This is a genomic window from Burkholderia sp. BC1, from assembly GCF_052683555.1.
On record NZ_JBQYLP010000003.1, the window covers coordinates 56651 to 112877 of the forward strand.

A 56227-nucleotide genomic window follows, 5' to 3' on the forward strand; every position below is an offset into this window, starting at 1 on the left:
CCAATCTCGCGATCCTCGATCACACGACGTTCTTCGCGCGCGGCTTTCTCGCGCTCTGGCAGCAGGACGGCGGCACGATCGCGGGGCCGGTCGCCGAAGGCAAGGTGCCGAGCGCCGCGCGGCCGATCGCCGTGCACCACGGCCCGGTGCTCGGCAGCGTCGTGTACGACATCAACAAGTTCAGCAACAACGTGATGGCGCGCAACCTGTTCCTGACGATCGGCGCGGTCGCCGGCAAGCCGCCCGCGACGCCCGAGCAGTCGAGCCGCGTGATCCGCGCGTTCCTGCAGAAGAACGGCATCGCGATGCCCGACCTCGTGCTCGACAACGGCTCGGGGCTGTCGCGCGACGAACACGTGAGCGCGCTGTCGCTCGCCGCGCTGCTGCAGGCCGCGAACGCGAGCCCGGTCGCGCAGGCGTTCGTCGACTCGCTGCCGATCGCCGGCATCGACGGCACGATGAAGAACCGCCTGACCAACGCCGGCGTGCTCGGCAACGCGCACATCAAGACCGGCACGCTGCGCGACGTTCGCGCGATCGCCGGCTACGTCGCGGGCGCGGACGGCCGGAGCTACGTCGTCGTCAGCTTCATCAACGACGATCATGCGGAAGCCGCACGCGCCGCGCACGACACGCTGCTCGAGTGGATCTACGCGGGCGCGCACTGACGCACGCGGCCGCGTCGAAACGGGGCCGCACCGCGCGCCCACGCCGGGCGCGGCTTCGGTGAAAACCCTATCCTCAGAGGGAACCCTCTACGCTGCCCTCTCGCCTAGCCGGTGGCGATTGCGTAGGCTGTTGGCCTGACCGATATCTACAACGGGCGACACGCCCGGCCTCACGGCTTGCAGGGGAAAGGAGGAGACACGCCCATGCGATTCGACGTCGAATGGCTTCTGCTCGCGCTGGCGCCCGTCTTCCTGCTCTGCATCGGCTGGGAGGCGTGGTACCTCGCCCGCACGCGTCCGCAGGACCACGTATACGCATGGCGCGACACGCTCTGCAATGCGGCGCTCGCGCTGATGCATCAGGGCGCCGACAAGCTCGCCTGGGTGTTCGTGATTCCCGTCTACGCGGTCTGCTACGACCGCTACCGCCTGTTCACCTGGCACGACGGCTGGCTGTCGTTCGCGGTGCTGTTCGTCGCGCAGGACTTCCTCTACTACGTGTTTCATCGCGCGAGCCATCGCGTGCGCTGGCTGTGGGCCGCGCACGTCGTGCATCACTCGTCCGAGCGGATGAACTTCTCGACCGCATTTCGCCAGAGCCTCATGTATCCGGTCGCCGGCATGTGGGTGTTCTGGCTGCCGCTCGCGCTGCTCGGCTTTCCGCCGCAGCAGATCGTCGGCATCGTGCTGATCAATCTCGCGTTCCAGTTCTTCGTGCACACGCAGGCGATCGGCAAGCTCGGCTGGCTCGAATACGTGTTCAACACGCCGTCAATCCATCGCGCGCACCATGCGCGCAACGCGCGCTACATCGACCGCAATTACGCGGGCGTGCTCGTGATCTGGGATCGCCTGTTCGGCAGCTATGTCGACGAGGCGCCCGACGATCCGCCGCAGTACGGCATCGTCGAGCGGCTCGAGTCGAACAACCCGCTCGTCGCGACCTTTCACGAATGGCGCGCGATGGCGGCCGACGCACTGCGCGTCGAGGGATGGCGCAACAAACTGCGCGCGATCGTCGGCCCGCCCGAGTGGGCAAGCGCTTATCATGCGCAGATCGGCGACACGGCCGATCGCGATCCGCGCCGCGCACCGCTTGCCGGCGTACACAACGAATAATCCATTTCAGCCAACGGCCGTCGCGCAGCCCGAACCTGAGCGGGCATGCGCAAACATGCAAGGCCATATCTACGAGGAGATCGATCGATGCAAACACAACGAAACCTTCCGTCGCGCACCCGGCACCGTTTGCTGCGCAGCGCGCAGGTCGCGATCGCCGGCGCGGCGCTCGCGCTGCTCGCCGCCTGCGGCGGCGGCGACGACAACGGCGGCAGCGCGTCGAACGCGCCGCCTTCCGGCGTGAAGATGCAGGTCGTGTCGTTCGGCGACAGCCTGTCCGACGTCGGCACCTACTCGCAGATCAAGCTCGGGTTCGGCGGCGGCCGCTTCACGACGAACCCCGGTCAGGTCTGGACGCAGAACGTCGCGCAGTACTACGGCGACACGCTGCAGCCGGCCAACCAGGGTGGCTTCGGCGTGCCGCTGCAGGCCACGGGCGGCCTCGGCTACGCGCAGGGCGGCTCGCGCGTCACGCAGCAGCCGGGCATCGGCCACGCCGCCGCGAGCGTGCCGAACGCCGACTACGCGCAGGCGACGACGACGCCGGTCGCCGCGCAGGTCCAGCAATACCTGCAGCAGCACGGCAGCTTCAACGCGAACCAGATCGTGCTGCTGAACGGCGGCGCGAACGACATCTTCTATCAGGTGGCCGCATTGCAGGCCGGCGCGATCACGCCGACGCAGCTGCAGCAGAACATCGGGCTCGCCGCGCAGCAGCTCGCGGGCCTCGTGCAGCAGATCGTCGCGGCCGGCGCGACGCACGTGTTCGTGTCGAACGTGCCCGACATCGGCGGCACGCCGCTCGCGCTCCAGGGCGGCACGCAGACGACGCTCACGCAGCTGTCGATGCTGTTCAACGGCACGCTCGCCGCGACGCTGCAGGCGCTGAAGGTCGACACGAGCAAGTACGTGCTGCTCGATACGTTCAAGTGGCAGGACGGCATCCTCGCGGCGTATCAGGCGAACGGCTTCACGGTGTCGAACACCGATACGGCCTGCAACCTGAAGGCGATGGTCGCCGCGGCGACGCAGTACGGCGTGGCGGATCCGAGCGCATTCGGCTCGTCGCTGTTCTGCTCGCCGCAGACGTACACGGCGCCGAACGCCGACCAGACGTACATGTTCGCGGACACCGTCCATCCGACGACGCGCCTGCACGCGCTGTTCGCGCAGTACGTCGAGCAGCAGATCGCGGCATCGGGCGTCGGCAAGTAAGCGGCGCGCGATCGGTACGCTTCAACGAAAAAACCGCCCGACCGGTTCGCCGGTCGGGCGGTTTTTCATTGCGACGGCGGCAGGGCCGACATGCGCGCACGGCACGCGGCCGGCGCGGTTCAATCGCTCGCTTCGAACGCCGCGGCCGCACGGCCGAGACGATCGTTGACCGCGATCCACTCGACCGTCTCAGGCAGCTTTTCGACGAGAATCCGCACGACCTGCGCGCGATCGAGCGCGCGCAGCATCCCGTACAGATCGCGCGCATAGGCTTGCGGATCTTCGGGCGCCGCGACGAAATGCACGCCGTCGGCCTGCGCCCAGCGCCCCGCGCGCGATGCGCGCGCGACCAGCGCGACGCGTTCCCCGTCGGCCTGCGCCGCCGCAAGCAGCGGCTCCAGCGCATCGAACGGCAGCAGCGCGAGCGGCGTGCGCGGCGCGTAGTGCGCCTTCAGCGTGCCCGACGCGCGCGGCGCAGTCGCGTCGCTGCCGTCCGGCAGCCGCGGCGCACGGCCGAGCACGTCGGCGATCTGCTGCGGCGTCACGTGGCCCGGGCGCAGCAGCGCCGGAAAGCCGCGCGACAGATCGAGAATCGTCGATTCGATCCCGACTTCCGATGCGCCGCCGTCGAGCACGTGCACCGTGTCGCCGAATTCGTCGCGCACGTGCTGCGCGGTCGTCGGGCTCACGTGGCCGAACCGGTTCGCGGACGGCGCAGCCACGCCGCCGTGACCGCCGCGCCGCGCGCTGAACGCGGCGAGCAGCGCCTGCGCGACCGGGTGCGACGGGCAGCGCAGCCCGACCGAGTCCTGGCCGCCGCTCACCGCGTCCGGAATGCGCGCATGGCGCTTCAGGATCAGCGTCAGCGGGCCCGGCCAGAATGCGTCGATCAGCTTCTGCGCATCGGCCGGCAGCGCGGCCGCCCAGTACGCGGGATCGCCGCCGGGCGGCAGATGCACGATCACCGGATGGTTCGCGGGCCGCCCCTTCGCCGCGTAGATGCGCGCGACGGCGTCGGGGCTCGCCGCATCGCCGCCGAGCCCGTAGACGGTTTCGGTCGGAAAAGCGACGAGCTGCCCCGCATCGAGCAGCGCGGCCGCCGCGTCGATCTGCGCGGGCGTCACGGACTTCGGGAGATCGGTGGACATCGGCCAGCGCCTCAGTCGAGCGGCACGCGCAGCAGCTGCGCGCACGCGTGCGCGGCGGCGACCGCTTCGTCGCGCGTTGCGGCCGTGAAATTCACGTGGCCCATCTTGCGGCCGACGCGCGCCTCTTCCTTGCCGTACAGATGCAGATGCGCGGTCGGCATCGCGGCGACCGCGTCCCACGGCGGCGTGACGGCGTCGCTCGCCGCGCCTTGCGGAAACCAGACGTCGCCGAGAATGTTCAGCATCGCGGCAGGCGAATGCTGGCGCGGATTGCCGAGCGGCATGCGCGTCATTGCGCGCACCTGCTGCTCGAACTGGCTCGTTGCGCACGCATCGACCGTGTAGTGGCCGGAATTGTGCGGGCGCGGCGCCATCTCGTTCGCCACGAGCGAACCGTCTTCGAGCACGAAGAACTCGACGCACAGCACGCCGACGTAGCCGAGCGTATCGGCGATGCGCACCGCGGCCTGCTGCGCCTGCGCGACGAGCGCGTCGTCGGCGGCCGGCGCCGGCACGACGGTCAGCGCGAGAATGCCGTTGTGGTGCGCGTTCTGCGCGAGCGGGAACGCGGCCGAGCGGCCGTCGGCGCCGCGCGCGATCAGTGCGGACACCTCGTATTTCAGCGGCAGACGCTTTTCGAGCACGCACGGCACGCCGCCGAGCGACGCATACGCCTCGCGCGCTTCCTGCGCGGTGCGCACACGCACCTGGCCCTTGCCGTCGTAGCCGAGCCGCGCGGTCTTCAGAATGCCCGGCAGCACCGCGTCGAGCGCTGCGTCGTCGAGCGCCGCGAGCGCGTCGGCCGATTCGATCGCGACGTGCGGCGCGACCGGTACGCCCGACGCCTCGATGAAGCGCTTTTCGGCGATCCGGTCCTGCGCGATCGCGACGCAGCGGCCGGCCGGCGCGACGAACGTCGTGCGCGCGAGGAAATCGAGGCTCGCGGCCGGCACGTTCTCGAATTCGGTCGATACCGCGTCGCACAGGGCGGCCAGTTCGGTCAGCGCGGCTTCGTCGTCATACGCAGCGCGCAGGTGGCGATCGGCGACCGCGCCGGCGGGGCTCGCCGGATCGGGATCGAGCACGGCGACGCGATAGCCCATCGACTGGGCGGCAAAACAGAACATGCGGCCGAGCTGGCCGCCGCCGACCATGCCCAGCCACGCGCCGGGCAGGATCGGGGAAACGGAATCAGGAGTTGCGGTCATGTCAGTGATCGATCGCGACGGGAAACGGGAAGCACCCGCCGCACTGGGAAAATCCGGCGCGTGCCGTGCGGCGCGCGCCGTCCCGTCATTCGAGCGGCGGCAGCACCATTGCGTGCGCGGCTTCGTTCTGGCGCACGCGGAACGCCGCGAGCCGGTTCGCGTAGTCGACCGACGTGCCGGACAGGATCGACACCGCGAACAGCGCGGCATTCGCGGCGCCGGCCTCGCCGATCGCGAACGTCGCGACCGGCACGCCCTTCGGCATCTGCACGATCGAGTGCAGCGAATCGACGCCCTTCAGATACTTGCTCGCGACCGGCACGCCGAGCACGGGCACCGTCGTCTTCGCCGCGAGCATGCCGGGCAGGTGCGCAGCACCGCCGGCGCCCGCGATGATCGCGCGCAGCCCGCGTTCGCGCGCCTTCTCCGCATAGTCGAACATCTCGTCGGGCATCCGGTGCGCGGACACGACCTTCGCTTCGTAGGGCACGCCGAATTCCTGCAGGATCGCTACCGCGTGCTTCATCACGTCCCAGTCGGAACTCGAACCCATCAGCACGCCGACGAGCGGCGCGCTGTGCGTGTGGGCGGTCTGGACTTCGCTCATTTCGTGCATTCCCCCGTCAGGCGAGCGGCTGGCCCGTGATGCGCTCGAGCGCTTCCTGGTACTTCGCCGCCGTCTTCTCGACGACGTCGGCCGGCAGCGCCGGCGCCGGCGCGGTCTTGCCCCACGGCTGCGCCTCGAGCCAGTCGCGCACGAACTGCTTGTCGAACGACGGCGGGTTCGTGCCGACCTGGTACTGGTCGGCCGGCCAGAAGCGCGACGAGTCGGCCGTCAGCACTTCGTCCATCAGATACAGCTTGCCGTGGTTGTCGAGGCCGAATTCGAACTTCGTGTCGGCGATGATGATGCCGCGCGTGGCCGCATAGTCGGCCGCTTCCTTGTACAGCTTGATCGAGATGTCGCGGATCGTCGCGGCGAGCTCGGTGCCGATGCGGCGCTCGGTTTCCTCGAACGTGATGTTCTCGTCGTGCTCGCCCATCTCGGCCTTGGCCGCGGGCGTGAAGATCGGCTCGGGCAGCTTCTGCGCGTTCTGCAGGCCGGCCGGCAGCTGCACGCCGCATACGGCGCCCGTCGCCTGGTATTCCTTCCAGCCGCTGCCGGCCAGATAGCCGCGCACGACCGCTTCGATCAGGATCGGCTCGAGACGCTTGACGACCACGGCGCGGCCCTTCACCTGCTCGACCTCGTCCGCCGCGACGACCGCTTCGGGTGCGTCGCCGGTCAGGTGGTTCGGCACGATGTGCGCGAGCTTGTCGAACCAGAAGTTCGCCATCTGGTTCAGCACGCGGCCCTTGTTCGGAATCGGCTCGCCCATGATCACGTCGAATGCCGACAGACGATCGGTCGTGACGATCAGGAGCTTGTCGTTGCCGACCGCATAGTTGTCGCGGACCTTGCCGCGACCGAGGAGCGGCAGCGAGCGGAGCGTGGATTCGTAAAGGGTAGACATCGTCTTTTCGCAGATAAGGAGCCAAACAAAAAGGGAAACGCCGTTCCCCGCGGCTGGCGGGAACGGCGGCCTTGCGATACGTCGGCGAACCGGCGGGCGGCTGCGCCCACGCGGTTGCCGGCCGGCCCTCGTTCGGCCGGACGGAACGGCCGCCGCCGGAATCGCTCCGGCCGGGCGGCCCGCCCCTGCCTTGCGGCGGGGCAAATCGTACTACAGTCTCAGCGCACGACCTGCGCGAGCTCGCCGGACTTGTACTTCTCGGCGATCTTCTCGAGCGGCACCGGCTTGATCTTCGCGGCCTGGCCTTCGCAGCCGAACGCGAGGTAGCGGTCGACGCAGACCTTCTTCGCCGCTTCGCGCGCGGGCTTCAGATAGTCGCGCGGGTCGAACTTCGACGGGTTCTCGAACATGTAGCGGCGGATCGCGCCGGTGATCGCGAGACGCAGGTCGGTGTCGATGTTGACCTTGCGCACGCCGTGCTTGATGCCTTCCTGGATTTCCTCGACCGGCACGCCGTAGGTTTCCTTCATGTCGCCGCCGAATTCGCGGATCTCGGCGAGCAGTTCCTGCGGCACCGACGACGAACCGTGCATCACGAGGTGCGTGTTCGGAATGCGTGCGTGGATTTCCTTGATGCGCTGGATCGACAGGATGTCGCCCGTCGGCTTCTTCGTGAACTTGTACGCGCCGTGCGACGTACCGATCGCGATCGCGAGCGCGTCGCACTGCGTGAGCTTCACGAAGTCGGCGGCCTGCTCCGGATCGGTCAGCAGCTGCTCGCGCGTCATCGTGCCTTCCGCGCCGTGACCGTCTTCCTTGTCGCCCTTCATCGTCTCGAGCGAGCCGAGCACGCCGAGTTCCGCTTCCACCGTCACGCCGATCGAGTGCGCCATCTCGACGACCTTGCGCGACACGTCGACGTTGTACTCGTACGAGGCGACCGTCTTGCCGTCCGCTTCGAGCGAACCGTCCATCATCACGCTCGTGAAGCCGCTGCGGATCGCGGCCATGCAGACCGCCGGCGACTGGCCGTGATCCTGGTGCATCACGACCGGGATGTGCGGATACGACTCGACGGCCGCTTCGATCAGGTGGCGCAGGAACGGCTCGCCCGCATATTTCCGCGCGCCGGCCGATGCCTGCATGATCACGGGCGCGCCGACCTGGTCCGCGGCCGCCATGATCGCCTGGACCTGCTCCAGGTTGTTCACGTTGAAGGCCGGCAGGCCGTAACCGTGCTCTGCCGCGTGGTCCAGCAATTGACGCATTGATACGAGAGGCATTGTGGAACTCCTTGGAATGAAAACCGGTGCGCCCTGACGCCTGCGCGGCGCGCGCCGGTCGGACCGGGCGGCTCGGCGCGGCTGAGCGTCGAATAGCCGCATTTTATCGCGAAGCGCCCCGGAATCCGACCGCGCGGCGCCCGCGCCTCGCAATTTGTTACGTTCGCATCGCACAATCGGCACAAAAATAAGAAAAAAGCCGCGCAGGGCCTCACCCCGCGCGGCTTTTACCGAGCAAAAACGGTGCCCGATCGAATCGGGCCGCCGGCCGCCCGGCCGGCGCCTCTTGCGCGACCGCTCAATAGTGCTCGCCGACGCGCACGATCTTCAGCGTGTTGGTCCCGCCCGCCTGCCCCATCGGCTCGCCGACGGTCAGCACGACCATGTCGCCGTGCGCGACGTAGCCGCGCTTGACGATCGTCTCGAGCGCCGCCTGCAGCGCGCTGTCGCGGTCGCTGTTGAAGTCGACGTGCAGCGGCGTCACGTTGCGGAACAGCGCCATCGCTCGCTCGCTGCCGACGCGCGGCGTCAGCGCGAAGATCGGCACGTGCGTGTAGTGACGCGACATCCACAGCGCGGTCGCGCCCGATTCGGTCAGCGCGACGATCGCCTTCGCGCCGAGGTGGTAGGCCGTAAACAGCGCGCCCATCGCGATCGACTGGTCGATGCGCGTGAACGTGCGGTCGAGGAAATCCTTGTCGAGCTCGATCTGCTCGGACTTTTCCGCTTCGACGCAGACGGCCGCCATCGCCTCGATCGTCTGCACCGGATACTTGCCGGCGGCCGTCTCGGCCGACAGCATCACCGCGTCGGTGCCGTCGAGCACCGCGTTCGCGACGTCGGACACTTCCGCGCGCGTCGGCACCGGCGCGTGGATCATCGATTCCATCATCTGCGTCGCGGTGATCACGAGCTTGTTCGACTCGCGCGCCATCCGGATCATGCGCTTCTGCAGCGCGGGCACGGCCGCGTTGCCGACTTCGACCGCGAGGTCGCCGCGCGCGACCATGATGCCGTCCGATGCGTCGAGGATGCTCTGCAGCGCCGGAATCGCTTCCGCGCGCTCGATCTTCGCGATCATCTTCGGCTTGATGCCGTACGGCGCACCCGCGATGTTCGCGAGCTGGCGCGCCATTTCCATGTCGGTCGCGTTCTTCGGGAACGACACCGCGACCAGATCCGCGCCGAGCGACATCGCCGTGCGGATGTCCTCCATGTCCTTCGCGGTCAGCGCCGGTGCCGACAACCCGCCGCCCTGGCGGTTGATCCCCTTGTTGTTCGACAGCTCGCCGCCCACCTTGACGATCGTGTGGATCTCGTCGCCGAGCACGCGCTCGACGGTCAGCACGATCAGCCCGTCGTTCAGCAGCAGCAGGTCGCCGGGCTTCAGGTCGCGCGGCAGTTCCTTGTAGTCGAGGCCGACGCGGTCGTCGTTGCCCAGTTCGCAGGCCGCGTCGAGGATGAAGGGCTGGCCCGGCGTCAGCGTCGTCTTGCCGTTCTCGAACTTGCCGACGCGGATCTTCGGCCCCTGGAGATCGGCCATGATCGCGATCTCGCGGCCGACCTTGCGGGCGGCCTCGCGCACCATTTCGGCGCGCTGGCGGTGATCATCGGCCGTGCCGTGCGAAAAATTGAGCCGCACGACGTCGAGGCCCGCCTGCATCATCTGCAGCAGAATCTCCGGCGAACTGGAAGCCGGGCCGATCGTGGCGACTATCTTGGTGGCGCGCTGCATGAAACTCCTCATCTGGATCAAGGTGGATGCGCTGGGTGAAACGCTGCGAGAGCCGGATGCGGCAGGCCCAGCGGCGGCCGCTCCGGGGGGCGTGCCGGTGCTTGGGCCCGGCATCGCTTTGTTCTGAATCTCGTGGTGCTGCACGGCCGCGTCGCCGGCGGCCGCCGGTGCGCGCGGGGCGAGGTTCGCCCGCGCGGGCGCGCGTTTGCGCTTGCCCGCGCCGGCCGCCGGCTCCGCTTTCGCGGAGCGCGCGGCCTTCGTCGCCCCTGCGCGCGCCGCCACGCTCAGGCCGCCCGCGTTTCGAGCACTTCCACTGCCGGCAGCTTCTTCCCTTCGAGGAACTCGAGGAAGGCGCCGCCGCCCGTCGAGATGTAGCTGACCTGGTCGTGGATGCCGTACTTCGCGATGGCCGCGAGCGTGTCGCCGCCGCCTGCGATCGAGAACGCGGACGATTTCGCGATCGCTTCGGCGAGCGTCTTCGTGCCGTTGCCGAACTGGTCGAACTCGAACACGCCGACCGGCCCGTTCCAGACGATCGTGCCGGCCTTCTCGAGCTGGCTCGCGAGCGCCTTTGCCGTGTCCGGGCCGATGTCGAGGATCATGTCGTCGGCTTCGATGTCGGCGACGGCCTTCACGGTCGCTGCGGCCGTCGGCGAGAATTCCTTCGCGGTCACGACGTCGGTCGGGATCGGCACCGACGCGCCGCGCTTGCGCGCTTCGTCGATGATCGCCTTCGCCTCGTCGACGAGATCCGGTTCGGCGAGCGACTTGCCGATCGACAGGCCGGCCGCGAGCATGAACGTGTTCGCGATCCCGCCGCCGACGATCAGCTGGTCGACCTTTTCGGCCAGCGACTTCAGGATCGTCAGCTTGGTCGACACCTTCGAGCCCGCGACGATCGCGACGAGCGGCCGCGCCGGATTGCCGAGCGCCTTGCCGAGCGCGTCGAGTTCCGCAGCAAGCAGCGGGCCCGCGCACGCGACCGGCGCGTATTTCGCGATCCCGTGCGTCGTGGCTTCCGCGCGGTGCGCGGTGCCGAACGCGTCGTTCACGTACACGTCGCAGAGCTTCGCCATTTTTTGCGCGAGCTCGTCCGAATTCTTCTTCTCGCCCTTGTTGACGCGGCAGTTCTCGAGCAGCACGACCTCGCCCGGCGCGACGTTCACGCCGTTCTCGACCCAGTTCGCGACGAGCGGCACGTCGCGGCCGAGCAGCTCGGACAGGCGCTTCGCGACCGGCGCGAGCGAGTCTTCCGGCTTGAACTCGCCTTCGGTCGGACGGCCGAGGTGCGACGTGACCATCACCGCCGCGCCCGCTTCGAGCGCCGCCTTGATGGCCGGCACCGAGGCGCGCACGCGCGTGTCTTCGGTGATGTTGCCGTGATCGTCCTGCGGGACGTTCAGGTCGGCGCGGATGAACACACGCTTGCCGGCGAGCTGGCCGGCGGCGATCAGGTCGGTAAGACGCTTGACTTGGCTCATGTTGGACTGATTGAAGTAGTGGATGGGGAAAGGGGTACGCCGGACGTGCGCGGGCTGCCGCGAAAGGGCGCCGGATGCGGCCGTGGCTGGCGGCTCCGCATGACGCGCACGGGTAAAAAATCTCGAACGGGCATTCTAGCCGATCCACCCCGCACACTGGCTCGTGCGGCGGCGAATTCCGCCTATTTGGGATCGCGTGGCGCGACACGCGCGATACTGCGCTGCAACATGGAGCGCGGCAGCCGCCGTTGCGGCGTCACTGCCCCGACGGGCCGCGCTCAGACGACGAGCCGCAACACCGTGAACACGACCATGCCGACGACGATCGTGCCGAGCATGCTGCGTCGCCAGAGGAACCAGCCGAGGCCCGCGAGCGCCGCGTAGAACGGATGATTCGACAGCGCGAACGACAGGCCGGCCGGCGTTTCGAGCACGTCGGGCAGCACGACCGCGACGAGTGCGGCGGCCGGCGCATAGCGCAGCGCGCGCTGCGCGCGTTCGGGCAGGACGGTGCGCTCGCCGCCGATCAGGAACAGCGCGCGCGTGACGGCCGTGACGATCGTCATCCCGACGATCACGATCCAGATTTCCGCGGCGCTCATTCGACCTCCTCGTTGCGCACCGTTTCGGTGCGGATGCGGCGCCAGTCGGCGCGCTCGACGAACCAGTCGGCCGTGCAGCCGGCCGCGAGCGCGGCGAGCACCGCGATCGGCAAGGCGAGCCGGTACGGCAGGTCGAACGCGACGAGCGACACGATGCCGGCGACGGCGACCGCCGCGAGCGTCGAGCGGTTGGCGACCGCCGACACCATGATCGGGATCAGCGCGAGCGTGCCGGCGAGTTCGAGCCCCCAGCTGGCGGGGAAGAAGCTCGCGAGCAGGATGCCGGCGAGCGACGACACCTGCCACGACACCCAGCTCGCGAGCGCCATCCCCCAGAAGTACGCTTCCTTGCCCGGCACGTGGCCGTTCGCGAAGCCCTGCTTCTGGAACAGCAGATAGATCACGTCGCCGTTGAAATAGCCGATCGCGAGACGGCGCCACAGTGGCAGATAGGAAAAATGGGGAGCGAGACCGGCGCTGAAGATCACGAAGCGCATGTTGACCATCGCGGCGGTGAGCAGGACGGTCCAGATCGGCAGCTTCGCGGCGAGCAGCGGCAGCACGGCGAGCTGCGACGAGCCCGCGTAGACGAGCAGCGACATCGCGCTCGCCTGCCCGAGCGTCATGACCGACTGGCTCATCGCGATGCCGGTGACGAGCCCCCAGGAGAGGATCGCCATCAGCGTCGGGGAATAGTCGCGCGCGCCCTGGATCAGGGCGAAGCGGTCGGTCGGGGACAATCGAGCGAGCATGGAAAGCGGCCGCGGCGGGCAGTTCGTCGGACCCCGGCGCCTCCTGCCGGCACGGCCCGTCGTTATTGGAATCGGTGCCGGACGATTATAGCGCCGCACCTGCGCCGACCGACCGGCCCGCCCCCAAATGACGCTAAAATAAGCGTCTTTCCGGCTCAACGCTGCACACAACCGCATCCCAGGAGAATCCTATGTCAATGGCCGACCGCGACGGCAAGATCTGGATGGACGGCAAGCTGATCGACTGGCGCGACGCCACGATCCACGTTCTGACCCACACGCTGCACTACGGCATGGGCGTCTTCGAGGGCGTGCGCGCATACAAGACGGCCGACGGCAGCACCGCGATCTTCCGTCTGCCCGAGCACACGAAACGTCTGCTGAATTCCGCGAAGATCTTCCAGATGGACGTGCCGTTCGACCAGGAAACGCTGGAAGCCGCGCAGCGCGAAGTCGTGCGCGAGAACAAGCTCGAGTCGTGCTACCTGCGTCCGATCATCTGGGTCGGCTCGGAAAAGCTCGGCGTGTCGGCGAAGGGCAACACGATTCACGTCGCGATCGCCGCGTGGCCGTGGGGCGCGTACCTCGGCGAGGACGGCCTCGCGAAGGGCATCCGCGTGAAGACGTCGTCGTTCACGCGCCATCACGTGAACGTGTCGATGGTGCGCGCGAAGGCGTCCGGCTGGTACGTGAACTCGATCCTCGCGAACCAGGAAGCGACGGCCGACGGCTACGACGAAGCGCTGCTGCTCGACGTCGACGGCTACGTGTCCGAAGGCTCCGGCGAGAACTTCTTCCTCGTGAACCGCGGCAAGCTGTACACGCCCGATCTGTCGTCGTGCCTCGACGGCATCACGCGCGACACGATCATCACGCTCGCGAAGGACGCCGGCATCGAAGTCATCGAGAAGCGCATCACGCGCGACGAGGTCTACACGGCCGACGAAGCGTTCTTCACCGGCACGGCCGCCGAAGTCACGCCGATCCGCGAACTCGACAACCGCACGATCGGCAGCGGCGCGCGCGGCCCCGTCACCGAAAAGCTGCAATCGGCGTTTTTCGATATCGTGTCGGGCAAGAACGCGAAGTACGCGCACTGGCTGACCAAGGTCTGAGCGCGCGCGCCCCGACCGCCCCACCAAGAAGAGTGACAAGAGAAAGTCTCATGAGTGAAATCAAGGAAATGCCGCTGGTCGAGCTGGTGGCGAAGGACCTCCCCGCCTACTGCCCGAATCCCGCCATGACGCGCTGGAACGCCCATCCGCGCGTGTTCATCGACGTGTCGCACGGCGAAGCGCGCTGCCCGTACTGCGGCACGCGCTACAAGCTGCGCGACGGCGAGGTGGTCAAGGGCCACTGAGCGCACCGGGCCTGCGGGCCCGCGCTATCCACGAGGCGGCGCAGCCGGGCTTGTTCCGGCACGCCGCCGTTTCCCTATCTGGCAACCCGAACGCGGCGCTCGCGCGGCGCGTTTCATTACGACATCGGAAATCGACCTGATGCGTCGAGCGCTGGTTATCGCACCGAACTGGATCGGTGACGCATTGATGGCGCAGCCGCTCTTTGCGCTGCTGAAGAAACTCCATCCCCGCATCGCGATCGATGCCGTCGCGCCCACCTGGGTCGCGCCGGTACTCGAACGGATGCCCGAGATCCACGATGTCTACGCGACCGATCTCGCGCACGGCAAGCTGCAGCTGCTGCGCCGCTGGCAGCTCGCGAGCGATCTGCGCGACGTCGGCTACGACGCCGCCTACGTGCTGCCGAATTCGCTGAAATCCGCAGTGATTCCGTGGCTCGCGAACATTCCGCTGCGCATCGGCTACACGGGCGAGCACCGCTACGGGCTGTTGAACGTGCGGCACGCGAACCCCGACAAGTCCGCCGAACGGCCGCCGATGACGACGCACTACGCGGCGCTCGCGTACGCGCCGGGCGCGAAGCTGCCCGAGTCGATGAAGACGCTGCCGCCGCCGCGCCTCGACGCGGACCTGAACGAGACGGCGCGCGTCTCCGCGCGCTTCAATCTCGATACGCGCAAGCCGCTCGTCGTGTTCTGCCCGGGTGCGGAATACGGGCCGGCCAAGCGCTGGCCGCCCGAGCATTTCGCGACGCTCGCGACGATCGTCCACCAGTCGTTCCCGTATACGCAGATCGTCGCGCTCGGCTCGCAGAAGGACGCGGCCGCCGCACAGGCGATCGCCGATCACGCGCCGAACGTGCGCAATCTCTGCGGGCAGACTTCGCTGTCCGAGGCGTGCGCGCTGATCGCACGCGCGAACGCGGTCGTCACGAACGATTCGGGGCTGATGCACGTCGCCGCCGCGCTGCGCCGGCCGCTCGTCGCGTTATACGGGTCGACCGATCCGCGCCACACTCCTCCGCTGTCGGACCTGGCGAAGGTACAATGGCTGCATCTCGAATGCAGTCCCTGTTTCGAGCGCGAGTGCCCGCTCGGCCACCTCAATTGTCTGCGCGAACTCGGCCCCGAACAGGTATTCGGCGATTTGCGCGGCATGCTCGTCGGGCAGCGCTGACCTTGACCGGCGGCGTCGCACGGCGCGCCGGGCAATCCGATTCACCGGTGCGCGGCGGCCCCACCCGGGCCGCCGTGCTGAATACGGCGCGCGACGCGCGCGAGAGATAACCCCGATGCCACGTTTTGCCCGCCTTTTCGAAGCCGCCGCCGATACGCTCAACGCCTACTACCAGGCCGTCGCCGATGCCAATCTCGACGCGCTGCTGGCGTTGTGGATCGACGAGGATTTCGCCAGCTGCGTGTGGGCCGACGGCGAGCATCTGCATGGGCTCGATCAGATCCGCAGCGGGCTCGGCACGCGGCTCGCGACGCGTCCGGTGACGATCGAGCCGCTCGACATTCGCGTTTACGACAGCCTCGGCACGGTCGTCTACACGATCGCCGAAGCGCATCAGCAGGCCGATCTGACGGCCGATCCCGACATGGTTTTCGCGACGTACGTGATGATTCACGAACGCGGCGAGTGGCGCATCGCGCATATCCACGCGAGCCCGATTCCCGAGCAGGCGGCCGGGCAGTTCGCCGCCAAGATCCGTCACGGGCAGGGCCCGCTGCACTGACGAATAAACGAAGAACGCGGGGCGATCATGAGTACGGCTTCACCGCCCACATCGCCGCTGACCGGGCCGCAGGCCCCCGACGACGACAATCTGCTGCGCTATCGCGCACCGCGCTGGCTGCCGAACAGCCACGTGCAGACGATCGTGCCCGCGCTGTTCGCGCGCCGGCCGGTCGTCGCGTACCGGCGCGAGCGCTGGGAAACGCCCGATCACGACTTCATCGACCTCGACTGGGTCGCGCATCTCGATAGCGCCGCGCCGCCGCCGGACGCGCCGCTGTTCGTGCTGTTCCACGGCCTCGAAGGCAGCTCGGGCTCGCATTACGCGCTCGCGATGATGGCCGCCGCGCGCGCGAAGGGCTGGCACGGCGTCGTGCCGCACTTTCGCAGCTGCAGCGGCGAACTGAACCGGCAGCCGCGCTTCTATCATCTCGCCGACAGCGCCGAAGTCGACTGGATCCTGCGCCGGCTCGCCGCGCAGCATCGCGGGCCGATCGTCGCGGCCGGCGTGTCGCTCGGCGGCAACGTGCTGCTGCGCTGGCTCGGCGAGCATCGCAGCGACACGTCGATCCTGCGGGCCGCCGCCGCGATCTCGACACCGATCGACGTGCATGCGGGCGGCCGCGCGCTGTCGCAGGGCTTCGCGATGGTGTACACGCGCAGCTTCCTGAAGACGCTGAAGCGCAAGGCGCTCATGAAGCTCGAGCAGTATCCGGGGCTGTTCGACCGCGACGCGATGCTGCGCGCGGTGACGATGCACGACTTCGACGAGGTCGTGACCGCGCCGCTGCACGGTTTCGCGAATGCGAACGACTACTGGACGCAGGCCACCACGCGCCCGCTGCTGCCCGCCATCGACGTGCCGACGCTGATTCTCAATGCGCGCAACGATCCTTTCCTGCCCGAGTCGGCGCTGCCGGGCCCGGCCGACGTCTCGCCGGCCGTCGAACTCGACCAGCCCGCGCACGGCGGCCACGCGGGATTCATGACCGGTCCGTTCCCCGGCCGCCTCGACTGGCTGTCGGTGCGCGTGTTCGGCTATTGCTCCAAATTCGTCGACCATGGATGACATCGTCAAGCAGGCGCTCGCGAAATGGCCGAACGTGCCGCACTGCACGGGCTGGCTGCTGCTCGACCGGCGCGGCACGTGGCGGCTGCGCGACGAGGCCGCGCAGGCCGCCGGCGAACTCGGTTCGCCGATCCGCCATGCCGCGCTGATCGCTTTCATCGGACGCAACTACGAGTGCGACGCGCACGGCCAGTGGTTTTTCCAGAACGGGCCGCAGCGCGTGTACGTCGAACTCGCGTATACGCCGTGGATCGTGCGGCTCGCCGAGCGCGACGGACAGCTGTCGCTGACCGATCACACCGGTACGCCGTTCGAGCCCGACGAGGCATGGCTCGACGATGCGGGCGGCGTGCTGTTCGTCGAAGCCGGCACCCGGCCGCGCGTCGCCGCGCTGCACGATCACGATCTCGCGCTGTTCGCCGATCACGCGGACCTCGACGCGACGCCGCCCGTGCTGCGCTGGCGCGACGCCCGGCTGCTGCCGCTCGCGCAGATCGCGGGCACCGACGTGCCGGCTCGGTTCGGCTTCGTCACGAGCCCGGCGCGACGCGCGAGCGAAGCCGGCAAGGCGGGCGAGGCCGGGCGCTGAGCGCGTTCGTCGCTGCGTTCGTTCGTCTTCGCGTTCATCTCCGCGGCCGGCGTTCGCCGCGCGTACATCACGCACGCGCCCGCCGCTAACCGCTAGCCGCGCCCGTTCTTGTCGTCTTCGCGCTCTTCCTTGTAGCGCGCCTCGAATTCCAGCAGTCGCGCGCCGATGATCGACTGGTCGTAGAACGACACGTCCTTCGCATCGCGCGCTTCCTTCAGCTGACGAATCGCCGACGGCCACGCGCCGTCCAGCGCGAGCTTCTCCGCGAGCGCGCGGCGCCGCGCGAGCACGTCGCCCTTCCCGTCGCTCGCCTTCGCGAGATAGTCCCACCAGTCCGGCTGATCGGGATCGGCGCTCGCCTGCGCCCGCGCGAGCGTCTGCGCTTCGGCAAAACGGCGCGCCGCGATCAGCGTCTGCAGATGCACGACGATCGCCGCGTGCGACGCGGGCCAGCGCCGCTGCGCGAGCGCCGCGAGCCGCACCGCGTCGTCGCTACGCCCGGCGCGTCGCGCGATGTCGGCAGCCAGCACGTCGAGGCTCGGCGAGCCCGTGGCCGGATCGCCGTCGCGGCGCTCGCGCGCATCGAACGCTGCGCGCGCCGTGGTGAGCGCGCGATCCGCCGCGTCGTACTGTCCGAGCAGCGCGTTCGCCAGCGCGATGCCGTACGCGTTCGCCGCGACGTTCGGCGCGGTGCGATCGTCGATCTCGAGCTGCATCCGCCGCGCTTCGGCCGCGATGTCGTTCGGCGCACGGTTCTGCAGGATCCGCAGCCGCGCGCGCACGAAACCGTATTCCGGCGACTGACGCGGCTGCCGGTACGGCGCGCGCCGCGCGCGGTCGTCCATGTCGGCGATCCGCTCGACCGTCAGCGGGTGCGTCCGCGCGTAGGCCGGCACGCCGGCGTCGCCCATCGACGCGCGTTCGAGGCGTTCGAAGAACCCCGGCATCCCGTACGGGTCGTAGCCGGCGCCCGCGAGCAGCTGGAAGCCGACGCGGTCGGCTTCGCGCTCGGCCGTCCGCGAAAAGCGCAGCTGATTGTCGACCGCGAATGCCTGTCCGCCCATCGCGATCGCGCTGCCGAGATCGCCGCTGCGCGCGAGCACGCCGGCCAGTACGCCGAGCAGCATCGTCGCGAGCGCCGTGTAGCCGGTTTTCTCGTTCGCGCCGATCATGCGCGCGATGTGCCGCTGCAGCACGTGCCCCATCTCGTGACCGATCACCGACGCCAGCTCCGATTCGGTCTGCGTCGCGACGACGAGCCCGCTGTTGATGCCGATGAAGCCGCCCGGCATCGAGAACGCGTTGATCTGCGGATCGCGCACGCCGAACAGGTCGAAGTCCGGCGCATAGCCGCCGATGTACCGTGCGGAAGCCGCGGCCGCCAGACGTTTCGCCACCGCATTCAGGTAGTCGCGGACGAGCCAGTCGTCGAGATAGTCGGGGTCGCGCCGCACGTCGCGCATCACGCGCTCGCCGAGCTTGCGCTCGGCCTGCGGCGTCAGCGCGCCGCCCGAGCCGTCGCCGAGATCGGGCAACTCGAATGCGCGAAGCGGCGCGCGCAGGCTTGCGGCGGGCGCCGACGCATCGTCGGCGATACCCGTGGCGCCCGAAAAACGGCTCTCCGCGCCGCCGTACGTGCCGAACACGCCGGTCGCGATGCCCGGCGGCACGGTCGAGATCGACGGCGCAGCGGCGTTGGCCGATTCGAGCGGCGCCGGCGTCGTACGCTGCGCGAAGCTGTTCGCCGGCAGCGCGAGCGCAGCCGACAACGACACGGCAAGCAACTGTTTGACACGCATGGCAGGATGGAGCGACGCCGCCCGCGCGCCGGGCGCGCATCGCGGCGTTTGGTCTGATCTGAATATCGTGGCCATTGTACCGGCGCAACCGCGACTGTCCTGCGCCGCGCACGCGCGATCTGCACGCGCGCCGGCGCGAACGCCGCTGCTATGATAGGCGCCCGTTGAAACCCTGCGCGAGATCGCGGCGCGCGTTGCCGCAGGCGCTCCGCCGCGCATGCGCGCCGGAACGCCGAGCGGCGGCCGCATCGCGCCTACCGATCGAGCGCAACGCATCAGGATCGACACACGTCCGCGCGCGGACGACGATCGACAGGAGCATCACATGTCTGGACTCACCCATTTCGATGCCGCCGGCCACGCGCACATGGTCGACGTCGGCGGCAAGCAGGAAACGCAGCGGATCGCGGTCGCGCGCGGCACGATCCGGATGCTGCCGGCCACCTTCGAGCTGATCCGCGACGGCAAGGCGAAAAAAGGCGACGTGCTCGGCGTCGCGCGTATCGCCGCGATCCAGGGCGCAAAGCGCACCGCGGATCTGATTCCGCTCTGTCACCCGCTCGCGCTGACGCGCGTCGCCGTCGATTTCGAACTCGACGACGCACTGCCGGGCGTGCATTGCATCGCGCAGGTGGAAACGTTCGGCCGCACGGGCGTCGAGATGGAAGCGCTGACGGCCGTGCAGGTCGGGCTGCTGACCGTCTACGACATGTGCAAGGCCGTCGATCGCGGGATGGTGATCGGCGATGTCAGTGTCACCGAGAAGCGCGGCGGGAAGTCGGGCGATTGGAAGGCGCAGGCGTGATCCATCGTTCCATCGCGGCGACGTCGCGCGTTTGACGGGCGCACGCGATAGTCGATTCGCCGCACACGTCGGCGGATCTGCGATTCGAAACGCTTTAGTTCGACAGCGCCCCGCCCCGCGTCACTGGCCGCGTTGCGGCTCGAACACGAACGGCTGCGTCAGCAGGAAGGGGTTCGCGGCGGCGCCGGTCTGCGTGCACGTTGCGCGCGCCATCGCCTCGACGGCCGCCCGGTCGGCCGCGGCGTTGCGGCTGCTCGTCGTCACCGTCACGTTCTGCGCCTCGCCGGACGCCGTCATCAGCGCGCGCACCAGCACGGTCGCCGGGCGTGTGAGCGGCTTCGCAGTATCCGGATAAACCGCACGCGGAATATGGCACGTCAGCTTGCTTTCCTGCGACGACGACAGCATCGCGCAGCCGGAAAACAGCATCGCGACGGCAGGCAGGATCAGGTAGGTCGAGCGAATAGCCATGGTCGAATATCGTTGTTCAGGTCTGTTCCGGACGAACGCCGCGTGACGGCGGCATCGCTCCCCGCACGCGCTCGGCTGCGCCGCGGCCGTCGGACCGGCGCCCCGTGACGGCCGCGCGGCCTCTCGATCGATCGGCCGCGATCCCGCTGCGTACCCTGCCGACGCGACGTCGGGCGCCCTCGAGCCCGAAACGTTGCGTCGACGTGCGCGAGCGCGCATCGGAAGGCTTTCGTGCATTGTGCACGCGCCATCGCGCGCATGGCAGCGATTTGACAATGGTTGACGCGAATCGCGCCCGATCTGGCGCGACTCCGTGCGATCCGGGAAGCAATCGCCGCGCGGCGCGCAATCGCGTGTGCCGCGCTGTCGCACGATCGCCGCTGTATCGCCCGTATCGAGCGGCGCGAATTCCGTTTATCCGGCACCGTGCCGCGTCACTTAGCCCGTGTCGTTGGGGGCGACTCCGTGCGATGCGCAAAGCAATCGCCGCGCGTCTCGGGAATCGCGCCCGCGCCGCGCGGTCGCGCGACCATCGGCGCATCGCCTGAACCGAGCGGCGCGAATTCCGCTTGTCGGCCGCTGCGCCGCGTCCCTTACTCGGTATCGTCCTCGTCGTCCGACTCGTCGTCCGCATCGGACGGCACTTCGCCGTATTTCGCGACGACGGCCGCCTTGAACGCCTTCAACGACGGATGTTCGTCGCACAGCTTGTAGAGCAACGCGAGTTGCGCCGGCCAGTCCTTCAGCTCCTTCGCGAACACCTGCAGCCGCGCGACGGTATCGAGCGCATCGGCTTCCCGCCCGTCGAGCGCCTGCAGCACCGCATAGCGGCGCAGCACCGTCTCGCCCGGCAACAGGGCGATCGCGCGCTCGTGCGCGGCGAGCTTCGCCGGCAGATCGTCCGGCGAGATCGTGAGCAGCGTGGCCGCGCCGTAATCGCCCCACGCGTGGAACAGCAGCGACGGCGCATCGCGATACTGCGCGGCCGGACTGCTGCCGTAATACAGCACCTCGGCGCGCTGATAGTCGCGCAGCACGGGAATCGTCGCGAGCAGCCCGGCGAACGACAGCACCGCGAACAGCGCAAACGCCGCGCGCGCAGGCAGCACGCGCAACGGCGTCACGTCGAGCAGCCCGACCACGAACATCGCGGGCAGCAGGAAGAACATGTATTGCTGCGGATACTCGACGAGCGCGTGCATCAGCAGGATGCCGATCAGCGCGAAGCCGAACACGCGCGAGCTCGACTGCGGCGCGCGCACCGCCCGCACGAACCACATCACGAGCGTGACGGCCAGCACGCCGAGGCCGACGAGGCCGGACTTCGCGAGCAGGTCGATGAAGATGTCGTGCGAGTTGTTCGCGATCTCGACGCCGCCGAGCGCGCGCGCAAGCGCGAACTGGTTCGACGGGAACTCGCCCCAGCCGACGCCGAGCAGCGGATGCTCGCGGAACATCGCGAGCCCGTACTTCCACAGCGCGAGGCGCGGCGCGATCTGCCCGGCGTCGCGCATCCGCTCGGCCGCCGATTCGGCGAGATTCAGCTGATAGTGGACGTTGGCCCAACGCACCGCGACGTTCACCGCAACGAACGCGACCACGAGCACGACGGGCAGCAGCCACGCACGCGCGGCGCCGCGCGTGCGGCGCGATTCGACCCACGCCATCCAGAAGCCCGCGACGACCATTACGGCGACTTGCAGCCACGGACCGCGCGACACCGTCAGCGCAAGCCCGGCCGACAGAACGATCGACAGCGCGAGCCAGGCCCACACCGCGAGCCGGCGCGTCTGCACGAGATACAGCGCACCGGCCATCGCGAACGCGATGTAGGTCGCCAGATGGTTCGCCTGCGCCATGTTGCCGTAAGGGCGTCGGTCGACCGCGATGTTGTACATCACGACGAACGGCGACACCGCCGACTCCAGATGAAACAGCTGCACGACCTGACACGCGACCGCGAACACGCCGCCGATCAGCAGCGCGCCCGCCATCATCCGCGCGACCGCGTCGCCGAGCCCGTCGCGCGCGAGCGCGTAGCCGGCCTGCATCGCAACCAGCGCGGCCGCGAGATAACCGAGCGCGAGCCCGTTCATCGACGGTACCTTCAACGGCAGCAGCACGAGCTGCGCGATCAGCACGAGCGCGAAGCCGATCGGCGCGACGAACGCGGCCGGTGCGGCAAACGGTTCGGCCGCGCGCTGCGTGCGCACCAGCAGCACGACCGACAGGCCGAGCAGCAGATACAGCACGAGCGCGGAAAATTCCGAATAGAAGGTCGGAATCGGATATGTGTGGGTGGTGATCGCGTACGGCACGATCAGCGCGACAGCCAGTGCAATGAGCGGCAACGAACGGGTAAAGGTAGAAGGCATGAGCGAACCGGATGTCAGCAACCGGCGCACTATACAAAACTTTCCCCCCTCTGTGCGGGGCCGTCACGCGGCACGCGATGCACGCGCAGCCGCGCGCTGCGCGTGCCCTGCCCCGCCGCGCCGCTACGCGCGGCATTCGGCCGGCGCATATTTGGCCGGCAACGTCGCGGCCGTACCGGGCAGCGGCCCCGCTCCCGGCGCCGGCAGCGATGACGCATCCTTGCCTGCGGCAAAGCATTCCCATGCGATCGCGCCGGCCTGCATCTCGCCTTTCTTCAACGGCACGCGCGCCGTCGGCGTATCGGGCTTGTCGGGCGCCGACGGCACGAGCACCAGCGTATTGGCGCCCGCCGCGGCGACGCGCGCGGTATACGCCACGGTGATCTGGCCTGTCTCCGCGTCGATGCGGATCGATTCGACGTTGCGCGTCGCGGCCGGCGCACTATAGCCGCCGTCGAGCCCCGTGCCGCTCGCGGCATTGTCGGCAACCGCGAGCCGCGCGGACGACGCGAGCGCAAGCCCCTCGCCCACACGCGAGCGCGCGAGATAGTCCTGGTACGCGGGAATCGCATACGCGGCGACGACGCCGACGATCGCCAGCACGATCATCAGCTCGATCAGCGTGAAACCGGCGCGCCACGCGCGCAGCGGGGCCGGCCGCCGCGCGCGCCGCAGATCGGCGGCCAGACGGCGGAACAGGGAAACGGAAAAGGCTTCGAACATGACGGGCTCCGGAAACGAAAAACGCCTGCCGGTTCGGCAGGCGTTTCGATCGTAGCCAGCGGGCCGCGAGGCCGGCACTCGGCCGGACGGCCAACGTCGCGTCAGTGCGCGCGCGTCACGCTGCGCCGCCTGCGCAGCGCATAGCCCGCAGCGACGACGAGCAACGCACCGGCAATGCTCGCGCCGTAGACCGCGGCCGGCGTGTCGAGCACCGGCCAGCGATCGCCGACCGGATCGTGCACGATCAGCCCGCCGGCAATCCAGCCGAGCAAGCCCGCACCGAACGCGACGACGATCGGGAAACGGTCGAGCAGCTTCAGCACCAGCGTGCTGCCCCAGACGATGATCGGCACGCTGACGACGAGCCCGAAGATCACGAGCGCGATCCGGTGCGACGGGTCGGCCTGCTCGGCCGCGCCGGCGATCGCGATCACGTTGTCGAGGCTCATCACCGCGTCGGCGATCACGATCGTCTTCACGGCGTCCCACAACCGGCTGGCGGGCTTGATGTCGTCGTGCGCGTCGGGCGCCGGCGCCATCAGCTTGATGCCGATCCAGAGCAGCAGCAGCCCGCCGCCGAGCTTGAGGAACGGCACGTCGAGCAGCACGACCGCAAACACGATCAGCGCGACGCGCAGCAGGATCGCACCGGCCGTGCCCCACACGACGCCGCGCAAGCGCTGATTGTCCGGCAGGTTGCGGCATGCGAGCGCGATGACGACGGCGTTGTCGCCGCCGAGCAGGATGTCGATGATGACGATCTGGAGCACCGCGCCCCAGTGCAGCGACGTGAGAAATTCGACCATGGCGATGTGTTTCGCAGGACTTGGCCGTCCACTGGGCGGCCAGAATGGAGACCGGCACGCGCATCGCACGTACCCGGAGATTACAAACGGATTGCGCGAGGATAACAAAAAACGCCGGCTAGGCCGGCGTTTTCTGTACGACGCGCGTCGCGGAAATTACAGCGCTGCCTTCAGCAGGCGGCCCATTTCCGACGGGTTGCGCGTGACCTTGATGCCGCAGGCTTCCATGATTTCCAGCTTCGCTTCGGCCGTATCCGCACCGCCCGAGATCAGCGCGCCGGCGTGGCCCATGCGCTTGCCCGGAGGCGCCGTGACGCCCGCGATGAAGCCGACGACCGGCTTCTTCATGTTGTCCTTGATCCACTGCGCGGCGTTCGCTTCGTCCGGACCGCCGATTTCGCCGATCATCACGACCGCATCCGTATCCGGATCGTCGTTGAACATCTTCATGACGTCGATGTGCTTCAGACCGTTGATCGGGTCGCCGCCGATACCGACTGCCGACGACTGGCCGAGGCCGAGCGCCGTGAGCTGCGCGACGGCTTCATACGTCAGCGTGCCCGAACGCGACACGACGCCGATGCGGCCCTTGCGGTGGATGTGACCCGGCATGATGCCGATCTTCAGCTCGTCCGGCGTGATCGTGCCCGGGCAGTTCGGCCCGAGCAGCAGCGTCTTGCGGCCTTCGCGACGCATGCGGTCCTTCACTTCGATCATGTCGCGCACGGGAATGCCTTCCGTGATGCAGATCGCGAGATCGAGATCGGCTTCGACCGCTTCCCAGATCGCAGCAGCAGCGCCTGCCGGCGGAACGTAGATGACCGACACGGTCGCGCCGGTTTCTTCCTTCGCTTCCTTGACGCTCGCGTAGATCGGAATGCCTTCGAAATCTTCGCCGGCCTTCTTCGGGTTCACGCCCGCGACGAATGCTTCGCGGCCGTTTGCATACTCACGGCAGGCGCGCGTGTGGAACTGACCGGTCTTGCCGGTGATGCCCTGCGTGATGACCTTCGTGTCCTTGTTGATCAGAATCGACATGTATTTTGACCTCTGTTCGATTGGCGTCGCGTGCGAAGCGCGCCGCCATGCGTGTTCATTAGCGCGCCAAGAAAACGCCGGGCCGCCCCAAGTTTTCTTGACCCCCCGCGGGGCCTGGCGCATGGCGCCAGGTCCGGGGGCGCTTCTTTACTTGCCTGCGGCAGCCGCGACCACCTTCTGCGCAGCCTCTTCCATGCTGTCCGCCGAGATGATCGGCAGGCCGGAATCGGCCAGCATCTTCTTGCCCAGGTCCTCGTTCGTGCCCTTCATGCGCACGACGAGCGGCACGTTCAGGTTCACGGCCTTCGAACCGGCGATCACGCCTTCCGCGATCACGTCGCAGCGCATGATGCCGCCGAAGATGTTCACGAGGATGGCCTTCAGGCCCGGGTTCTTCAGCATCAGCTTGAACGCTTCGGTGACCTTCTCGGTCGTCGCGCCACCGCCGACGTCCAGGAAGTTCGCCGGTTCGCCGCCGAACAGCTTGATCGTGTCCATCGTCGCCATCGCGAGGCCTGCGCCGTTCACGAGGCAGCCGATGTTGCCGTCGAGCGAGATGTACGCGAGGTCGAACTTCGACGCTTCGATTTCAGCCGGGTCTTCTTCGTCCAGATCGCGGTACGCGACGATTTCCGGGTGACGGAACAGCGCGTTCGAGTCGAAGTTGAACTTCGCGTCGAGTGCGATGACCTTGCCGTCGCCGGAAACGTTCAGCGGGTTGATTTCAGCCAGCGATGCGTCGGTTTCCCAGAATGCCTTGTACAGGCCTTGCAGGATCGCGCGTGCTTGCGGAATCGAAGCGGCCGGCACGCCGATCTTCGTGGCGAGGTCGTCTGCCTGCGAGTCGAGCAGGCCCGTCGACGGCTCGACGATGACCTTGTGGATCAGTTCCGGGTGCTTTTCGGCGACTTCTTCGATGTCCATGCCGCCTTCGCTCGAACCCATCAGCACGATCTTCTGCGAGATGCGGTCGACGACGAGGCTGACATACAGTTCCTGCTTGATGTCGGCGCCTTCTTCGATCAGCAGGCGGTTCACCTTCTGGCCTTCCGGGCCCGTCTGGTGCGTGACCAGCTGCATGCCGAGGATCTGGTTCGCGTATTCGCGCACCTGCTCGAGCGACTTCGCGACCTTCACGCCGCCGCCCTTGCCGCGGCCACCCGCGTGAATCTGAGCCTTGACGACCCACACCGGGCCACCGAGCTCTTCCGCCACCTTGACGGCCTCGTCCACCGAGAACGCCGGCTTGCCGCGCGGTACCGCGACTCCGAATTTCCGCAGGATTTCCTTACCCTGGTACTCGTGAATCTTCATGCGTGATTCCCTTCAGTCTGAGAGTTGGATGAAAAGTCGCTTAAGACGCTTCTTTGAATGATTTCCGTTCATTCCTTCGTGCCGCCCGACTCCGGCCGGCTCGCGCCGTACCACCGCGGGTAGTACTGCCGCACGACCTCGCCGTCGAACCGCAGCGCACGGCAGCGGCCGAGCTGAAAAGGCGGTTCGTCGTGCGCGTCGTCGTGCTCCGGCCCTTCGCCGCCCGCCTCGCGCACGTTCCATACGTCGCCGGCGAACGCCTGGATCGCCGCCGTCGGCAGCACGGCGCACAGTTCGGTGAGGTGGGAGCAGCCCGCGGTGCCCGACAGGAGCCGGTTCGCGTCGCGACGGAAATTGCGGAAGAGGTTGAGCCCGATCAGGGCCCGGTAGGCAGGAGGAGCGGATTGACAGTGACCCGGATATGGCACCCATTCCGACGACGCTTCGGCGTCGACGACATTGAGGTCACGATCGATGGTCACGCGCAGCCAGAGTTCGTGGATCGGCAGGCCCTGAGGCCGAATGCCCGATGCAAGCGCGACGTCGCGCGGCTTGTGATCGGTCAGGCAGGCTTCGATATCCCACAAGCCGTCGCCGCGCTCGTAGGCGTCCGCTCGGATTGCGCGTCGATGTCGCAACTGACGGGGCACGGGCTCGGATAGCGGCATGCTGGAGGTTGAGGCCGAAGAGGAAAACCCGTGGATTTTAGCATACTGGGTATTTGAGACAGGCCGCCGCAACGGCGGGTATTCCCGTCTGTCGGGGAACGATCGCATTGCAGCAAAATCGCGCGCCACGCGCGCGATCGGCCGCGTCAGTCGTCGATCGGAAAATCGTCGCCGACTTTCAGCAACTTCACGATGGTCGCGCTCGAGAAGCCGCGCGCGGCCAGAAAGCGCGCCTGCTTCGCGCGCTCGGCCGGCGTTTGCGGCAGTGCACCGAATTTCTTGCGCCAGACCGCCTGCGCGCGCGCCCATTCGGTCTCGCGCAGCTGCGTGTTGAGCTCGTCGACGAGCGCGTCGCCGATCGCGTGACGCTTCAGTTCGCTGACGATGCGCGCCACGCCGACACGCGATGCACGACGATGCACGAGACTCTCCGCAAAGCGCGCGTCGGACAGCCAGCCGTCCTTTTCGAGCGCGTCGAGCACGGGCTCGACCGATTCGTCCTCGCCTGCGTACGGCGCGAGCTTGCGGGCGAGTTCGGCACGACTGTATTCGCGCCGCGAGAGATAACCGAGTGCGCGCCCCTTCAGTGAGCGCGGCGGCTTCGACGACTTGCGCTCGCTGCTGTCTCCCGCATCGCCGGATGCGGCGCCGCCCGCGCGGCGCGTGCGGCGCGAATGCTGACTGCTGCGCGTATAGACGTCTTCCGCGGCCGATGCCGAGCCGTCGGCTGCGCGATCACGCGGAAGGCCGAGGCCGGACACGCGCTGGCGGGAACGATCGTGCGCGTCGAACGATTCGTCGTCGTCGAACGGATCCTCCGGCGCGGCGATCTCAAACGAAACGAGGGCATCGTCGGATGCCCTCGTCGCGGTGCGGCTTGCGGCAGCATGACTGCCCGGCAGCCGCCGGCCGGCGCCCGAGGATTCGGCCGGCCGGCCGGCGCGCGCCGCTTCCGGCGTATCGCGCTCGTCCGGCTCGGCAGGCTTGCCTCGGCGCCCGACCATCACTCTTCTTCGTCCATCGCCTCGGCTTCGTCGTGGCCCGCGCCATCCGGCATGGCGGCAACGCCGAGCGATTCACGAATGCGGTTCTCGATCTCGCGCGCGATTTCCGGATTCTCGCGCAGGAATTCACGCGCGTTGTCCTTGCCCTGACCGATCTTCTCGCCGTTGTAGCTGTACCAGGCGCCGGCCTTGTCGACGATCTTCGCCTGCACGCCGAGATCGATGATCTCGCCCTGACGCGAAATGCCCTCGCCGTACAGGATGTCGAAGATCGCTTCGCGGAACGGCGGCGACACCTTGTTCTTGACGACCTTCACGCGCGTTTCGTTGCCGATCACCTCGTCGTTCTTCTTGATCGAGCCGATCCGGCGGATGTCGAGACGCACCGACGAATAGAACTTCAGCGCGTTGCCGCCCGTCGTGGTTTCCGGGTTGCCGAACATCACGCCGATCTTCATGCGGATCTGGTTGATGAAGATCACGAGGCAGTTCGTGCGCTTGATCGTGCCCGTCAGCTTGCGCAGCGCCTGCGACATCAGGCGCGCCTGCAGGCCCGGCAGCGAATCGCCCATCTCGCCTTCGATTTCGGCCTTCGGCACGAGCGCCGCGACCGAGTCGATGACGATCATGTCGATCGAGCCCGAGCGCACCAGCGCGTCGGTGATTTCGAGCGCCTGCTCGCCGGTGTCCGGCTGCGAGATCAGCAGATCCGGCACGTTGACGCCGAGCTTCGCCGCGTACTGGACGTCGAGCGCGTGCTCGGCGTCGATGAACGCTGCGGTGCCGCCCAGCTTCTGCAGCTCGGCGATGACCTGCAGCGTGAGCGTGGTCTTGCCGGACGATTCCGGCCCGTAGATCTCGACCACGCGGCCGCGCGGCAGGCCGCCGACGCCCAGTGCGATGTCGAGCCCGAGCGAGCCCGTGGACACGACCTGGATGTCCTCGGCCGCCTCGCCGTCGCCCATGCGCATGATCGACCCTTTGCCGAACTGCTTCTCGATCTGTGCGAGTGCGGCAGCCAGCGCCTTGCTCTTCTCGGCGGTCATCCCGGAGCCCTTCTTGCTTTCTTCCATGAATCGTCCTTTGCTATGATGAGCAGCGTCTGTAACAGGCGCGCCCGCTTTCAAGCGCTGCCCACGAATGCAGACACTGTATAAAAAAACAGTGTTTTGTGCAAGCCCGCAATCAGGCTGCGTTGTACACGAATATTCGGAGACAGCCGTGCCGGCGCCAACGCGCTGCCGGTCACCGGTCACGCACCATGCGAATTCTCATCGCCGAAGACGACAGCATACTCGCGGACGGCCTCACCCGGTCACTCCGCCAATCGGGCTATGCGGTCGACCACGTGAAGAGCGGCGTCGAGGCCGATACCGCGCTGTCGATGCAGACTTTCGACCTGCTGATCCTCGATCTCGGCCTGCCCAAAATGTCCGGGCTCGACGTGCTGAAGCGCCTGCGCGCGCGCAATTCCAATCTCCCGGTCCTGATCCTGACCGCCGCCGACAGCGTCGACGAGCGCGTGAAAGGGCTCGATCTCGGCGCCGACGACTACATGGCCAAGCCGTTCGCGCTGAACGAGCTCGAGGCGCGCGTGCGCGCGCTGACGCGGCGCGGCGCCGGCGGCGGCCCGACCGTCGTGCGGCACGGCTCGCTCGCGTTCGACCAGGTCGGCCGGATCGCCTATGCGAACGACCGCGTGCTCGATTTGTCCGCGCGCGAACTCGGGCTGCTCGAAGTGCTGCTGCAGCGGATCGGGCGCCTCGTGTCGAAGGAGCAGCTCGTCGACCATCTGTGTGAATGGGGCGAGGAAGTCAGCAACAACGCGATCGAAGTGTACGTGCACCGGCTGCGTAAGAAGATCGAGCCGAGCGGCGTGCGGATCGCGACCGTGCGCGGCCTCGGCTACTGCCTCGAGAAGGTCGTGCCGGCCGCGCCCGCCGACGCGCCCGCGCCGCCGCCCGCGGCGGCCGATCCGGCTTCGGCGAAGCCCGCGACAGCCGGCACGCCGCTGCGCTGACGCCCGGCCGTCGCCGCGATGGCCACGCCGGCCCCTTCCCGCCACCCGACCGGCGAGCCGTCGTCGGCCGCCGACGCGGCGCGCGACGCGCGCTACGCGAATCCGTTCGCCCCGCCCGACGAAACCGACACGCCCGAAGCCGCGCGTCCGCGCTCGCTGTTCGGCGAAATCCTCGACTGGATGCTCGCGCCGCTGCTGCTGCTGTGGCCGATGAGCATCGCGGTCACCTATCTCGTCGCGAAGACGATCGCGAACGGGCCGTTCGATCGCGCGCTCGAAACCAACGCGTACGTGCTCGCGCGGCAGATTCATCCGGTCAACGGCGTCGCCGAGCTGACGCTGCCGCAGCAGACGCGCGACTTCCTGCGCGCGGACAACATCGACAGCGTGTATTTCCAGGTGCTCGGCACGCGCGGCGAGCTGGTCGCCGGCGAAGCCGACATGCCGCTGCCGCGCGACGAGGATCGCCCGCCGCCGGGCGTCGTCGTGTTCCGCGACGATCTGCTGCGCGGCAACGACGTGCGGGTCGCCTATACGACCGTCGCGCTGCCCGACGCGAGCGGCACGCAGCCCGTGCTCGTGCAGGTCGGCGAAACGCTCGACAAGCGCAACGCGCTCGCGAACGACATCATCAAGGGCGTGATCCTGCCGCAGTTCGTGATCCTGCCGCTCGCGATCCTGCTCGTGTGGTTCGGGCTGTCGCGCGGGCTCGCGCCGCTCAATGCGCTGCAGGCGCATATCCGCGCGCGGCGTCCCGACGATCTGTCGCCCGTCGAAGCGCAGCGCGCGCCGCCCGAGATCGAGCCGCTCGTCACGTCGTTCAACGACCTGCTCGCGCGGCTCGAGCAGAGCATGGCGCTGCAGAAGCGCTTCATCGCGGATGCCGCGCATCAGATGAAAACGCCGCTCGCCGGCCTGCGCACGCAGGCCGAATTCGCGCTGCGTCACGCGGTGCCGCCCGACGTGCAGCGCTCGCTCGAGCAGATCGCGACGAGTTCCGAGCAGGCCGCGCGGCTCGTCACGCAGTTGCTCGCGCTCGCGCGCGCGGAGAACCGGGCGAGCGGGCTGATGTTCGAGCCCGTCGAGATCGCGGCGCTCGCTCGGCGTGCCGTGCGCGACTGGGTGCAGGCCGCGCTCGCGAAACGGATGGATCTCGGCTACGAAGGCCCGCCCGACGACGCGCCGATCGACGTCGACGGCAATCCCGTGATGCTGCGCGAAATGCTCGGCAACCTGATCGACAACGCGATCCGCTACACGCCCGAAGGCGGTCGCATCACCGTGCGCGTGCACGCCGACCGCACCGCGCGGCTCGCGCATCTCGAAGTCGAGGACACGGGGCCCGGCATTCCGGCCGCCGAGCGCGGCCGCGTCGTCGAGCGCTTCTACCGGATCCTCGGCCGCGAAGGCGACGGCAGCGGGCTCGGGCTCGCGATCGTGCGCGAGATCGCCACGCAGCACGGCGGCACGCTGACGATCGACGACCACGTATACCAGACGGCGCCGCGCCTTGCCGGCACGCTCGTGCGCGTCAGCCTGCCGCTGTCGGTCGCGGCCCCGGATTAACCCTGAGGCGCGGCCGGACGCGCCGCCGCCGCGGCGTCGGAATCGGCGCTTTACCGTCCGTTCGCGACACGATCGGCACGCAAAGCGCGCGATTCGGCGCGGGTTAACGTGCAGTCGCTTTGCGCGCGCCAGTCAGTGCGCCGTAAGTTTCCGTGCCAATAATCGTCGACAGGCCCGCCCATCCAAGGCGGCCGCACATCTATATCAAGAGACTTGGAGACGATTCATGGCAACGTTAGGCGGGCAAATTGCACACTCGCCGATGACGGCCGAAGAGAAGAAGGTGATCTTCGCGTCGTCGCTCGGTACGGTGTTCGAGTGGTACGACTTCTACCTGGCCGGGTCGCTCGCGGCCTACATCAGCAAGAGCTTCTTCTCCGGCGTCAATCCGACCGCGGCCTTCATCTTCACGCTGCTCGGCTTCGCGGCCGGCTTCGCGGTGCGCCCGTTCGGCGCACTCGTGTTCGGCCGGCTCGGCGACCTCGTCGGCCGCAAGCACACGTTCCTCGTGACGATCGTGATCATGGGCGTCTCGACGTTCGTGGTCGGCTTCCTGCCCGGTTACGCGTCGATCGGCATCGCCGCGCCGGTAATCTTCATCGCGATGCGGCTGCTGCAGGGCCTCGCGCTCGGCGGCGAGTACGGCGGCGCGGCGACCTACGTCGCCGAGCATGCGCCGGCGAATCGTCGCGGCTTCTACACCGCGTGGATCCAGACGACCGCGACGCTCGGCCTGTTCCTGTCGCTGCTCGTGATCCTCGGCGTGCGCACGTTCATCGGTGAAGAGGCGTTCGGTGCATGGGGCTGGCGCGTGCCGTTCGTCGCGTCGATCCTGCTGCTCGCGGTGTCGGTCTGGATCCGGATGCAGCTGAACGAATCGCCGGTGTTCCTGCGCATCAAGTCGGAAGGCAAGACGTCGAAGGCGCCGCTGACCGAAGCGTTCGGCCAGTGGAAGAACCTGAAGATCGTGATCCTCGCGCTCGTCGGCCTGACGGCCGGCCAGGCCGTCGTGTGGTACACGGGCCAGTTCTACGCGCTGTTCTTCCTGACGCAGACGCTGAAGGTCGACGGGGCGAGCGCGAACATCCTGATCGCGATCGCGCTGCTGATCGGCACGCCGTTCTTCCTGTTCTTCGGTTCGCTGTCGGACAAGATCGGCCGCAAGCCGATCATCCTCGCGGGCTGCCTGATTGCCGCGCTTACCTACTTCCCGCTGTTCAAGGCGCTCACTCACTACGCGAACCCGCAGCTCGAGATCGCGACGCAGAAGGCGCCGATCTCGGTCGTCGCCGATCCGGCAACGTGCTCGTTCCAGTTCAACCCGGTCGGCACGTCGAAGTTCACGAACTCGTGCGACATCGCGAAGAGTGCGCTCGCGAAGGCCGGTCTGAACTACGAGAACGTCGCGGCACCGGCCGGCACGACCGCGCAGATCAAGGTGGGCGACACGGTGATCCCGGCCTATGACGGCAAGGCAGCCGATGCGAAGGCGCAGGGTGCGGCGTTCGACAAGACGCTCGCATCGACGCTGAAGGCGGCCGGCTATCCGGCGAAGGCCGATCCGGCTCAGCTGAACTGGCCGATGACGATCGTGATCCTGACGATCCTCGTGATCTACGTGACGATGGTCTACGGGCCGATCGCGGCGATGCTGGTCGAGATGTTCCCGACGCGGATCCGCTACACGTCGATGTCGCTGCCCTATCACATCGGCAACGGCTGGTTCGGCGGGTTCCTGCCGGCGACCGCCTTCGCGATCGTCGCGGCGAAGGGCGACATCTATTCGGGGCTGTGGTATCCGATCGTGATCGCGCTGGTCACGTTCGTGATCGGGCTGCTGTTCGTCAAGGAGACGAAGGACTCGAACATCTACGCGCAGGATTGACGGTCAGGCACGGGGACGGCGCCGTGCCGGCAGATCGGCCGGCGCCTCATTTGCCCGCCTGCGCACCCGTGGTGCGGCTGCTCGGCGACTTTTTTCGAGCCTGGATGAAAAAAGGTGTTGACAGCGAGGCGGGCGATCTACATAATTCAAGTCTTCGGCGAATTAGCTCAGTCGGTTAGAGCGACGGAATCATAATCCGCAGGTCCGGGGTTCGAGTCCCTGATTCGCCACCAAATGCGAAAAGCCGCTGTTCCGAAAGGTTCAGCGGCTTTTTTCATTGCATCGCGCGCCCAGCGCGCCGCCGCGCCCTCCCTGCCCGAGAACACACCCGCACCGTTCAACTCAAGCCACCACCGACCCTACCGCCTCACCCTCGACCTTCCCCCGCACATTCCGCCGCCAGTTCTCGCCGCCTTCAAGCGCCGGCGTCGACTCGAACACCTCCGCGATCCAGTCCGCGAACACGCGCACCTTCGCCGACAGATGCCGGTTGTGCGGATACATGATCGAAATCGGCTTCGGCTTCGGATTGCAGTCCGGCAGCACCTCGACCAGCGACCCGTCGAGCAGATTCGACACCACCATGAACAGCGTCGGCTGGATCATCCCGAACCCTTCCAGCCCGCAGTTCACATACGCATCCGAATCGTTGACCGTGACGCTCGCATTCATCCGCACCTCGACCGGCTTGCCGTCGATCAGGAACACCCACGGCACCGCGCGCCCGCCCTGCGTCGCACGGAAGTTCACGGCGTAGTGCCCGGCGAGATCGGCGATCTCGCGCGGCTCGCCGTGACGGGCCAGATAGTCGGGCGCCGCACACGTCACGCGTCTGAGCATCCCGATCCGGCGCGCGACCATCGACGAATCCTCGAGCGGCCCCACGCGAATCATGCAGTCGATCCCCTCTTCGACCGGATCGACCGGCCGATCGGACAGCCCCAGATCGAGCGTGATGTCCGGATAGCGCTGCCGGAACAGCGACAGCGACGGAATCACGAGCCGCCGTCCGAGCGAACTCGGCATGTGAACGCGCAGCACGCCGGTCGGCTTGCCCTTCTGGAAACTCGCGTCCGCTTCCGCGATTTCCGACAGAATCTTCACGCAATGCTCGTAGTACGCGGCGCCTTCCGGCGTCAGCGACAGCCGCCGCGTCGTCCGGTGCATCAGGCGCACGCCGAGCAGCGCCTCGAGATTCTGGATGATCGTCGTGACCGACGCGCGCGGCATCGCGAGCGTCTCCGCGGCCCGCGTGAAGCTGTTCGCGTCGACCACGCGCGTGAAAACTTCCATTGCCTGGATCCGGTCCATGCTGCTCCCCTTCGAATCGCCAACGGGACAGGATAGAGCCGCCGGACGGCGCGGCACAAGCCCCGCTCCATTGTTCTCGTCTCCTGAATAGTCGCGCCGCTTTCGCCCATCGCGCCGCGGATTTCCGTCGGCTCGATGCCGCGCGTCGGCTCAGCGCACGAACCGCTCGCGATATTCCTGCGGCGACACGCCGAGCACGCGCACGAAACTGCGCCTGAGCGTCTCCTCGGAGCCGAATCCGCAACGCGCGGCGATCCGCTTGACCGGCCAGCCGGTCTCGCCGAGCAGCCGCTGCGCCGCCTCGACGCGAATCTGCTCGACCGCGCGCGCCGGCGTGCGGCCGGTGCTCGCGCGATAGTGGCGCACGAAGCTGCGCTCGCTCATTCGCGCGCGCTCGGCAAGCGCCGGCACCGACAGATCGGCGCCCAGATGTTCGGCGATCCACGCATGCAGTTCGCCGAACCGGTCGTCGGTACGCTGCATCGACAACATCGCGCTGAATTGCGCCTGGCCGCCCGGGCGCTTCAGGAACACGACGAGCTCGCGCGCGACGTCGAGCGCCACCGCGCGGCCGAGATCCTCTTCGACGAGCGCCAGCGCGAGATCGATGCCGGCCGTCACGCCGGCCGACGTCCACAGCGCGCCTTCGCGGATAAAGATCGGATCGGCTTCGACGCGAACGTTCGGATAGCGCGCCGCAAGCTCGTCGCAGCGCGTCCAGTGCGTGACGGCGCGACGCCCGTCGAGCAGCCCCGCTTCGGCGAGCAGGAATGCGCCGGTGCAGACCGATGCGACGCGTCGCGCGCGATCCGCCTGCCGACGCACCCAACGCACGAGCCGCGCGTCCCGCGACGCCGCATGCACGCCCTTGCCGCCCGCGACGATCAGCGTATCGATGCCGCGCGCGGCCGAGCGCAGCGAGTCGGCGACCACCGCGACGCCCGACGACGTCTCGACCGGCCCCGCGTCGGCGGCGACGATGCGCGGCGCATAGGGCGCCGGCCGTCCGCGCTCGAGCGCGAGTTCGTTGACGGATGCGAACACCTGCAACGGCCCCGATACGTCGAGCAATTGCGCGCGCGGAAACGCGAGGATCAGGATCGGACGCGGCGACGACATGGCGATTGGCGGAAAACGTGGGCGATATGGCAATTTCGCCAAACACTACGCGCCTAGAATCGGTCTGTCCATCCCGCGCCGCGGCGCGGCCCTTCTCTTCACGGAGTCCCGGCATGACCCTGCATATCGGTTTTCTCGTCTTTCCCGGCGTCCAGCAACTCGATCTCACCGGCCCGCACGACGTGCTCGCGTCGCTGCCCGACGCCGCCGTGCATCTCGTGTGGAAATCGCGCGAACCGGTCGCGTCGAGCAGCGGACTCGCGCTGACGCCGACGCACACGTTCGCGGACTGTCCGCCGCTCGACGTGATCTGCATTCCGGGCGGCAGCGGCATCAACGCGCTGCTGCTCGATGCGGAAACGATCGCGTTCGTGCAGCAGCGCGCAGCGGATGCGCGTTACGTGACGTCGGTGTGCACGGGTGCACTGCTGCTCGGTGTCGCGGGCCTGCTGCGCGAACGCCGTGCGACCACGCATTGGCGCTTTCATACGCTGCTCGAGCGGCTCGGCGCGGTGCCCGTGCGCGAGCGCGTCGTGCGCGACGGCAACCTGATCACCGGCGGCGGCGTCACGGCCGGTATCGACTTCGCGCTGACGATCGCCGCGGAACTCGTCGGCGACGAGGAAGCGCAGGCGATCCAGCTGGAGCTCGAATACGCGCCCGCGCCACCGTTCGACGCCGGCTCGCCGGACACCGCACCGGCATCGGTCGTCGCGCGCGTGAACGCGCGCACGGCCGCCGGGTTCGACAATCGCGCGCAAACGATCGATCGTGCGCTCGCGGCCATGGCGCGCTGAGCGCACGCCGCACCCGACACAACGCGGCGCGCGGCCGTCCCGGCCGCCGCCGCACATCGCGTTGACGGACATCAGGACCATGCAGATCATCCGCAGCAAAGCATTCACGGCAGACCGCGCGTGGGGCGCGCTCGACATCGCGAATCTGGACGGAATCACCGTCCGCCTGCACTGGACGGACCAGCCATATCGATGGCACGTGAACGACGGAGAAGAAGTGTTCGCCGTGCTCGACGGCCGCGTCGAGATGCGTTATCGCGAAGCGGGCGTCGAACGCACGGCGATACTCGAGGCAGGCGACGTATTCCACGCGTCGGCCGGCACCGAGCACGTCGCGCATCCGCTCGGCGAAGCGCGCATTCTCGTCATTGAAAAGGAAGGCAGCGTCTGAGCGCGGATTACATATTCGCGCAGCGATCGATGAAGGGCACGCACGCGTCGCCCGAATACGACGAACGCAGCCGCGCGTTCGACTAGGAAGCCGTTGCGCTGCGCCCCGCGCGGCCCGTCCACCGGGCGCGCGCGGATGCAATCGGTATCTGCCCGCCGATCTCGCACGACGCGTCGCACGCGTGCGATCCGTGCGCGCCGCGCGCTCGCTGCGGCGCCTTTCAAAAAGCCTGCCGCGCACGCCGACAAGCGCCGGAGATCCGGCACGAATTCCCGTCCAATCGCCGTACATCGCGCGCCGCCGCGCAGCCCGATGCAGCCGCGGGAATGCGCGTTGCGTCGGCGCATCTCCGTAGATGACCGCTCTTGGCAGACCGCCTTTGCGGACTACACTAATCGATAATGGGTGGCGGCCGGAGCCCGCGCCCTCAGGGAGATGCCGCCATGAATCGGCCGCTGAATCGCATCCTGCCGCGCGTGACCGGAGCCGCATCGGTCTGGACGTGGGTCAAGTGGTCCCTGTTGGCCGCGTTGCTGATCGCGGTCGCCATCATTGCACGCGTCGTGCAGACGGAAATCGAAACGTCGCGATTGCAGGCGCATTACCTGTCCGAACTGACGCGCGACATCGGCTACACGGTCGAGGCCGGCGCGAGCGATCACATCCGCTTTCCCGCGAACGGCCCGTACGACCGGCGTCTCGGCTATGCGCTGATTCCCGAGTTCCAGCAACGACTGCTCGCACGCGGCTTCGTCGTCGGCAAGCAGGCACACGACTCCGCGCGCATGATGTCGCTCGCCGAGCACGGGCTGTTTCTCCCGTACGCCGAGAAGGATCAGACGGGCCTGATGCTGTTCGATTCGACCGGCTCGCCGCTGTTCGCGTCGGTGTCGCCGCAGCGCGTCTACGCGGATTTCGATACGGTGCCGCGCGTCGTCGTCGATTCGCTGCTGTTCATCGAAGACCGCTACCTGCTCGACGCAAACGAGCCGAACCGCAACCCGGCGATCGACTGGGGACGCTTCAGCCGCGCGCTCGCCGATCAGGCGCTGCACGTGGTCAACCATCATCAGGCGCGCCCCGGCGGCAGCACGCTCGCGACGCAGATCGAGAAGTTCCGCCATTCGCCGGACGGCCGCACCTCGACGCCGCCGGAGAAGCTGCGGCAGATCGCGTCCGCGTCGATCCGCGCGTATCTGAACGGCCCGCAGACGATGCTCGCGCGCCGCACGATCGTCGTGCGCTATCTGAATTCGGTGCCGCTCGCCGCGCGGCCGCACATCGGCGAAATCACCGGCATCGGCGACGGGCTCGCCGCATGGTACGGCCGCGACTTCAACGACGTGAACCGCATCCTGGCCGCGCCGACGACCGGCGACAACATCGACGAACAAGGCGAGACGTTCCGCCAGGTGCTGTCGCTGATCATCGCGCAGCGCGCGCCGTCGTATTTCCTGAATCGCGGCTATCCGGCGCTGCAGCGGCTGACCGACAGTTACCTGCGGCTGCTCGCGAACGGCGGCGTGATCTCGCCGGCGCTGCGCGATGCGGCGCTCGCCGCGCACATCGAGCTCAGTGCGCCGCCGGCTGCCGCGCGCGTGCAGTCCTTCGTGTCGCGCAAGGCGATCACGTCGGCGCGCGCATCGCTGCTCGCGGCGCTCGGGATCAGCGATCTCTATCAGCTCGACCAGCTCGACCTCGAAGCGACGAGCACGCTCGACAACGGCGTGCAGCGCGCGGTCGCCGAACGGCTCGCGCAGGCGTCCACGCGCGACGGCGCACAGGCGGCCGGCCTGTACGGCTTCGAGATGCTCGCGCCGAAGGACGACCCGTCGCACCTCACGTACAGCTTCACGCTGTACGAACATCGCAACGGCGCCAACCTGCTGCGCGTGCAGACCGACAGCGTCAACCAGCCGTTCGACGTGAATCGCGGCGGCCGCATCAACCTCGGCTCGACCGCGAAACTGCGCACGCTGATCACCTATCTGCAGATCGTGGCCGACCTGCATGCGCGCTACGGGCATCTGTCGAATGCCGAGCTCGCGCGCGTGAAGCCCGATCCGATCGACGGACTCTCGCGCTGGGCGCTCGACTACTTGTCGCATACGCGCGACCGCTCGCTGCAGGCGATGCTCGACGCGGCGGTCGAGCGCAAGTATTCGGCGAGCCCCGACGTGTTCTATACGGGCGGCGGCGCCCAGGTCTTCTCGAACTTCGAGAAGTCCGACAACGGCCGCATCATGACGCTGCATACGGCGTTCGAGCATTCGGTGAACCTTGTGTTCGTGCGGCTGATGCGCGACATCGTCCACTATGAAATGGTGCAGACGGCCGGCCCGTCGTCGTCGTGGCTCGGCGATCCGGAACAGCGCAAGCAGTATCTGCAGCAGTTCGTCGACGGCGAAAGCAAGGTGTACGTGAAGCGCTACTACACGCGCTATGCCGGCAAATCGCCCGACGACGCGCTCGCGCTGATGCTGCAGGACGTCCGCAAGTCGCCGCCGAAGATCGCGACCGTGCTGCGCAGCGTCGCGCCGAACGAATCGCTCGCGTGGTTCGAGGCGCAAATGCGCAAGCAGCTGAAGGGCACGCCGGCGGCGTCGCTGTCCGACGACGATCTCGCGGCGCTGTACGCGAAGTACGCGATCGACCGCTTCAACCTGAACGACCGCGGCTATATCGCGAGCGTGCATCCGCTCGCACTGTGGACGCTGAACTATCTGCGCGCGCATCCGGATGCACCGCTCGACGACGTGCTGCGCGACAGCCGCGATGCGCGCTTCTATACGTACTCGTGGCTGTACAAGACGCGCTATCACGCCACGCAGGACCGCCGCATCCGCCGCATGGTCGAGCTGCGCGCCTACGGCGCGATCACGAAGGCCTGGCGTGCGCTCGGCTATCCGTTTGCCGAAGTCACGCCGTCGTACGCGGCGGCGATCGGCGCGTCGGGCGATCAGCCCGACGCACTCGCGAAACTGATCGGCCTGATCGCGAACGGCGGCGACAAGGCGCCGACCGAAACGATCACGCGCCTGGACTTCGCGAAGGGCACGCCGTACGAAACGCGCTTCGTGCGCGCGCCGGCGCAGCCGCAGCCGATGCTGTCGCCGGAAATCGTCAACGTCGCACGCACGCTGCTGCGCGACGTCGTGCTGAACGGCACCGCGCGGCGTCTCGCGGGCGGGCTCACGTTGCCCGACGGCAAGACGCTGCCGGTGTACGGCAAGACCGGCACGGGCGACCAGCGCTTCAACGTCTATGCGCGCGGGGCGCGGCTGATCGAATCGCGCAAGGTAAATCGCAGCGGCACGTTCGTGTTCGTGATCGGCGACCGGTTCTTCGGCGTGCTGACCGCGACCGCACACGAACCGTATGCGGCACGCTACGACTTCACGAGTGCGATGGCCGTGCAGTTGCTGAAGTCGATGGCGCCCGCGCTCGCGCCGCTGATCGAGCGCCCGGCCAACGCCGGCGTGCGTACCGCAGGGCCGGCGCCGCAGGCCGAACTGCCCGCGCAGAACGGACGCGCGACGCAGCCGTCGTGAGCGTCGCGGCGGACGCCGCGCCGCTCAGTGCGAGCGGCCGTCGAAATGCGTGACCGGCAGTGCGTCGAGGTCGACGTCGTCGAGGCAGCGCACGTTGATCGCGGCCATCGCGGTGCCGTTCGGATGGACGCCCTCGCCGAACGGATGAATGCCGCAGCGCTTGCAGAAGCGATGACGGATCACGTGCTTGTTGAACGTATAGGTGCCGAGGTGTTCGTCGGGCGTGACGAGTGTCATCCGGTCACGCGGCACGAACCACATCAGCGCGCCCTTGCGCCGACAGATCGAGCAGTTGCAGGCCATCACGCCCTGCAGGTCGCCCTCGACGTCGAACTTCACGTCGCCGCAGTGACAGCTTCCGTGATACAGCATGGTCGTCTCCGGTGGGTTCGGCACACAACGGCGGTGCCGTCATAGGTCGCGCGCCATGATGCGCATGGCCGGCACGCATCGTCAATCGGCCGATCGGGGCGTCGGCGAAGCGGTCCATCCGCGCAACCTGCCTGCCCGGACAAACCCTCGAAGCGTCCGATCATCGGACGCACACGCGCGATGATCGAACGCGCACCCGCCGCTCGCGCTTGTCGCGCCGACCTCGCCGCCTCTAACCTTTCAAGTTGTAATGAACGCGATCGATGCGTCGATTCGCGCAGAGAAACCCAACGAAACCGGAGATAGCCATGACCGCACGCGCGGCCCGCGAACCCCAACCCGGACACCAGCCGAAGAAGGCCGCCGCGAGCGGCTGGATCGGCTCGGCGCTCGAGTACTACGACTTCTTCATCTACGCGACGGCGGCAGCGCTGATCTTCCCGCAGATCTTCTTTCCGAAAGGCGATCCGACCACCGCGATCGTCGCGTCGCTCGCGACCTACGGCGTCGGCTATGTCGCGCGGCCGATCGGCGCATTCGTGCTCGGCCACCTCGGCGACACGCACGGGCGCAAGACGGTGCTGCTCTCGTGCATGTTCCTGATGGGCTTCGCGACGATCGGCGTCGGCCTGCTGCCGACCTACGACCAGATCGGCCTGCTGGCGCCGGTCCTGCTCGTGATCCTGCGGCTGATTCAGGGCTTTGCCGTAGCCGGCGAAATCTCCGGCGCAAGCTCGATGATCCTCGAACACGCGCCGTTCGGCCGGCGCGGCTTCTTTTCGAGTTTCACGCTGCAGGGCGTGCAGGCCGGCCAGGTGCTGGCGGCGGCCGTGTTCCTGCCGCTCGCGCACTACATGCCGGCCGAGCAGTTCAACAGCTGGGGCTGGCGCATTCCGTTCCTGCTGAGCGTCGTGGTGATCTTCGCGGGCTGGGTGATCCGCCGCAACGTGACGGAGACGCCCGCCTTCACCGGCGAGGAAGCACGGCAGACGCGCGCGCGCTCGCCCGTCGTCGAGGCATTCAGGTTCCACTGGGCCGACATGCTGCGTGTGGTCTGCATGTCGCTGATGAACGTGATTCCCGTCGTCGCGACGATCTTCGGCGCGGCCTACGCCGTGCAGCCGGCCTACGGCATCGGATTCGCGAAGGATGTCTACCTCTGGATTCCCGTCGCGGGCAACATCGTCGCGGTGCTGGTGATTCCGTACGTCGGCAGTTTGTCCGACCGGATCGGGCGCAAGCCGCCGATCGTGTTCGGCGCGCTGCTCTCGGGGCTGCTCGCCTTCGCTTATCTCTATGCGATCAGCATCCAGAGCGTCCCGCTCGCTTTCGCGATGTCGCTGCTGATGTGGGGCGTGGTCTACCAGGGCTACAACGCGGTGTTCCCGAGCTTCTACCCCGAGCTGTTTCCGACGCGCACGCGCGTCTCGGCGATGGCGATCGCGCAGAACGTCGGCACGGCGATCACCGCGATGCTGCCCGCGCTGTTTACGGCCGTCGCGCCGCCCGGTGCGACGCACATCTGGCTGACCGTCGGCGCGATCGCGTTCGGCATCACCGTGATCGCCGCGCTGGCCGCGCTCAGCGCCCGCGAAACCTATCGCATCGCGATGAGCGAGCTGGGCCGCGCCGATGCACGACCGGTCGACAAGACCGAGTACGACCGCCGCCGCGCACAGGCGCCAGTGGCGTGAGCGCGCCCTTGGCCGACCATTGGCCGCGCCGCGCCACACGCGTACAGTAGCGTGCAGCTGCGCCGCCCGGCGGCGCAGGCCCCGACCTCCCCGACCAAGGAAACCGCGATGCTCGAACTGCGCCCCGGCTGTGAATGCTGCGACAAGGATCTACCGCCCGATTCGGCGGACGCGCGCATCTGTACGTTCGAATGCACGTTTTGCGCGACCTGCGCCGACACCGTCCTGCAAGGCCGCTGCCCGAACTGCGGCGGCGAATTGGTCGCGCGCCCGAGGCGGCCCGCCGCCCTGCTCGAGAAATATCCGGCGTCGACGCAGCGCGTGCTCAAACCGGGCGGCTGCGCGAACGCGTAGCGAACCGTGCGAAGGGCGAGTGCTCGTTGCCGGGCGCCGTTAGCGGCGCGCTTCTAGCCGGGCGCGCCTAGCCGGGCGCCCTTTCCGGGCACCGATCTCCGAGCGCCCTTAGCCGAGCGCCCCTCGCCGAGCACCGCTCGCCGGCGCCCCTAGCGGGGCGCCCCCATCACGACTGCTCGATGCGCGCGCGCGTCACCGCGAGCAGCGCCGCCATGGCGCGACGCGCGCCGTCCGCGTCGCCCGCGCGAATCGCATCGCCGACCGCCGCGTGCTCGGCCAACGACGCGTTGTACACGTGCGCGCGCCTTGCATTCAGATGCAACTGCGCCTCGAGCGTGCGATCGATCAGCGCGCCGAGCGGCACCAGCAACTCGTTGCCGCCCGCCTCGAGCACGCCGAGATGAAACCGCAGGTCCGCGCGCACCCATTCGTCGACGTTGCGCGCGGCGGCCATCGCACCCAACGCCTCGTCGATCGCCGCGATCGCATCCGCGGCCCGCACGCGTGCGGCCATCGCCGCGGCGTGCGGCTCGATCATTTCGCGCATCTCCTGCAGCTTCAGCGCGAACGACAGCGCCGGCGCGACGCGCGCATACCAGTCGAGCAGATCGGCATCGAGCAGATTCCACGCGCGACGCGGGCGCACGCGCGTGCCGACCTTCGGACGCGATTCGACGAGCCCCTTCGACGTCAGCGTGCGCAACGCTTCGCGCAACACCGTGCGGCTCACGCCGAACATCGCCATCAGGTCGGGCTCGCGCGGCAGCAGCGAATCGGGCGGATAGTCGCCGCGCAGGATCGCCGTCGCGAGCCGGAAGGCCGTTTGTCCATGCAAATCGCGTTGAATGATCGTTCTCCGTCGGGCGCCGTTGCCCACTATGTGCACAATAGTGCTATTAATACTATTTTTTAACGCGCTACGCTAGGATAACGCGAAAGCACGCGGCCGGCGTGGCGCCCATCGGGCACGCCGGTCAACCCTGGAGACTCGCGACATGAAAATCACCCGCCTCGAAACCTTCATCGTTCCGCCGCGCTGGCTGTTCCTCAAGATCGAAACCGACGAGGGCATCGTCGGCTGGGGCGAGCCGGTCGTCGAAGGCCGCGCGCACACCGTCGAAGCCGCCGTGCACGAACTCGCCGACTACCTGGTCGGCAAGGACCCGCGCCTCATCGAGGATCACTGGCAGGTGATGTATCGCGCGGGCTTCTACCGAGGCGGCCCGATCATGATGAGCGCGATCGCGGGCGTCGATCAGGCGTTGTGGGACATCAAGGGCAAGCATCACGGCGTGCCCGTGCACGCGCTGCTCGGCGGCCAGGTGCGCGAGCGCATCAAGGTCTATTCGTGGATCGGCGGCGACCGGCCGAGCGACGTCGCGAACAACGCGCGCGCCGTGGTCGAGCGCGGCTTCAAGGCCGTGAAGATGAACGGCTCGGAAGAGCTGCAGATCGTCGATACCTACGACAAGGTCGAGCAGGTGATCGCGAACGTCGCGGCCGTGCGCGACGCGGTCGGTCCGCACGTCGGAATCGGCGTCGACTTCCACGGCCGCGTGCACAAGCCGATGGCGAAGGTGCTCGCGAAGGAACTCGATCCGTACAAGCTAATGTTCATCGAGGAGCCCGTGCTGTCGGAGAACGCCGAGGCGCTGCGCGACATCGTGAACCAGACCAACACGCCGATCGCGCTCGGCGAGCGGCTCTACTCGCGCTGGGACTTCAAGCACATCCTCGCCGGCGGCTATGTCGACATCATCCAGCCCGATGCATCGCACGCGGGCGGCATCACCGAATGCCGGAAGATCGCGACGCTCGCCGAAAGCTACGACGTCGCGCTCGCGCTGCACTGCCCGCTCGGGCCGATCGCGCTCGCCGCGTGCCTGCAGCTCGACGCGGTCAGCTACAACGCGTTCATCCAGGAGCAGAGTCTCGGCATCCACTACAACCAGGGCAACGATCTGCTCGACTATCTGCGCAATCCGGAAGTGTTCCGCTACGACGACGGCTTCGTCGCGATTCCGCAAGGGCCGGGGCTCGGCATCGACGTGAACGAGGAGAAGGTGCGCGAGATGGCGAAGACCGGCCATCGCTGGCGCAATCCCGTGTGGCGCCACGCGGACGGCAGCGTCGCCGAGTGGTGAGATGAGAGGCGGGGCGCATCGCGTGCGGGACGCGCCAGCGCGATGCGTCGATTGCGATACGGCCGCCGGTCGAACGACCGGCGGCCTTTTTCATTGTGCGCGCCGCGCGCGCGCCGTCATCCGAGCGCCGCGAACCCCGGCACGCTGAACGACAGCACGGCCGCCGCCACGAACACGCCGATCATCGTCAGCGCCTCGAGATGCAGGATGTTGCGGAACGTATGCGCGTCCTCGGTCGACGCGGTGCGACGCAGCCGCGGCAGCGCCGAGAAGCGGTTCAGCCCGCCGAGCACGAGCGCGAGCGCGACGAGCAGCAGCTTCAGCAGCAACACGCGTCCCCACGTGCTGCCGTCGAGCGGCGCGAGCGAACCGCCGAGGCCGCGCAGCGCATTCAGCACGCCGGTGCCGAGCACGAACACGACCGCGATCACCGACGTGCGCGACATCTGTTGACCGATGCGGATCAGCGCGCCGCGCGCAACCGACGAGCCGAGCACCGGCAACACCGCGAGCCCGCCCGCGAGCACGACGCCGCCCCATACCGCGGTGGCGAGCAGATGCACGGTCTGCACGCCGACGGCGGCCGACAGCGCACCCACATCGGCCGCATGGCCGAGCGACGCCTTGCCGGCCGCGATCACGATCACCGCGAGCCACAGCAGCGCGTGCGCGACCGTGCCGTCCGGCTTGAGCAGCGCGACGATCGCGAGCACGACGGCACCGCCGAACGCGACGCTCCACGCGAAGCCGGCATGCGTCTGCGCGAGCACGGTCGGCATCGCCGCAAACGCGCCGCCGAGCCCCGCACCGCTCATCGACGCGGCTTCGTAGACGAGCCAGCCGAGATCCGCGAGCACGAGCGCAAGCGCGGCCGCGACGAGCGAATGTTGCGCGCGCACCCACGCCGGATGCGCGGGCGCGACGACGGGCCGCGCGCCGTCCCTGCCGAGCCAGCCCTTCAGCAGCGCAGAGCCGACCGCCATCGCGAACGCCGCATCCATCAACGCCGCAAGCGCGACCTGCCCGATCCACAAGCTGTCGATCCTCATCGTGCGCACCCTCCCGCGAACGGCAGGTTCGCGGCACGGCGAACGCAGGACGGGCGGCGGGACGGACAGCAAAAAACGGGCAACGGCACGGTAGGAAACGTCATCGAGAAATCCGGAAAAACGGGAGAAATGACTGGGTCGGCGGCACGCGGACGCGGCGCGACCCGCGAGTGTACGGTCTTCGATGGACAAAACGCACGCCGGTTCACGCGGCCTGCGCACGATGCGCGTCAAATTGTCGCAAGTCGGAAACAGACAGGAACCGATGTCCTTTTGCCAAATAGCCGTCATTACCCATCGATGATAGAATGCCGCGTCGCAGCAGCCCGGCTGTCCTGCCGTCATGCCGAGCCGATCGTAGCCCGGACAGGTCCCCGACGAATAAACATGGAGTCTCGTGTGTCTTCAAGACGCCTCATCCGTCCGCTGCTCGCCGTTCTGTTGATCGGCGGAGCGGGCCTTACGAGCGCTGCCCAAGCGCAGACCAAGCCCACGGAGCAAGCCCACGCGCAGCAGGCGCCGCTCAAGGCACTCGATACGATGGCCGAGCGCGTGCGCGGCTGTACCGCATGCCACGGCGTCCACGGCCAGGGCACGGACAACGACTACTTCCCGCGTCTGGCAGGCAAGCCGGCCGAGTACCTGTACAACCAGCTCGTCAACTTCCGCGACGGCCGGCGCAAGTATCCGCCGATGAACTATCTGCTCACGTATCTGAGCGACGATTACCTGCGCGAGATCGCCGAGCACTTCTCGGCCGAGCGTCCGCCGTACCCGACGCCGGCGAAGCCGACGCTGCCGGCCGCGACGCTCGCGCGCGGCAAGCAGCTCGTCACGCAGGGCGATCCGTCGCGCAAGCTGCCGGCTTGCGTCGCCTGCCACGGCGCCGCGCTGACCGGCATGCAGCCGGCGATCCCGGGCCTCGTCGGCCTGCACGCCGACTACCTGAGCGCGCAGCTCGGCGCATGGCGTTCGGGCAACCGCCACGCCAAGGCACCGGACTGCATGCACGACATCGCATCGAAGCTGTCCGACGAAGACGTGACGGCCGTGACGGCATGGCTCGCCGCGCAGCCGGCGCCCGCCAACCCCGTGCCGGCTCCGGCGCGTTCGATGAAGACTCCGCTCGCCTGCGGCAGCGAACCGCAATAAGGCAAGGGAGACAGACATAATGAAACGCAAGTCCCTGTTTGCACTCTCGGCTGTCGCGATCGTCGCGGCAGCGGCTCTCGTGCCCGTGCTCTGGTCGGGCAACGACACGCTGCACGGCGCTTCCGCCGTCGCGGCCACGCCGGCCGATCAGGCCGCGCTGATCAAGAAGGGCGAATACCTCGCGCGCGTCGGCGACTGTATCGCGTGCCACACCGTGCGCGGCGGCAAGCCGTTCGCGGGCGGCCTGCCGATGGCGACGCCGTTCGGCACGATGTATACGCCGAACATCACGCCGGACGACCAGAACGGTATCGGCAAGTGGACGTCGGACGACTTCTACCGCGCGATGCACACGGGCCGTTCGAAGGACGGCAGCCTGCTGTACCCGGGCTTCCCGTTCGCGAGCTACACGAAGGTCACGCGCGCGGATTCGGACGCGATCTACGCCTACCTGCGCTCGGTCGCGCCGGTTTCGGTGCCGAGCCGTCCGCATGAACTGAAGTTCCCGTTCAACAACCGCAACCTGCTGATCGGCTGGCGCACGCTGTTCTTCAAGGAAGGCGAGTACAAGCCGGATCCGACCAAGTCGGTCGAATGGAACCGCGGCGCCTATCTCGTCGAAGGCCTCGGCCACTGCTCGATGTGCCACACGTCGATCAACATGATGGGCGGCCCGGTCAATTCGGCAGCGTTCGCCGGCGGCCTGATCCCGCTGCAGAACTGGTACGCGCCGTCGCTGACCAACGACAAGGAACTCGGTCTCGGCGACTGGCACGTGCAGGAGCTGTCCGACCTGCTGCAGGCCGGCGTGTCGAACAAGGGTGCGGTGTTCGGTCCGATGGCCGACGTCGTGCACAACAGCCTTCAGTACATGACCGACGAAGATACGCGCGCGATGTCGACGTATCTGAAGTCGATCCCGCAGAAGGCCGAAGCGCCGAAGAACATGCAGTACGAGCCGTCGAAGCAGTTCGGCAATGCATTGTTCGAGCAGGGCAAGAAGATCTACGCAGACAACTGCGCGACCTGCCACGCCGAGAACGGCGCCGGCAAGCCGCCTGCGTATCCGCCGCTCGCGGGCAACCATTCGATCGTGATGGAATCGGCAGTCAACCCGATCCGCATGGTGCTGAATGGCGGCTATCCGCCGAGCACGTTCAAGAATCCGCGTCCGTATGGGATGCCGCCGTTCGCGCAGTCGCTGTCGAACCAGGAAGTCGCGGCGGTCGTCACGTATATCCGGATGTCGTGGGGTAACAACGGTACGCCGATCTCGCCGCAACAGGTCAGCGATCTGCGTTCCGCACCGCTCGACTAAGAAGCGGCTCACACAAACGGGGCGCGGCTGCGGGAAACCGCGGCCGCGCCCTTTTGCTTTTGGCGATGCCGGTTTTCCCCGCGCGGGCCGCGCGGCGCGCATCGCCGATCATAAAACTCAAGCGTGGTATCTATGTCTTTCGAATCTCTCGGCCTGGCCGAACCGCTCGTCAAGGCGGTCAACGAGCTCGGCTACACGTCGCCGACCCCGATCCAGCAGCAGGCCATTCCTGCGGTCCTCGGCGGCGGCGATCTGCTCGCCGGCGCGCAGACCGGCACCGGCAAAACCGCAGGCTTCACGCTGCCGATCCTGCAGCGCCTGCACACCTTCTACACCGAGCATCGCAGCGCAAAGCGCGCCGTGCGCGCACTGATCCTCACGCCGACGCGCGAACTCGCCGCCCAGGTCGAGGAAAGCGTGCGTGCGTACAGCAAGTATCTGAAGCTGCGCTCGACCGTGATGTTCGGCGGCGTCAGCATCAATCCGCAGATCGATGCGCTCAAGCGCGGCGTCGATATCGTCGTCGCAACGCCGGGCCGCCTGCTCGATCACATGCAGCAAAAGACGATCGACCTGTCGGATCTCGACATCCTCGTGCTCGACGAAGCCGACCGGATGCTCGACATGGGCTTCATCCACGACATCAAGCGCGTGCTCGCGAAGCTGCCGCCGCGGCGCCAGAACCTGCTGTTCTCCGCGACGTTCTCCGACGAGATCAAGGCGCTCGCCGACAGCCTGCTCGATTCGCCGGCGCTGATCGAGGTCGCGCGCCGCAACACGACCGCCGAGACGGTCGCGCAGAAGATCCATCCGGTCGACCGCGATCGCAAGCGCGAACTGCTCACGCATCTGATCCGCGAGCACAACTGGTTCCAGGTGCTCGTCTTCACGCGCACGAAGCATGGCGCGAACCGGCTCGCCGAACAGCTGACCAAGGACGGCATCAGCGCGATGGCGATCCACGGCAACAAGAGCCAGTCGGCCCGCACGCGCGCGCTCGCCGAGTTCAAGAACAACACGCTGCAGGTGCTCGTCGCGACCGACATCGCCGCGCGCGGGATCGACATCGATCAGCTGCCGCACGTCGTCAACTTCGATCTGCCGAACGTGCCCGAGGATTACGTGCACCGCATCGGCCGCACGGGTCGCGCAGGCGCGACCGGCGAAGCCGTGTCGCTCGTGTGCGTTGACGAGAAGCAGCTGCTGCGCGACATCGAACGGCTGATCAAGCGCGAGATTCCGCGTGAAGTGATCGCGGGCTTCGAGCCCGATCCGAATGCGAAGCCCGAACCGATCCAGCAGCGTCGCGGCCAGCAGCCGCGCGGCGGTGGCGGCAATGGCGGCGGCGGTGGCGGCAATCGTGCGCCGCGCGCCGGCGGCGCCGCCCAGCAGCCGGGCGCGAAGCGCGACGGCCAGGCACCGAAGCCGAAGGCGGCCGCCAAGCCGCGCCCGCAGGGCGGCGGCAACGGCAACGGCGCGCGCCCGTCAGGCGGCAACGGCGCACGTGCCGCAAACGGCAACGCCGCGCACCCGAACCGCAACCGTTCGTCGCGCAGCGGCCAGCGCGGTCACTGAAGCCGTGCAGCCGCGCGCCGCAGGTGCTCGACCTGGCGCTGCCAGCGTGCGAGCACCGCGGTGCGCTCGCCTTCCAGTGCAAACGTGACACCCGTCGCGAGACGCGCATAGCCGACGCGCTGCGCATCGCCGTGCGCGATTGTCGCAGCGAAGCCGGCCAATCCGCCGAACGTCCCTTCGAGCGGCGTGACGTCGAGTTGCGCCTGATAGAACGCGCCGTCCGCAACGAGCGTCAGCGCGGCCGCACGCCGCTGCGCGAGCGCGCGCGCCGCACGCGACTGCGGCCATAGCGCGAGCAACAGCGTGCGCGGATCGCGCGCATAGATTTCGCCGACGCTCAGCAGCGTCGTGCGCAATTGTCCGTCGTCGGTCGCGACGAGCAGCGACGCGGCGAAATCGGCGTGACGCTCGAGCGCGGTGCCGTCGAACAGCGAGACGACGGCCGGCGGCCACGCATCGAACGTCCATTGTTCGAGCGCGTGGCGATGGGATTCGGTCATGGTGGCGAAGCCGGCTGGCGGTAAACGGCGGAACCGCAGCATAGCGGCCGCGGCCCCGCGTTGTCGATCAGCGGAAGAACACGTGCTGCGTGATCTTCGTGAGCGGATAGTGCACGCCGGGCTGGATCTTCGCGGGCAGATCGAGCGGCTTGAGCAGCATCTTCACGCACATGTCGGCCGACAGATTGCGGCGCACGAGCGAGTTGATGCGTGCGACGCGCGCACGGCTGTATTCGCTGTCGCCGACGCGATCGGGATACCGCACCGCGAACACGTGACGCAGCGCGATCTCGGAATCCTCGTTCTTGATTTCCATCACGCGACGCATCAGCGCGCCGAGCACCGCGAGGCGGCCGTTGCCTTCGAGCTGGTTGTACTTCTTGAAAAATTTGAAGAAGTGCTTGTAGTGGCGCACTTCGTCGGTACGGATGTTGTCGGTGATTTCCTTGAGCACCGGCTCGTCCGAGCACTCGTTGATCGCGCGATACAGCGTGGCCGTGCCCGTCTCGACGACGCAGCGCGCGACCATCTCGAGCGCGCGCGTCTTCTCGAATGCTTCGACCGAGCACGTCTTCGAATACTCGTCGAAGAAGTTGGCGAACGCCGTATCCCAGTCGAACTCGGGCCACACGTGCGCGATGTAGGCCTTCAGCGCGCGGCCGTGCTGCAATTCTTCGTGCTCCCATGCATTGTTGAGCCACGCGGACACTTCGGGATCGTCGTTGAAGAACTCGCTCAGATTGCTCGTGTACAGATCGGAGCCGCTCTCGATGAACGACGCTGCGCACAGCAGCAGCAGCAAGTCCTCGTTCGCGGCCGCGCGCTGACGATCGATCCGGTTGAGGTCGATGTCTTCGATTCGCCACGGCATGACATGCGTCGTTTCAGTGTGCATGGTGGTGCGCTCCCAGACGTCGCACCGGGCGGCCCTCCGTGCCTTCGGCACGGCGACCGACCGCGGGCGGCGTTTTGCTTGCGTTTATAGTAGGCTGGTCCGGCCGAACCATCATCACGGCATCTTAGCCGGACTTTGAAGTTCGTGCTTCAGAGCACTGACCATACCCGCCTGACGCAGTTCCGCGGCATCCATTGCCGAATGTTAGACGCGTCATTCGAATCGCGCGCACCGAGCGAAACGGGCGGCCGTTCGGCCGCCCGCGCATCGCGACAGCGGAAAGGAATCCGTCAGAAACCGGCGGCGAGACCGTCGCGGCGGCTGTCGCTCGCGGCGACGTAGCCGCGATCGGGATCGTCCGGATCGAGCCGCCACACGAACTGGCCCGAGCCGAAATCCATGTAAGGATCGTCGATCGACTTGATCGTATGGCCGCGCGCGGCCAGCGCCTCGACCGTCGCGCGATCCATCGTCGCTTCGACGTCGAGCGTGAAGTCGCGATTGACCTTCCATCGCGGCGCGCAGCACGCGGCCTGCGGCTGCTGCCCGTAGCCGAGCATCCGGACGATCGTCTGCAGATGGCCCTGCGGCTGCATGTCGCCGCCCATCACGCCGAAGCTCATCACGGCCTCCGTGCGCCCGCCGGCCTCCTCGGTCACGAACGCCGGGATGATCGTGTGGAACGGCCGCTTGCCGCCGGCCACCACGTTCGGCGACGCCGGGTCCATCGAGAAGCCGTGCCCGCGGTTCTGCAGCGCGATGCCCGCGCCGGGCACGACGAGGCCCGAGCCGAAGCCCATGTAGTTCGACTGGATGAAGCTGACCATCATCCCGCGTTCGTCCGCGGCCGACAGATAGATCGTGCCGCCCGAATGCGGGCGGCCGGCCTCGAAGTGCGTCGCGCGCGTGCGGTCGATTTGCTTCGCGCGCGCCGCCAGATAGGCGTCGTCGAGCATCTGCCCGGGTGTGACTTCCATCGCGCGCGGATCGGCAACGTAGCGGTAGACGTCCGCGAACGCGAGCTTCATCGCCTCGATCTGCAGATGCTGCGAATCGGCCGAGTCGACGGGCCAGTCCGTCACGCCCGCGTGCTCGGCGATCCCGAGCGCGATCAGCGCGGCGATGCCCTGCCCGTTCGGCGGAATCTCGTGAATCGTATGGCGACCGAAGCGTTTGCCGATCGGCTCGACCCATTCCGGACGATAGGCGCGCAAGTCTTCCGCGCTCAGTGCGCCGCCGCCTTCGCGCGCGAACGCGACGAGCTGCTCGGCGAGCGCCCCTTCGTAGAAGGCGCGCGCGCCTTCGTTCGCGAGCGTGCGCAGCGTCTTCGCATGGCCGGGCAGGCACATGCGCTCGCCGACGAGCGGCGCGCGGCCGCGCGGCATGAAGGTCTCCGCGAAGCCGGGCAGCCCCTGCAGCTCCGGCACGGCGGCCGCCCACTTGTGCGCGACGATCGGCGACACCGAATAGCCGCGCTCCGCGATGTCGATCGCCGGCTCGAGCAGGTCCGCGAACGGCAGCGAGCCGAACTTCGCGTGCAGCGCTTCCCAGCCCGCGATCACGCCGGGCACCGTGACGGTGTCCCAGCCGCGCGTCGGCTTGCGCGCGATGCCGTGCGCGTCCTCGCCGTGGCGCCGGCGGAAATAGTCGACGCTCCACGCGGCCGGCGCGACGCCCGACGCGTTCAGCCCGTGCAGCTTGCCGCCGTCCCAGACGAGCGCGAACGCATCGCCGCCGAGCCCGCACGAGACGGGCTCGACGACCGTGATCGCGGCCGCGGCCGCGAGCGCCGCGTCGACCGCGTTGCCGCCCTTCCACAGCATCCGCAACCCGGCCTGCGCGGCGAGCGGATGCGACGTCGATACGACGTTGCGCGCGAACACCGGGATGCGGGGCGTCGGATACGGGTTGTGCCAGTTGAAATCAGTCATCGGTCTACCTCGTCGAAAACGAATGGAATGCGCCCCCGCGCGCGGGGAATCCGCCATTGCATCGCGATCGGCGTAATCGCACAAATTCATTTGTGAAATGAATCCATGTGCATTTCGCATGAATCGGGTGTACCCGCGTGCCGGCGGCGCGACGGACACCCTTACAATATCCGCTTCGTTTTCACGCCCCCGACCGTCGAACATGAGCAGAGATCCCCGCCTCACCCTGAACGCGCGCCAGCAGGAATTGCTCGAATGGGTGCAGCGCGACGGCTTCGTGACCGTCGACGATCTCGCCGCGCATTTCGCCGTCACGCCGCAGACGATCCGCCGCGACGTGAACTGGCTCGCCGACCTGAACCTGCTGCGCCGCTATCACGGCGGCGCGAGCCTGCCGACCAGTTCCGAGAACGTGTCGTACACCGCGCGGCAGCGCATGTTCCACGACGAGAAGCGGCGCATCGCGGCGCTCGCGGCGTCGCACATCCCCGATCAGGCGTCGCTGTTCATCAACCTCGGCACGACCACCGAGGAAGTCGCGCGCGCGCTGAACCGCCATCACGGGCTGCGCGTGATCACGAACAACCTGAACGTCGCGTCGATGATGAGCGGCTACCCCGACTGCGAGGTGCTGATCACCGGCGGCATCGTGCGGCCTTGGGACAAGGGCATCGTCGGCGAACTCGCGATCGACTTCATCCGGCAGTTCAAGGTCGACTACGCGATCATCGGCACGTCGGCGATCGAGGCCGACGGCACGCTGCGCGACTTCGATACGCGCGAGGTCCGCGTCGCGGAGGCGATCATCGAGCATGCGCGCACGGTCTACCTCGTCGCCGATCATTCGAAGATCGGCCGGCCGGCGCTCGTGCGCCAGGGCCATCTGAGCCAGGTCCACGCGCTGTTCACCGACAAGCCGCTGCCGGCCGAGATGGCCGATACGATCGCCGCGGCCGGCACGCAGGTGTACGTCGCCGAATGATCGGCGCGATGCTGCGCCGCATCGAGAACTTCAAGTGAAATCAAGAAGTTCGCCGCGCGGCCGGACCGCTTGCAGATGGCGTGCCTGTCAAACGGAAAATTAACGGGGCACGATTTGTCGTTGCCTGCGCACTCGACTAGACTCCAGTTCCCCGGCCCGTTTGCCGCTCCGCCTGTGCCAGGGCGAGCGCGAACCGCATGGCCGGCGAATGCAGCTTTTCCCCCCAAGCCATCCCCCGCGGGGTACGTGCGCCGGCATCGATGCCGGCCGCGCGGGCAGACCGGTTGCCATGGAGAGAACGATGCTGAGTCCGCATGAATTCGCCACGCTATTGCTTGTGAAAGACGCACCCGACCAGACCAGCATGGATCGGGAAGAACTCGACGCGCTGCTCGAACAACAGCTCGTCCGCCTCGAAGGGCTCGGATCGGGGCGAAAATACTGCGTGACCGAAACCGGTGACGCCACGCTGCGGTCGATCAAATACCGCTATTCGTAAGTCCCGCCGTTTGTGACCTGCCCGCGGCCGGCCTACCCGGCCGCGCCGCGTTTTCAGGCCCACCGCTCCCGTTGTTTCGCTCCGCTCGCTTCAGCCGCCGCGCAAGGTCGGATCGACCGCCGCGCGCCAGCTGACGGCCTGCGCCCGCGCGCCGTTCAGATACGCGATCCAGCCGGCGCGGCCCGGCGCGTCCGGCGCCGCGTAATGCGCGGAAAGTTCGTTTACGAACGCGCAGTAGTTCGCCTGGGACAGCCCGCGATAGCGCTTCGCGACGTACGCGTCGTACAGCGCCGAGTAGACCGGCTGCGCGTCCGCGCCCCAGTCGCGCGCGGTGCCGCCGCACGCCGTCTGCAGATCGACGAACGACGGCGCCCGCCAGTTGCCGGCGAGCGGCGGCGTGCCTACGCTGCAGGCCGCCAGCACCACGGCGCACGCGCCGATCCCCATCCCAATACGCATGATTCACCTCGCGAAACGGTCGATCCCGCCAGTATCGTCCGGGAACGCGCGGCGCGCCACCCGCCCCTCTTTTTCGAACTTTACTTTTTCGATTTCGTTCGTTAAATTTCGAATTCGAACATTTCGTGTTCGATCCATGAACTCGACTCTCGAACGATAAGGACAGCAGGTGAATCAAC

The 56227-nt window shown here is 67.8% G+C and carries 54 protein-coding genes and 1 tRNA gene (2 of these 55 cut by a window edge); 27 read left to right on the plus strand and 28 right to left on the minus strand.

Features of this window, described 5'->3' with window-relative positions; all coding sequences use genetic code 11:
* From dacB to ACSHSS_RS02520, 3 genes are all read left to right on the plus strand, one after another.
* On the plus strand, positions 1–668 hold the end of the coding sequence (gene dacB / locus ACSHSS_RS02510) for a D-alanyl-D-alanine carboxypeptidase/D-alanyl-D-alanine endopeptidase (RefSeq protein ID WP_445544537.1). It extends 865 nt beyond the left edge of the window; the window shows 668 of its 1533 coding nt (coding positions 866–1533); the start codon falls outside the window, past its left edge; it ends in the stop codon at positions 666–668.
* A 204-nt stretch (positions 669–872) separates the two neighbouring features.
* Positions 873–1787, plus strand: a complete 915-nt coding sequence (locus ACSHSS_RS02515) for a sterol desaturase family protein (RefSeq protein WP_059781535.1) — start codon at positions 873–875, stop codon at positions 1785–1787.
* Between the two features lie 87 nt (positions 1788–1874).
* A complete protein-coding gene (locus ACSHSS_RS02520; RefSeq protein ID WP_006398414.1) occupies positions 1875–3002 on the plus strand; it encodes an SGNH/GDSL hydrolase family protein in 1128 nt (375 codons plus the stop codon).
* Positions 3003–3121: 119 nt separating this feature from the next.
* Here ACSHSS_RS02520 and ACSHSS_RS02525 read toward each other — a convergent pair whose 3' ends face one another.
* The 6 genes from ACSHSS_RS02525 to pyk all read right to left on the minus strand — a co-directional run bounded on the left by ACSHSS_RS02525 (position 3122) and on the right by pyk (position 9890).
* Positions 3122–4150: an L-threonylcarbamoyladenylate synthase gene (locus ACSHSS_RS02525; protein ID WP_445544538.1), complete on the minus strand. Its 1029-nt coding sequence runs from the start codon at positions 4148–4150 to the stop codon at positions 3122–3124.
* Between the two features lie 11 nt (positions 4151–4161).
* Positions 4162–5358 carry a 5-(carboxyamino)imidazole ribonucleotide synthase gene (locus tag ACSHSS_RS02530; RefSeq protein WP_006398412.1) on the minus strand — a complete coding sequence of 399 codons (1197 nt, stop codon included), beginning with the start codon at positions 5356–5358 and terminating at the stop codon, positions 4162–4164.
* Between the two features lie 85 nt (positions 5359–5443).
* On the minus strand, positions 5444–5965 hold the full coding sequence (gene purE / locus ACSHSS_RS02535) for a 5-(carboxyamino)imidazole ribonucleotide mutase (protein WP_006413303.1): 522 nt from the start codon (positions 5963–5965) through the stop codon (positions 5444–5446).
* A 16-nt stretch (positions 5966–5981) separates the two neighbouring features.
* A complete protein-coding gene (locus ACSHSS_RS02540; protein ID WP_006398410.1) occupies positions 5982–6872 on the minus strand; it encodes a phosphoribosylaminoimidazolesuccinocarboxamide synthase in 891 nt (296 codons plus the stop codon).
* A 218-nt stretch (positions 6873–7090) separates the two neighbouring features.
* Positions 7091–8155 (minus strand): class II fructose-bisphosphate aldolase, encoded by a 1065-nt coding sequence (fba, locus tag ACSHSS_RS02545; protein ID WP_006398409.1) that lies wholly within the window; start codon positions 8153–8155, stop codon positions 7091–7093.
* A 298-nt stretch (positions 8156–8453) separates the two neighbouring features.
* On the minus strand, positions 8454–9890 hold the full coding sequence (gene pyk, locus ACSHSS_RS02550; RefSeq protein ID WP_006406491.1) for a pyruvate kinase: 1437 nt from the start codon (positions 9888–9890) through the stop codon (positions 8454–8456).
* On the opposite strand from pyk, the gene ACSHSS_RS02555 reads away from it, so the two are divergent.
* Entirely contained in the window at positions 9889–10017 is a 129-nt protein-coding gene (locus tag ACSHSS_RS02555; RefSeq protein WP_254914405.1) for a hypothetical protein, read from the plus strand. The two genes, pyk and ACSHSS_RS02555, sit on opposite strands and share 2 nt — an antisense overlap.
* A 157-nt stretch (positions 10018–10174) precedes the next feature.
* Here the strand turns inward: ACSHSS_RS02555 and ACSHSS_RS02560 are convergent, their stop codons facing one another.
* The 3 genes from ACSHSS_RS02560 to ACSHSS_RS02570 all read right to left on the minus strand — a co-directional run bounded on the left by ACSHSS_RS02560 (position 10175) and on the right by ACSHSS_RS02570 (position 12725).
* Positions 10175–11371 (minus strand): phosphoglycerate kinase, encoded by a 1197-nt coding sequence (locus tag ACSHSS_RS02560; RefSeq protein WP_039219912.1) that lies wholly within the window; start codon positions 11369–11371, stop codon positions 10175–10177.
* Between the two features lie 278 nt (positions 11372–11649).
* Entirely contained in the window at positions 11650–11973 is a 324-nt protein-coding gene (locus ACSHSS_RS02565) for an AzlD domain-containing protein (RefSeq protein ID WP_006398405.1), read from the minus strand.
* The gene (locus tag ACSHSS_RS02570) at positions 11970–12725 is read right to left on the minus strand and encodes an AzlC family ABC transporter permease (protein WP_006398404.1); all 756 of its coding nucleotides are present in this window, start codon (positions 12723–12725) and stop codon (positions 11970–11972) included. The genes ACSHSS_RS02565 and ACSHSS_RS02570 overlap by 4 nt, the downstream gene beginning before the upstream one ends.
* Before the next feature lie 191 nt (positions 12726–12916).
* Here ACSHSS_RS02570 and ACSHSS_RS02575 point away from each other — a divergent pair, with 191 nt between their 5' ends.
* The 6 genes from ACSHSS_RS02575 (at position 12917) to ACSHSS_RS02600 (ending at position 17481) form a co-directional block, all read left to right on the plus strand.
* Entirely contained in the window at positions 12917–13840 is a 924-nt protein-coding gene (locus tag ACSHSS_RS02575) for a branched-chain amino acid transaminase (protein WP_006398403.1), read from the plus strand.
* 50 nt (positions 13841–13890) lie between these two features.
* Complete coding sequence (locus ACSHSS_RS02580; RefSeq protein ID WP_217060664.1) at positions 13891–14085, plus strand: zinc-finger domain-containing protein; 195 nt, start codon at positions 13891–13893, stop codon at positions 14083–14085.
* Positions 14086–14224: 139 nt separating this feature from the next.
* Positions 14225–15262: a lipopolysaccharide heptosyltransferase II gene (gene waaF / locus ACSHSS_RS02585; protein ID WP_006398401.1), complete on the plus strand. Its 1038-nt coding sequence runs from the start codon at positions 14225–14227 to the stop codon at positions 15260–15262.
* Between the two features lie 115 nt (positions 15263–15377).
* Positions 15378–15824 carry a nuclear transport factor 2 family protein gene (locus ACSHSS_RS02590; protein WP_006398400.1) on the plus strand — a complete coding sequence of 149 codons (447 nt, stop codon included), beginning with the start codon at positions 15378–15380 and terminating at the stop codon, positions 15822–15824.
* A 27-nt stretch (positions 15825–15851) separates the two neighbouring features.
* Positions 15852–16892, plus strand: a complete 1041-nt coding sequence (locus tag ACSHSS_RS02595; protein WP_217261891.1) for a hydrolase — start codon at positions 15852–15854, stop codon at positions 16890–16892.
* Positions 16885–17481, plus strand: a complete 597-nt coding sequence (locus ACSHSS_RS02600; protein WP_445544539.1) for a DUF2946 family protein — start codon at positions 16885–16887, stop codon at positions 17479–17481. Before ACSHSS_RS02595 ends, ACSHSS_RS02600 begins: the two co-directional genes overlap by 8 nt.
* A 92-nt stretch (positions 17482–17573) precedes the next feature.
* On the opposite strand, the gene ACSHSS_RS02605 is transcribed toward ACSHSS_RS02600, so the two are convergent.
* The gene (locus ACSHSS_RS02605) at positions 17574–19280 is read right to left on the minus strand and encodes a M48 family metalloprotease (protein WP_445544540.1); all 1707 of its coding nucleotides are present in this window, start codon (positions 19278–19280) and stop codon (positions 17574–17576) included.
* Between the two features lie 325 nt (positions 19281–19605).
* On the opposite strand from ACSHSS_RS02605, the gene moaC reads away from it, so the two are divergent.
* Complete coding sequence (moaC, locus tag ACSHSS_RS02610; RefSeq protein ID WP_006406501.1) at positions 19606–20085, plus strand: cyclic pyranopterin monophosphate synthase MoaC; 480 nt, start codon at positions 19606–19608, stop codon at positions 20083–20085.
* Between the two features lie 120 nt (positions 20086–20205).
* Here the strand turns inward: moaC and ACSHSS_RS02615 are convergent, their stop codons facing one another.
* The 9 genes from ACSHSS_RS02615 to recA form a co-directional block, all read right to left on the minus strand.
* On the minus strand, positions 20206–20556 hold the full coding sequence (locus tag ACSHSS_RS02615; protein WP_006406502.1) for a TonB family protein: 351 nt from the start codon (positions 20554–20556) through the stop codon (positions 20206–20208).
* A gap of 593 nt (positions 20557–21149) precedes the next feature.
* On the minus strand, positions 21150–22931 hold the full coding sequence (locus ACSHSS_RS02620) for a PglL family O-oligosaccharyltransferase (RefSeq protein WP_217060666.1): 1782 nt from the start codon (positions 22929–22931) through the stop codon (positions 21150–21152).
* Between the two features lie 123 nt (positions 22932–23054).
* Positions 23055–23654 carry a pilin gene (locus ACSHSS_RS02625; protein ID WP_006406506.1) on the minus strand — a complete coding sequence of 200 codons (600 nt, stop codon included), beginning with the start codon at positions 23652–23654 and terminating at the stop codon, positions 23055–23057.
* A gap of 101 nt (positions 23655–23755) precedes the next feature.
* Positions 23756–24460, minus strand: coding sequence for a TerC family protein (locus ACSHSS_RS02630; protein WP_006398392.1), 705 nt, complete (start codon positions 24458–24460; stop codon positions 23756–23758).
* Positions 24461–24616: 156 nt separating this feature from the next.
* Entirely contained in the window at positions 24617–25498 is an 882-nt protein-coding gene (gene sucD, locus ACSHSS_RS02635) for a succinate--CoA ligase subunit alpha (RefSeq protein ID WP_006398391.1), read from the minus strand.
* A 147-nt stretch (positions 25499–25645) separates the two neighbouring features.
* A complete protein-coding gene (sucC, locus tag ACSHSS_RS02640; protein WP_006398389.1) occupies positions 25646–26812 on the minus strand; it encodes an ADP-forming succinate--CoA ligase subunit beta in 1167 nt (388 codons plus the stop codon).
* Between the two features lie 68 nt (positions 26813–26880).
* Positions 26881–27480 carry a DUF2889 domain-containing protein gene (locus ACSHSS_RS02645; RefSeq protein ID WP_035488916.1) on the minus strand — a complete coding sequence of 200 codons (600 nt, stop codon included), beginning with the start codon at positions 27478–27480 and terminating at the stop codon, positions 26881–26883.
* A 146-nt stretch (positions 27481–27626) separates the two neighbouring features.
* Positions 27627–28484 (minus strand): recombination regulator RecX, encoded by an 858-nt coding sequence (recX, locus tag ACSHSS_RS02650; RefSeq protein WP_445544541.1) that lies wholly within the window; start codon positions 28482–28484, stop codon positions 27627–27629.
* On the minus strand, positions 28484–29557 hold the full coding sequence (recA, locus tag ACSHSS_RS02655; protein WP_006398386.1) for a recombinase RecA: 1074 nt from the start codon (positions 29555–29557) through the stop codon (positions 28484–28486). The genes recX and recA overlap by 1 nt, the downstream gene beginning before the upstream one ends.
* 188 nt (positions 29558–29745) lie before the next feature.
* Between recA and ACSHSS_RS02660 the strand changes: the two genes are divergently transcribed.
* From ACSHSS_RS02660 to ACSHSS_RS02675, 4 genes are all read left to right on the plus strand, one after another.
* Positions 29746–30504, plus strand: coding sequence for a response regulator transcription factor (locus ACSHSS_RS02660; RefSeq protein ID WP_006398385.1), 759 nt, complete (start codon positions 29746–29748; stop codon positions 30502–30504).
* 18 nt (positions 30505–30522) lie between these two features.
* A complete protein-coding gene (locus tag ACSHSS_RS02665) occupies positions 30523–32070 on the plus strand; it encodes a sensor histidine kinase (protein ID WP_060040755.1) in 1548 nt (515 codons plus the stop codon).
* 226 nt (positions 32071–32296) lie between these two features.
* Positions 32297–33955 (plus strand): MFS transporter, encoded by a 1659-nt coding sequence (locus ACSHSS_RS02670; protein ID WP_006415081.1) that lies wholly within the window; start codon positions 32297–32299, stop codon positions 33953–33955.
* Positions 33956–34111: 156 nt separating this feature from the next.
* Positions 34112–34188: transfer RNA gene (locus ACSHSS_RS02675), tRNA-Met, on the plus strand.
* Between the two features lie 109 nt (positions 34189–34297).
* Here the strand turns inward: ACSHSS_RS02675 and ACSHSS_RS02680 are convergent.
* Positions 34298–35266 carry a LysR family transcriptional regulator gene (locus ACSHSS_RS02680; protein WP_039219948.1) on the minus strand — a complete coding sequence of 323 codons (969 nt, stop codon included), beginning with the start codon at positions 35264–35266 and terminating at the stop codon, positions 34298–34300.
* A gap of 150 nt (positions 35267–35416) precedes the next feature.
* The gene (locus ACSHSS_RS02685; protein ID WP_006398379.1) at positions 35417–36385 is read right to left on the minus strand and encodes a GlxA family transcriptional regulator; all 969 of its coding nucleotides are present in this window, start codon (positions 36383–36385) and stop codon (positions 35417–35419) included.
* Between the two features lie 113 nt (positions 36386–36498).
* Here ACSHSS_RS02685 and ACSHSS_RS02690 point away from each other — a divergent pair, with 113 nt between their 5' ends.
* The 3 genes from ACSHSS_RS02690 (at position 36499) to ACSHSS_RS02700 (ending at position 41124) form a co-directional block, all read left to right on the plus strand.
* Positions 36499–37182, plus strand: a complete 684-nt coding sequence (locus ACSHSS_RS02690; protein ID WP_445544542.1) for a DJ-1/PfpI family protein — start codon at positions 36499–36501, stop codon at positions 37180–37182.
* Positions 37183–37261: 79 nt separating this feature from the next.
* Entirely contained in the window at positions 37262–37573 is a 312-nt protein-coding gene (locus ACSHSS_RS02695; protein ID WP_006398377.1) for a cupin domain-containing protein, read from the plus strand.
* Positions 37574–38016: 443 nt separating this feature from the next.
* Complete coding sequence (locus tag ACSHSS_RS02700) at positions 38017–41124, plus strand: transglycosylase domain-containing protein (protein ID WP_088925247.1); 3108 nt, start codon at positions 38017–38019, stop codon at positions 41122–41124.
* Between the two features lie 24 nt (positions 41125–41148).
* On the opposite strand, the gene ACSHSS_RS02705 is transcribed toward ACSHSS_RS02700, so the two are convergent.
* Complete coding sequence (locus tag ACSHSS_RS02705) at positions 41149–41496, minus strand: GFA family protein (RefSeq protein WP_012212770.1); 348 nt, start codon at positions 41494–41496, stop codon at positions 41149–41151.
* A 308-nt stretch (positions 41497–41804) separates the two neighbouring features.
* Here ACSHSS_RS02705 and ACSHSS_RS02710 point away from each other — a divergent pair, with 308 nt between their 5' ends.
* A complete protein-coding gene (locus ACSHSS_RS02710; protein WP_039219960.1) occupies positions 41805–43190 on the plus strand; it encodes an MFS transporter in 1386 nt (461 codons plus the stop codon).
* Positions 43191–43298: 108 nt separating this feature from the next.
* On the plus strand, positions 43299–43544 hold the full coding sequence (locus ACSHSS_RS02715; protein ID WP_060040942.1) for a DUF1272 domain-containing protein: 246 nt from the start codon (positions 43299–43301) through the stop codon (positions 43542–43544).
* Positions 43545–43710: 166 nt separating this feature from the next.
* Here ACSHSS_RS02715 and ACSHSS_RS02720 read toward each other — a convergent pair whose 3' ends face one another.
* The gene (locus ACSHSS_RS02720) at positions 43711–44421 is read right to left on the minus strand and encodes a FadR/GntR family transcriptional regulator (protein WP_105764148.1); all 711 of its coding nucleotides are present in this window, start codon (positions 44419–44421) and stop codon (positions 43711–43713) included.
* A gap of 118 nt (positions 44422–44539) precedes the next feature.
* Here ACSHSS_RS02720 and dgoD point away from each other — a divergent pair, with 118 nt between their 5' ends.
* Positions 44540–45688 carry a galactonate dehydratase gene (gene dgoD / locus ACSHSS_RS02725; RefSeq protein WP_006398370.1) on the plus strand — a complete coding sequence of 383 codons (1149 nt, stop codon included), beginning with the start codon at positions 44540–44542 and terminating at the stop codon, positions 45686–45688.
* Positions 45689–45804: 116 nt separating this feature from the next.
* On the opposite strand, the gene ACSHSS_RS02730 is transcribed toward dgoD, so the two are convergent.
* Positions 45805–46737, minus strand: coding sequence for a CopD family protein (locus ACSHSS_RS02730; protein ID WP_054316353.1), 933 nt, complete (start codon positions 46735–46737; stop codon positions 45805–45807).
* 387 nt (positions 46738–47124) lie between these two features.
* Here ACSHSS_RS02730 and ACSHSS_RS02735 point away from each other — a divergent pair, with 387 nt between their 5' ends.
* From ACSHSS_RS02735 to ACSHSS_RS02745, 3 genes are all read left to right on the plus strand, one after another.
* Entirely contained in the window at positions 47125–47889 is a 765-nt protein-coding gene (locus ACSHSS_RS02735) for a c-type cytochrome (protein WP_445544543.1), read from the plus strand.
* A gap of 19 nt (positions 47890–47908) precedes the next feature.
* Entirely contained in the window at positions 47909–49207 is a 1299-nt protein-coding gene (locus ACSHSS_RS02740; protein ID WP_006398367.1) for a c-type cytochrome, read from the plus strand.
* Positions 49208–49339: 132 nt separating this feature from the next.
* Complete coding sequence (locus ACSHSS_RS02745) at positions 49340–50782, plus strand: DEAD/DEAH box helicase (protein ID WP_012212764.1); 1443 nt, start codon at positions 49340–49342, stop codon at positions 50780–50782.
* Here the strand turns inward: ACSHSS_RS02745 and ACSHSS_RS02750 are convergent.
* The 3 genes from ACSHSS_RS02750 to ACSHSS_RS02760 form a co-directional block, all read right to left on the minus strand.
* The gene (locus ACSHSS_RS02750; protein ID WP_012467698.1) at positions 50776–51282 is read right to left on the minus strand and encodes a hypothetical protein; all 507 of its coding nucleotides are present in this window, start codon (positions 51280–51282) and stop codon (positions 50776–50778) included. The two genes, ACSHSS_RS02745 and ACSHSS_RS02750, sit on opposite strands and share 7 nt — an antisense overlap.
* 67 nt (positions 51283–51349) lie before the next feature.
* Positions 51350–52177: a ferritin-like domain-containing protein gene (locus ACSHSS_RS02755; protein ID WP_006398364.1), complete on the minus strand. Its 828-nt coding sequence runs from the start codon at positions 52175–52177 to the stop codon at positions 51350–51352.
* Between the two features lie 290 nt (positions 52178–52467).
* The gene (locus tag ACSHSS_RS02760; protein WP_217263932.1) at positions 52468–54108 is read right to left on the minus strand and encodes a gamma-glutamyltransferase family protein; all 1641 of its coding nucleotides are present in this window, start codon (positions 54106–54108) and stop codon (positions 52468–52470) included.
* Between the two features lie 202 nt (positions 54109–54310).
* On the opposite strand from ACSHSS_RS02760, the gene ACSHSS_RS02765 reads away from it, so the two are divergent.
* Entirely contained in the window at positions 54311–55090 is a 780-nt protein-coding gene (locus ACSHSS_RS02765; protein WP_043280695.1) for a DeoR/GlpR family DNA-binding transcription regulator, read from the plus strand.
* Between the two features lie 301 nt (positions 55091–55391).
* The gene (locus ACSHSS_RS02770; RefSeq protein WP_006398360.1) at positions 55392–55589 is read left to right on the plus strand and encodes a phage tail assembly chaperone; all 198 of its coding nucleotides are present in this window, start codon (positions 55392–55394) and stop codon (positions 55587–55589) included.
* A gap of 90 nt (positions 55590–55679) precedes the next feature.
* Here the strand turns inward: ACSHSS_RS02770 and ACSHSS_RS02775 are convergent, their stop codons facing one another.
* Positions 55680–56048 (minus strand): hypothetical protein, encoded by a 369-nt coding sequence (locus ACSHSS_RS02775; protein WP_043279198.1) that lies wholly within the window; start codon positions 56046–56048, stop codon positions 55680–55682.
* 169 nt (positions 56049–56217) lie between these two features.
* On the opposite strand from ACSHSS_RS02775, the gene glpD reads away from it, so the two are divergent.
* Positions 56218–56227 carry the beginning of a glycerol-3-phosphate dehydrogenase gene (glpD, locus tag ACSHSS_RS02780; protein ID WP_445544544.1) on the plus strand. The gene runs 1514 nt beyond the window's last position, so the window shows 10 of its 1524 coding nt (coding positions 1–10); it begins with the start codon at positions 56218–56220; its stop codon lies beyond the right edge, outside the window.

Bases quoted from the DNA above. Each gene is read 5' to 3' on its own strand.
- ACSHSS_RS02570 (WP_006398404.1), bottom strand. From the start codon at position 12,725: ATGCTCGCTCGATTGTCCCCGACCGACCGCTTCGCCCTGATCCAGGGC.
- ACSHSS_RS02620 (WP_217060666.1), bottom strand. From the start codon at position 22,931: ATGCCTTCTACCTTTACCCGTTCGTTGCCGCTCATTGCACTGGCTGTC.
- ACSHSS_RS02700 (WP_088925247.1), top strand. From the start codon at position 38,017: ATGAATCGGCCGCTGAATCGCATCCTGCCGCGCGTGACCGGAGCCGCA.
- sucD (WP_006398391.1), bottom strand. From the start codon at position 25,498: ATGTCGATTCTGATCAACAAGGACACGAAGGTCATCACGCAGGGCATC.
- ACSHSS_RS02595 (WP_217261891.1), top strand. From the start codon at position 15,852: ATGAGTACGGCTTCACCGCCCACATCGCCGCTGACCGGGCCGCAGGCC.
- ACSHSS_RS02765 (WP_043280695.1), top strand. From the start codon at position 54,311: ATGAGCAGAGATCCCCGCCTCACCCTGAACGCGCGCCAGCAGGAATTG.
- ACSHSS_RS02615 (WP_006406502.1), bottom strand. From the start codon at position 20,556: ATGGCTATTCGCTCGACCTACCTGATCCTGCCTGCCGTCGCGATGCTG.
- ACSHSS_RS02730 (WP_054316353.1), bottom strand. From the start codon at position 46,737: ATGAGGATCGACAGCTTGTGGATCGGGCAGGTCGCGCTTGCGGCGTTG.
- ACSHSS_RS02755 (WP_006398364.1), bottom strand. From the start codon at position 52,177: ATGCACACTGAAACGACGCATGTCATGCCGTGGCGAATCGAAGACATC.
- ACSHSS_RS02645 (WP_035488916.1), bottom strand. From the start codon at position 27,480: ATGCCGCTATCCGAGCCCGTGCCCCGTCAGTTGCGACATCGACGCGCA.
- ACSHSS_RS02705 (WP_012212770.1), bottom strand. From the start codon at position 41,496: ATGCTGTATCACGGAAGCTGTCACTGCGGCGACGTGAAGTTCGACGTC.
- ACSHSS_RS02710 (WP_039219960.1), top strand. From the start codon at position 41,805: ATGACCGCACGCGCGGCCCGCGAACCCCAACCCGGACACCAGCCGAAG.
- ACSHSS_RS02695 (WP_006398377.1), top strand. From the start codon at position 37,262: ATGCAGATCATCCGCAGCAAAGCATTCACGGCAGACCGCGCGTGGGGC.
- ACSHSS_RS02760 (WP_217263932.1), bottom strand. From the start codon at position 54,108: ATGACTGATTTCAACTGGCACAACCCGTATCCGACGCCCCGCATCCCG.
- moaC (WP_006406501.1), top strand. From the start codon at position 19,606: ATGTCTGGACTCACCCATTTCGATGCCGCCGGCCACGCGCACATGGTC.
- recA (WP_006398386.1), bottom strand. From the start codon at position 29,557: ATGGAAGAAAGCAAGAAGGGCTCCGGGATGACCGCCGAGAAGAGCAAG.
- ACSHSS_RS02630 (WP_006398392.1), bottom strand. From the start codon at position 24,460: ATGGTCGAATTTCTCACGTCGCTGCACTGGGGCGCGGTGCTCCAGATC.
- ACSHSS_RS02590 (WP_006398400.1), top strand. From the start codon at position 15,378: ATGCCACGTTTTGCCCGCCTTTTCGAAGCCGCCGCCGATACGCTCAAC.
- ACSHSS_RS02740 (WP_006398367.1), top strand. From the start codon at position 47,909: ATGAAACGCAAGTCCCTGTTTGCACTCTCGGCTGTCGCGATCGTCGCG.
- ACSHSS_RS02520 (WP_006398414.1), top strand. From the start codon at position 1,875: ATGCAAACACAACGAAACCTTCCGTCGCGCACCCGGCACCGTTTGCTG.
- ACSHSS_RS02735 (WP_445544543.1), top strand. From the start codon at position 47,125: ATGGAGTCTCGTGTGTCTTCAAGACGCCTCATCCGTCCGCTGCTCGCC.
- ACSHSS_RS02745 (WP_012212764.1), top strand. From the start codon at position 49,340: ATGTCTTTCGAATCTCTCGGCCTGGCCGAACCGCTCGTCAAGGCGGTC.
- ACSHSS_RS02685 (WP_006398379.1), bottom strand. From the start codon at position 36,385: ATGTCGTCGCCGCGTCCGATCCTGATCCTCGCGTTTCCGCGCGCGCAA.
- ACSHSS_RS02530 (WP_006398412.1), bottom strand. From the start codon at position 5,358: ATGACCGCAACTCCTGATTCCGTTTCCCCGATCCTGCCCGGCGCGTGG.
- ACSHSS_RS02680 (WP_039219948.1), bottom strand. From the start codon at position 35,266: ATGGACCGGATCCAGGCAATGGAAGTTTTCACGCGCGTGGTCGACGCG.
- ACSHSS_RS02605 (WP_445544540.1), bottom strand. From the start codon at position 19,280: ATGCGTGTCAAACAGTTGCTTGCCGTGTCGTTGTCGGCTGCGCTCGCG.
- ACSHSS_RS02560 (WP_039219912.1), bottom strand. From the start codon at position 11,371: ATGAGCCAAGTCAAGCGTCTTACCGACCTGATCGCCGCCGGCCAGCTC.
- purE (WP_006413303.1), bottom strand. From the start codon at position 5,965: ATGAGCGAAGTCCAGACCGCCCACACGCACAGCGCGCCGCTCGTCGGC.
- ACSHSS_RS02555 (WP_254914405.1), top strand. From the start codon at position 9,889: ATGAAACTCCTCATCTGGATCAAGGTGGATGCGCTGGGTGAAACGCTG.
- dgoD (WP_006398370.1), top strand. From the start codon at position 44,540: ATGAAAATCACCCGCCTCGAAACCTTCATCGTTCCGCCGCGCTGGCTG.
- ACSHSS_RS02750 (WP_012467698.1), bottom strand. From the start codon at position 51,282: ATGACCGAATCCCATCGCCACGCGCTCGAACAATGGACGTTCGATGCG.
- sucC (WP_006398389.1), bottom strand. From the start codon at position 26,812: ATGAAGATTCACGAGTACCAGGGTAAGGAAATCCTGCGGAAATTCGGA.
- ACSHSS_RS02665 (WP_060040755.1), top strand. From the start codon at position 30,523: ATGGCCACGCCGGCCCCTTCCCGCCACCCGACCGGCGAGCCGTCGTCG.
- ACSHSS_RS02625 (WP_006406506.1), bottom strand. From the start codon at position 23,654: ATGTTCGAAGCCTTTTCCGTTTCCCTGTTCCGCCGTCTGGCCGCCGAT.
- ACSHSS_RS02670 (WP_006415081.1), top strand. From the start codon at position 32,297: ATGGCAACGTTAGGCGGGCAAATTGCACACTCGCCGATGACGGCCGAA.
- fba (WP_006398409.1), bottom strand. From the start codon at position 8,155: ATGCCTCTCGTATCAATGCGTCAATTGCTGGACCACGCGGCAGAGCAC.
- ACSHSS_RS02600 (WP_445544539.1), top strand. From the start codon at position 16,885: ATGGATGACATCGTCAAGCAGGCGCTCGCGAAATGGCCGAACGTGCCG.
- ACSHSS_RS02775 (WP_043279198.1), bottom strand. From the start codon at position 56,048: ATGCGTATTGGGATGGGGATCGGCGCGTGCGCCGTGGTGCTGGCGGCC.
- ACSHSS_RS02715 (WP_060040942.1), top strand. From the start codon at position 43,299: ATGCTCGAACTGCGCCCCGGCTGTGAATGCTGCGACAAGGATCTACCG.
- ACSHSS_RS02580 (WP_217060664.1), top strand. From the start codon at position 13,891: ATGAGTGAAATCAAGGAAATGCCGCTGGTCGAGCTGGTGGCGAAGGAC.
- ACSHSS_RS02575 (WP_006398403.1), top strand. From the start codon at position 12,917: ATGTCAATGGCCGACCGCGACGGCAAGATCTGGATGGACGGCAAGCTG.
- waaF (WP_006398401.1), top strand. From the start codon at position 14,225: ATGCGTCGAGCGCTGGTTATCGCACCGAACTGGATCGGTGACGCATTG.
- ACSHSS_RS02770 (WP_006398360.1), top strand. From the start codon at position 55,392: ATGCTGAGTCCGCATGAATTCGCCACGCTATTGCTTGTGAAAGACGCA.
- ACSHSS_RS02525 (WP_445544538.1), bottom strand. From the start codon at position 4,150: ATGTCCACCGATCTCCCGAAGTCCGTGACGCCCGCGCAGATCGACGCG.
- ACSHSS_RS02565 (WP_006398405.1), bottom strand. From the start codon at position 11,973: ATGAGCGCCGCGGAAATCTGGATCGTGATCGTCGGGATGACGATCGTC.
- ACSHSS_RS02540 (WP_006398410.1), bottom strand. From the start codon at position 6,872: ATGTCTACCCTTTACGAATCCACGCTCCGCTCGCTGCCGCTCCTCGGT.
- recX (WP_445544541.1), bottom strand. From the start codon at position 28,484: ATGGTCGGGCGCCGAGGCAAGCCTGCCGAGCCGGACGAGCGCGATACG.
- ACSHSS_RS02515 (WP_059781535.1), top strand. From the start codon at position 873: ATGCGATTCGACGTCGAATGGCTTCTGCTCGCGCTGGCGCCCGTCTTC.
- ACSHSS_RS02690 (WP_445544542.1), top strand. From the start codon at position 36,499: ATGACCCTGCATATCGGTTTTCTCGTCTTTCCCGGCGTCCAGCAACTC.
- pyk (WP_006406491.1), bottom strand. From the start codon at position 9,890: ATGCAGCGCGCCACCAAGATAGTCGCCACGATCGGCCCGGCTTCCAGT.
- ACSHSS_RS02660 (WP_006398385.1), top strand. From the start codon at position 29,746: ATGCGAATTCTCATCGCCGAAGACGACAGCATACTCGCGGACGGCCTC.